Annotated in this window: 54 protein-coding genes (2 of these 54 cut by a window edge); 23 read left to right on the top strand and 31 right to left on the bottom strand. The window is 73.1% G+C overall.

The features are described 5' to 3' along the window. Positions 1-1,183, bottom strand: the 5' portion of a protein-coding gene (locus ACFWAR_RS01470) for a DUF5941 domain-containing protein (protein ID WP_385772362.1). It extends 611 nt beyond the left edge of the window; the window shows 1,183 of its 1,794 coding nt (coding positions 1-1,183); it begins with the start codon at positions 1,181-1,183; the stop codon falls past the left edge of the window. A gap of 422 nt (positions 1,184-1,605) precedes the next feature. Here ACFWAR_RS01470 and ACFWAR_RS01475 point away from each other — a divergent pair, with 422 nt between their 5' ends. Further along, positions 1,606-2,169 (top strand): GNAT family N-acetyltransferase, encoded by a 564-nt coding sequence (locus tag ACFWAR_RS01475; protein ID WP_385772227.1) that lies wholly within the window; start codon positions 1,606-1,608, stop codon positions 2,167-2,169. A gap of 134 nt (positions 2,170-2,303) precedes the next feature. Continuing rightward, the gene (gene idi, locus ACFWAR_RS01480) at positions 2,304-2,903 is read left to right on the top strand and encodes an isopentenyl-diphosphate Delta-isomerase (RefSeq protein WP_385772228.1); all 600 of its coding nucleotides are present in this window, start codon (positions 2,304-2,306) and stop codon (positions 2,901-2,903) included. Between the two features lie 58 nt (positions 2,904-2,961). Here idi and ACFWAR_RS01485 read toward each other — a convergent pair whose 3' ends face one another. Together ACFWAR_RS01485 and ACFWAR_RS01490 are read right to left on the bottom strand one after the other, a co-directional pair. Next, on the bottom strand, positions 2,962-3,483 hold the full coding sequence (locus tag ACFWAR_RS01485; RefSeq protein ID WP_385772229.1) for an ATP-binding protein: 522 nt from the start codon (positions 3,481-3,483) through the stop codon (positions 2,962-2,964). Between the two features lie 94 nt (positions 3,484-3,577). After that, positions 3,578-4,273, bottom strand: a complete 696-nt coding sequence (locus ACFWAR_RS01490) for an HdeD family acid-resistance protein (protein ID WP_385772230.1) — start codon at positions 4,271-4,273, stop codon at positions 3,578-3,580. An 84-nt stretch (positions 4,274-4,357) separates the two neighbouring features. On the opposite strand from ACFWAR_RS01490, the gene ACFWAR_RS01495 reads away from it, so the two are divergent. Further along, complete coding sequence (locus ACFWAR_RS01495; protein ID WP_385772231.1) at positions 4,358-5,152, top strand: enoyl-CoA hydratase/isomerase family protein; 795 nt, start codon at positions 4,358-4,360, stop codon at positions 5,150-5,152. Here the strand turns inward: ACFWAR_RS01495 and ACFWAR_RS01500 are convergent. Together ACFWAR_RS01500 and ACFWAR_RS01505 are read right to left on the bottom strand one after the other, a co-directional pair. Beyond that, positions 5,142-5,777 (bottom strand): DJ-1/PfpI family protein, encoded by a 636-nt coding sequence (locus ACFWAR_RS01500; RefSeq protein ID WP_385772232.1) that lies wholly within the window; start codon positions 5,775-5,777, stop codon positions 5,142-5,144. The two genes, ACFWAR_RS01495 and ACFWAR_RS01500, sit on opposite strands and share 11 nt — an antisense overlap. Before the next feature lie 46 nt (positions 5,778-5,823). Beyond that, entirely contained in the window at positions 5,824-6,795 is a 972-nt protein-coding gene (locus tag ACFWAR_RS01505) for a GlxA family transcriptional regulator (protein ID WP_385772233.1), read from the bottom strand. Between the two features lie 110 nt (positions 6,796-6,905). Between ACFWAR_RS01505 and ACFWAR_RS01510 the strand changes: the two genes are divergently transcribed. Further along, positions 6,906-8,543: an ABC-F family ATP-binding cassette domain-containing protein gene (locus ACFWAR_RS01510; RefSeq protein ID WP_385772234.1), complete on the top strand. Its 1,638-nt coding sequence runs from the start codon at positions 6,906-6,908 to the stop codon at positions 8,541-8,543. A 398-nt stretch (positions 8,544-8,941) separates the two neighbouring features. Here ACFWAR_RS01510 and ACFWAR_RS01515 read toward each other — a convergent pair whose 3' ends face one another. The 5 genes from ACFWAR_RS01515 to ACFWAR_RS01535 form a co-directional block, all read right to left on the bottom strand. Beyond that, positions 8,942-9,727: an SDR family NAD(P)-dependent oxidoreductase gene (locus ACFWAR_RS01515; RefSeq protein WP_385772235.1), complete on the bottom strand. Its 786-nt coding sequence runs from the start codon at positions 9,725-9,727 to the stop codon at positions 8,942-8,944. Positions 9,728-9,734: 7 nt separating this feature from the next. Further along, positions 9,735-10,964: an MAB_1171c family putative transporter gene (locus tag ACFWAR_RS01520; protein ID WP_385772236.1), complete on the bottom strand. Its 1,230-nt coding sequence runs from the start codon at positions 10,962-10,964 to the stop codon at positions 9,735-9,737. Then, a complete protein-coding gene (locus tag ACFWAR_RS01525) occupies positions 10,954-11,391 on the bottom strand; it encodes a hypothetical protein (RefSeq protein ID WP_385772237.1) in 438 nt (145 codons plus the stop codon). The genes ACFWAR_RS01520 and ACFWAR_RS01525 overlap by 11 nt, the downstream gene beginning before the upstream one ends. A 302-nt stretch (positions 11,392-11,693) precedes the next feature. Next, on the bottom strand, positions 11,694-14,222 hold the full coding sequence (locus ACFWAR_RS01530; protein WP_385772238.1) for a Tex family protein: 2,529 nt from the start codon (positions 14,220-14,222) through the stop codon (positions 11,694-11,696). A gap of 126 nt (positions 14,223-14,348) precedes the next feature. Further along, positions 14,349-15,218: a hypothetical protein gene (locus ACFWAR_RS01535; RefSeq protein ID WP_385772239.1), complete on the bottom strand. Its 870-nt coding sequence runs from the start codon at positions 15,216-15,218 to the stop codon at positions 14,349-14,351. 320 nt (positions 15,219-15,538) lie between these two features. On the opposite strand from ACFWAR_RS01535, the gene ACFWAR_RS01540 reads away from it, so the two are divergent. Continuing rightward, entirely contained in the window at positions 15,539-17,089 is a 1,551-nt protein-coding gene (locus ACFWAR_RS01540) for a M1 family metallopeptidase (RefSeq protein WP_385772240.1), read from the top strand. A gap of 54 nt (positions 17,090-17,143) precedes the next feature. On the opposite strand, the gene ACFWAR_RS01545 is transcribed toward ACFWAR_RS01540, so the two are convergent. Then, complete coding sequence (locus ACFWAR_RS01545) at positions 17,144-18,037, bottom strand: oxygenase MpaB family protein (protein WP_385772241.1); 894 nt, start codon at positions 18,035-18,037, stop codon at positions 17,144-17,146. A gap of 130 nt (positions 18,038-18,167) precedes the next feature. On the opposite strand from ACFWAR_RS01545, the gene sph reads away from it, so the two are divergent. Continuing rightward, positions 18,168-19,172, top strand: coding sequence for a sphingomyelin phosphodiesterase (sph, locus tag ACFWAR_RS01550; RefSeq protein ID WP_385772242.1), 1,005 nt, complete (start codon positions 18,168-18,170; stop codon positions 19,170-19,172). A gap of 53 nt (positions 19,173-19,225) precedes the next feature. Here sph and ACFWAR_RS01555 read toward each other — a convergent pair whose 3' ends face one another. The 5 genes from ACFWAR_RS01555 to ACFWAR_RS01575 form a co-directional block, all read right to left on the bottom strand. Beyond that, on the bottom strand, positions 19,226-19,540 hold the full coding sequence (locus ACFWAR_RS01555) for a 4a-hydroxytetrahydrobiopterin dehydratase (protein WP_385772243.1): 315 nt from the start codon (positions 19,538-19,540) through the stop codon (positions 19,226-19,228). Between the two features lies 1 nt (position 19,541). After that, positions 19,542-20,021 carry a hypothetical protein gene (locus ACFWAR_RS01560; RefSeq protein WP_385772244.1) on the bottom strand — a complete coding sequence of 160 codons (480 nt, stop codon included), beginning with the start codon at positions 20,019-20,021 and terminating at the stop codon, positions 19,542-19,544. A gap of 72 nt (positions 20,022-20,093) precedes the next feature. Further along, positions 20,094-20,318 (bottom strand): hypothetical protein, encoded by a 225-nt coding sequence (locus ACFWAR_RS01565; RefSeq protein WP_385772245.1) that lies wholly within the window; start codon positions 20,316-20,318, stop codon positions 20,094-20,096. Positions 20,319-20,322: 4 nt separating this feature from the next. Then, the gene (locus ACFWAR_RS01570; protein ID WP_385772246.1) at positions 20,323-20,646 is read right to left on the bottom strand and encodes a hypothetical protein; all 324 of its coding nucleotides are present in this window, start codon (positions 20,644-20,646) and stop codon (positions 20,323-20,325) included. A gap of 35 nt (positions 20,647-20,681) precedes the next feature. Further along, positions 20,682-21,140, bottom strand: a complete 459-nt coding sequence (locus ACFWAR_RS01575; protein WP_385772247.1) for a flavodoxin family protein — start codon at positions 21,138-21,140, stop codon at positions 20,682-20,684. 134 nt (positions 21,141-21,274) lie between these two features. Here ACFWAR_RS01575 and ACFWAR_RS01580 point away from each other — a divergent pair, with 134 nt between their 5' ends. Next, positions 21,275-22,507, top strand: coding sequence for a hypothetical protein (locus ACFWAR_RS01580; protein WP_385772248.1), 1,233 nt, complete (start codon positions 21,275-21,277; stop codon positions 22,505-22,507). A 23-nt stretch (positions 22,508-22,530) separates the two neighbouring features. Here the strand turns inward: ACFWAR_RS01580 and ACFWAR_RS01585 are convergent, their stop codons facing one another. Next, positions 22,531-24,363, bottom strand: coding sequence for an AMP-dependent synthetase/ligase (locus ACFWAR_RS01585; protein WP_385772249.1), 1,833 nt, complete (start codon positions 24,361-24,363; stop codon positions 22,531-22,533). Between the two features lie 111 nt (positions 24,364-24,474). On the opposite strand from ACFWAR_RS01585, the gene ACFWAR_RS01590 reads away from it, so the two are divergent. Beyond that, on the top strand, positions 24,475-25,206 hold the full coding sequence (locus tag ACFWAR_RS01590) for a MerR family transcriptional regulator (protein ID WP_385772250.1): 732 nt from the start codon (positions 24,475-24,477) through the stop codon (positions 25,204-25,206). Positions 25,207-25,266: 60 nt separating this feature from the next. Beyond that, complete coding sequence (locus ACFWAR_RS01595) at positions 25,267-25,908, top strand: 1,4-alpha-glucan branching protein (protein ID WP_385772251.1); 642 nt, start codon at positions 25,267-25,269, stop codon at positions 25,906-25,908. A 136-nt stretch (positions 25,909-26,044) separates the two neighbouring features. On the opposite strand, the gene ACFWAR_RS01600 is transcribed toward ACFWAR_RS01595, so the two are convergent. From ACFWAR_RS01600 to ACFWAR_RS01620, 5 genes are all read right to left on the bottom strand, one after another. Continuing rightward, positions 26,045-28,216, bottom strand: coding sequence for a 3-hydroxyacyl-CoA dehydrogenase NAD-binding domain-containing protein (locus ACFWAR_RS01600; protein ID WP_385772252.1), 2,172 nt, complete (start codon positions 28,214-28,216; stop codon positions 26,045-26,047). A 50-nt stretch (positions 28,217-28,266) separates the two neighbouring features. Then, positions 28,267-29,481, bottom strand: a complete 1,215-nt coding sequence (locus ACFWAR_RS01605; RefSeq protein ID WP_385772253.1) for an acetyl-CoA C-acetyltransferase — start codon at positions 29,479-29,481, stop codon at positions 28,267-28,269. A 111-nt stretch (positions 29,482-29,592) separates the two neighbouring features. Further along, the gene (locus ACFWAR_RS01610) at positions 29,593-30,735 is read right to left on the bottom strand and encodes an acyl-CoA dehydrogenase family protein (protein WP_385772254.1); all 1,143 of its coding nucleotides are present in this window, start codon (positions 30,733-30,735) and stop codon (positions 29,593-29,595) included. 6 nt (positions 30,736-30,741) lie between these two features. Next, positions 30,742-31,869 (bottom strand): CaiB/BaiF CoA transferase family protein, encoded by a 1,128-nt coding sequence (locus ACFWAR_RS01615; protein ID WP_385772255.1) that lies wholly within the window; start codon positions 31,867-31,869, stop codon positions 30,742-30,744. A gap of 140 nt (positions 31,870-32,009) precedes the next feature. After that, positions 32,010-32,420 carry an MmcQ/YjbR family DNA-binding protein gene (locus ACFWAR_RS01620; protein ID WP_385772256.1) on the bottom strand — a complete coding sequence of 137 codons (411 nt, stop codon included), beginning with the start codon at positions 32,418-32,420 and terminating at the stop codon, positions 32,010-32,012. A 95-nt stretch (positions 32,421-32,515) separates the two neighbouring features. Between ACFWAR_RS01620 and ACFWAR_RS01625 the strand changes: the two genes are divergently transcribed. Beyond that, a complete protein-coding gene (locus ACFWAR_RS01625; protein ID WP_385772257.1) occupies positions 32,516-33,754 on the top strand; it encodes a saccharopine dehydrogenase family protein in 1,239 nt (412 codons plus the stop codon). A 49-nt stretch (positions 33,755-33,803) separates the two neighbouring features. Here ACFWAR_RS01625 and ACFWAR_RS01630 read toward each other — a convergent pair whose 3' ends face one another. Continuing rightward, entirely contained in the window at positions 33,804-34,481 is a 678-nt protein-coding gene (locus ACFWAR_RS01630) for an endonuclease V (RefSeq protein WP_385772258.1), read from the bottom strand. 25 nt (positions 34,482-34,506) lie between these two features. Between ACFWAR_RS01630 and ACFWAR_RS01635 the strand changes: the two genes are divergently transcribed. Next, positions 34,507-34,806, top strand: coding sequence for a YciI family protein (locus ACFWAR_RS01635; RefSeq protein ID WP_385772259.1), 300 nt, complete (start codon positions 34,507-34,509; stop codon positions 34,804-34,806). 56 nt (positions 34,807-34,862) lie between these two features. On the opposite strand, the gene ACFWAR_RS01640 is transcribed toward ACFWAR_RS01635, so the two are convergent. Beyond that, the gene (locus tag ACFWAR_RS01640) at positions 34,863-35,999 is read right to left on the bottom strand and encodes a WD40/YVTN/BNR-like repeat-containing protein (RefSeq protein ID WP_385772363.1); all 1,137 of its coding nucleotides are present in this window, start codon (positions 35,997-35,999) and stop codon (positions 34,863-34,865) included. Between the two features lie 346 nt (positions 36,000-36,345). On the opposite strand from ACFWAR_RS01640, the gene ACFWAR_RS01645 reads away from it, so the two are divergent. The 5 genes from ACFWAR_RS01645 to ACFWAR_RS01665 all read left to right on the top strand — a co-directional run bounded on the left by ACFWAR_RS01645 (position 36,346) and on the right by ACFWAR_RS01665 (position 41,230). Then, complete coding sequence (locus ACFWAR_RS01645; protein ID WP_354380835.1) at positions 36,346-36,762, top strand: SsgA family sporulation/cell division regulator; 417 nt, start codon at positions 36,346-36,348, stop codon at positions 36,760-36,762. A 225-nt stretch (positions 36,763-36,987) separates the two neighbouring features. Further along, positions 36,988-38,634 (top strand): ABC-F family ATP-binding cassette domain-containing protein, encoded by a 1,647-nt coding sequence (locus tag ACFWAR_RS01650; protein ID WP_385772260.1) that lies wholly within the window; start codon positions 36,988-36,990, stop codon positions 38,632-38,634. A gap of 254 nt (positions 38,635-38,888) precedes the next feature. Continuing rightward, positions 38,889-39,740: a helix-turn-helix domain-containing protein gene (locus ACFWAR_RS01655; RefSeq protein WP_385772261.1), complete on the top strand. Its 852-nt coding sequence runs from the start codon at positions 38,889-38,891 to the stop codon at positions 39,738-39,740. Positions 39,741-39,884: 144 nt separating this feature from the next. Further along, on the top strand, positions 39,885-40,103 hold the full coding sequence (locus ACFWAR_RS01660) for a hypothetical protein (RefSeq protein WP_385772262.1): 219 nt from the start codon (positions 39,885-39,887) through the stop codon (positions 40,101-40,103). 155 nt (positions 40,104-40,258) lie between these two features. Then, positions 40,259-41,230, top strand: a complete 972-nt coding sequence (locus ACFWAR_RS01665) for an acyl-ACP desaturase (RefSeq protein WP_385772263.1) — start codon at positions 40,259-40,261, stop codon at positions 41,228-41,230. A gap of 153 nt (positions 41,231-41,383) precedes the next feature. Here ACFWAR_RS01665 and ACFWAR_RS01670 read toward each other — a convergent pair whose 3' ends face one another. Further along, complete coding sequence (locus tag ACFWAR_RS01670) at positions 41,384-41,641, bottom strand: WhiB family transcriptional regulator (RefSeq protein ID WP_385772264.1); 258 nt, start codon at positions 41,639-41,641, stop codon at positions 41,384-41,386. 81 nt (positions 41,642-41,722) lie between these two features. Further along, positions 41,723-42,748: a non-homologous end-joining DNA ligase gene (gene ligD / locus ACFWAR_RS01675; RefSeq protein WP_385772265.1), complete on the bottom strand. Its 1,026-nt coding sequence runs from the start codon at positions 42,746-42,748 to the stop codon at positions 41,723-41,725. 125 nt (positions 42,749-42,873) lie between these two features. Here ligD and ACFWAR_RS01680 point away from each other — a divergent pair, with 125 nt between their 5' ends. Next, a complete protein-coding gene (locus tag ACFWAR_RS01680) occupies positions 42,874-43,947 on the top strand; it encodes an ATP-dependent DNA ligase (RefSeq protein WP_385772266.1) in 1,074 nt (357 codons plus the stop codon). A 74-nt stretch (positions 43,948-44,021) separates the two neighbouring features. Here the strand turns inward: ACFWAR_RS01680 and ACFWAR_RS01685 are convergent, their stop codons facing one another. Further along, positions 44,022-45,440, bottom strand: a complete 1,419-nt coding sequence (locus tag ACFWAR_RS01685) for an NAD(P)/FAD-dependent oxidoreductase (protein WP_385772267.1) — start codon at positions 45,438-45,440, stop codon at positions 44,022-44,024. 175 nt (positions 45,441-45,615) lie between these two features. Next, complete coding sequence (locus tag ACFWAR_RS01690; protein ID WP_385772268.1) at positions 45,616-46,656, bottom strand: NAD(P)/FAD-dependent oxidoreductase; 1,041 nt, start codon at positions 46,654-46,656, stop codon at positions 45,616-45,618. A 65-nt stretch (positions 46,657-46,721) separates the two neighbouring features. Here ACFWAR_RS01690 and ACFWAR_RS01695 point away from each other — a divergent pair, with 65 nt between their 5' ends. Both ACFWAR_RS01695 and ACFWAR_RS01700 read left to right on the top strand, forming a co-directional pair. Continuing rightward, on the top strand, positions 46,722-47,360 hold the full coding sequence (locus tag ACFWAR_RS01695) for a helix-turn-helix domain-containing protein (protein WP_385772269.1): 639 nt from the start codon (positions 46,722-46,724) through the stop codon (positions 47,358-47,360). Beyond that, positions 47,357-47,845 (top strand): NUDIX domain-containing protein, encoded by a 489-nt coding sequence (locus ACFWAR_RS01700; protein WP_385772270.1) that lies wholly within the window; start codon positions 47,357-47,359, stop codon positions 47,843-47,845. Before ACFWAR_RS01695 ends, ACFWAR_RS01700 begins: the two co-directional genes overlap by 4 nt. 16 nt (positions 47,846-47,861) lie before the next feature. Here the strand turns inward: ACFWAR_RS01700 and ACFWAR_RS01705 are convergent, their stop codons facing one another. The 3 genes from ACFWAR_RS01705 to ACFWAR_RS01715 form a co-directional block, all read right to left on the bottom strand. Then, on the bottom strand, positions 47,862-49,958 hold the full coding sequence (locus ACFWAR_RS01705) for an MDR family MFS transporter (protein ID WP_385772364.1): 2,097 nt from the start codon (positions 49,956-49,958) through the stop codon (positions 47,862-47,864). A 59-nt stretch (positions 49,959-50,017) separates the two neighbouring features. Continuing rightward, positions 50,018-51,373 (bottom strand): 6-phospho-beta-glucosidase, encoded by a 1,356-nt coding sequence (locus ACFWAR_RS01710; RefSeq protein ID WP_385772271.1) that lies wholly within the window; start codon positions 51,371-51,373, stop codon positions 50,018-50,020. A 211-nt stretch (positions 51,374-51,584) separates the two neighbouring features. Then, a complete protein-coding gene (locus tag ACFWAR_RS01715) occupies positions 51,585-52,457 on the bottom strand; it encodes a helix-turn-helix domain-containing protein (protein ID WP_385772272.1) in 873 nt (290 codons plus the stop codon). Positions 52,458-52,794: 337 nt separating this feature from the next. On the opposite strand from ACFWAR_RS01715, the gene ACFWAR_RS01720 reads away from it, so the two are divergent. From ACFWAR_RS01720 to ACFWAR_RS01735, 4 genes are all read left to right on the top strand, one after another. Then, on the top strand, positions 52,795-53,460 hold the full coding sequence (locus tag ACFWAR_RS01720; RefSeq protein ID WP_385772273.1) for a helix-turn-helix transcriptional regulator: 666 nt from the start codon (positions 52,795-52,797) through the stop codon (positions 53,458-53,460). Between the two features lie 64 nt (positions 53,461-53,524). Next, the gene (locus ACFWAR_RS01725; protein WP_354380820.1) at positions 53,525-54,073 is read left to right on the top strand and encodes a toxin-antitoxin system, toxin component; all 549 of its coding nucleotides are present in this window, start codon (positions 53,525-53,527) and stop codon (positions 54,071-54,073) included. A gap of 56 nt (positions 54,074-54,129) precedes the next feature. Next, the gene (locus tag ACFWAR_RS01730) at positions 54,130-55,314 is read left to right on the top strand and encodes an MAB_1171c family putative transporter (RefSeq protein WP_385772274.1); all 1,185 of its coding nucleotides are present in this window, start codon (positions 54,130-54,132) and stop codon (positions 55,312-55,314) included. Next, on the top strand, positions 55,311-55,422 hold the start of the coding sequence (locus ACFWAR_RS01735) for an NAD(P)/FAD-dependent oxidoreductase (protein WP_385772275.1). 1,520 nt of this gene lie beyond the right edge of the window; 112 of the gene's 1,632 nt are visible here — the first part of the coding sequence; the start codon lies at positions 55,311-55,313; the stop codon falls past the right edge of the window. The genes ACFWAR_RS01730 and ACFWAR_RS01735 overlap by 4 nt, the downstream gene beginning before the upstream one ends.

The raw sequence follows: 55,422 nt of genomic DNA on the forward strand, positions 1-55,422 counted from the left end.
GAGCGGCCCGGTCGGTGCGCCGGGCCCTGCGGGTCAGGGAGCGCAGCACCCGGCCCGCGGTGGTGTAAAGCGCGCCGAAGGCGCAGCCGACGAGCAGGGCGTAGAAGACGATGCGGGGGGTGGTGACGGCGGTCAGGACCGCGATCATCGCCCAGCGCTCGCCGATCGGCAGGATGATCATCCGGCGGACCCAGACCGTCCAGCCGACGCTGTCGAGCTTGTCGGACAGCGCGGCGGTGGGGCTCGTGTTGGCGGTCGCGTCGTGGTTGGCCTCGTTGAAGGCGAAGTCCACGACGTGGCGGCAGGTCATCAGGATCATCGAGCCGAGCGCCAGGGCCCAGACGTCGTCCCCGTCGCGGGCCGCGCCGAGCGCCAGACCCGCGTAGAAGGAGTACTCCTTCGCCCGGTCGAAGGTGGCGTCGAGCCAGGCGCCCATCGTCGAGTACTGCAGCGAGTAGCGGGCGAGCTGCCCGTCGGTGCAGTCCAGGACGAAGGAGACGAGGAGCAGGACGCCCGCGGCGACGTAGCCCCCGCGCTCACCGGTGGCGGCGCAGCCCGCCGCGATCAGCGCGGTGATCAGCGAGGCGGTGGTGACCTGGTTCGGGGTCAGCCCCCGGCGCGCGCACCAGCGGGCGATGTAGCGCGAGTACGGGCTGATGAAGAAGGTGGTGAAGAACCCGTCGCGGGACTTCACGGCGGTGCGCAGCCGGACGGCCTCGTCGTCGACGGCGGCCACGGCGGCCTCGGCGGCCCGGCGCTCGTCGCCCGCCGCGGGGACGGCCGCGACGAGGCTGCCCAGCTCGGGGCGGTGGACGGGGGTGCCGGCGGCCTCGACGGACGCGGCGAGCCGGTCGGCGTAGGGAGCGGGGTCCGCGTCCCCGCCGTCGGCGCCGGCCGCGACGGCCCGGGCGAGCGCGGCGCGGGCGCCGCTCTGCACGGCGAGCGCGCCCGGCACCGCGCAGGCGTCGAAGCGCGGGTCGGTGAGGGCCAGGCGCAGGGCGTGGGGGTGCCCGACGAATTCACTGTCGACGATCGCGACCCGCTGGTCGGCGGGTACGGCGGCCAGCGCGGCGGTGGCGCGTGCCGGATCGGTCGCGGGCTCGACGTCGAAGCCGAGCGATTTCAGCTCGTCCGCGAGTGTGGAGCCGGGGACCGGCTGGCCGGTGAGGATGGCGGTCGGCAGACGAACTCACTCCTTGCGACGTACACACGGGACGGCCGCCAGGTGGGGCGGCGGCACGTCGGCAGAGGCTATCGGATGAATGGAAGCGGGGGTTCACCACCCGATCGCAGCCCGACCATCCGATGATTACCGGGCGCGCGGGCCCTTTCGGATCATCATTGACGATCGTGCCACGCCCGCCAAACCGCCCGGATGTTAGGGTATTCGCTGGCGTGTACGAATCCCGTTCAAACGCCTTCTAGTACGCCTTGGGGCGTCCTGGTGTTGTAAGAGCCGACTTATCCGGAAAGAGGTGGGGTTGATGACCGTCATAGGGATCGCCGCTGTGCAGGGCGACTACCACCGGTACCCCACCATTCACCGGGTGTCCGGCCGGGCCTGATCACCAGGCGTCGGCCGGAGCCCTTTTCCGAGGGTTCACGTTGACCGACAACTCCTTCCACTCCTCCACCTCCGCCTCCACCCACGGACCGGGCGGCGCTCCGCGCTGGCCGGCCCGGCCGGAGGTCCCCTCCGACGCGGCCGCGGTCCGCGCCGTCAACCTGGCGGCCTTCGAGTCCCCTCTGGAGGCGGACCTCGTGGACGCGCTGCGCCTCGATGACGCCTGGCTGCCCGGTCTCTCCTACGTGACCGAGGCCCCCGACGGCTCGATCGCCTCGCACGTACTGCTCACCCGCTGCACCGTGGACGGCGCGCCCGCGCTCGCGCTCGCCCCGGTCGCGACGTCTCCCGCCCTCCAGCGGTCCGGCGCGGGCAGCGCGGTCATCCGCGCCGTGCTCGCGGCGGCCCGGGAGCGCGCGGAGTCGCTCGTGCTGGTCCTGGGGCACCCCGCGTACTACCCGCGCTTCGGATTCGTCCCGGCGTCGCGCTTCGGCATCCGTGCGCCGTTCGACGTACCCGACGACGCCATGATGGCTCTAGTGCTGGACGATTCCGTCCCTGTACCTATGGGCACGATCACGTATCCCGCCCCCTTCGGCGTCTGAGACGTCCGATCCCCACGGGCTGCCCTGCGCCGCATACCACGCGGTGGAGGGCAGCCCGGCACAGATCACCGAAGTGGGGACAAGCCGCTTTTGTGCGGCAGACTGAACGCCGAAGTCCGAAGCGAAGGATGGGTATGCCGACCACACCAGCCACCGCCGCGAACAGCGCGTCCACCGGCGCCGGCACTCAAGAACCGATCATGCTCGAACTGGTCGACGAGTCCGGTCACACCGTCGGCACCGCTGAGAAGCTCTCTGCGCATCAGGCGCCCGGTCTGCTGCACCGGGCCTTTTCCGTGTTCCTCTTCGACGGGCAGGGCCGACTGCTGCTCCAGCAGCGGGCACTGGGCAAGTACCACTCCCCCGGCGTCTGGTCGAACACCTGTTGCGGACACCCCTACCCCGGGGAGTCGCCGTTCGCCGCGGCCGCCCGGCGCACCCACGAGGAGCTGGGCGTCTCGCCCTCGCTGCTCGCGGAGGCGGGGACCGTGCGCTACAACCACCCCGACCCCGCGTCGGGGCTGGTCGAGCAGGAGTACAACCACCTGTTCGTGGGACTCGCCCAGGCGAGGCTGCGCCCGGACCCGGAAGAGGTCGGCGACACCGCCTTCGTCACGGCCGACGAGCTGGTCAAGCGCCATGCCGCGGAGCCGTTCTCGGCCTGGTTCATGACCGTGCTGGACGCCGCGCGTCCGGCGATCCGCGAGCTGACCGGCGAGGCCGCGGGCTGGTAGGCCCCGAGCCGCTCCGCTTCACCCACCGCCGCCGCCGCGGGCGACGACCGCAGACCGGTCAGCCCGCGGCGGTGAGCGGCAGGGCGGCCCAGATGACCTTGCCGCCGGTGGAGGTGTGCTCCACGTCGCACACCCCGCCCGCCTCCCGCGTGACCTCCCGGACCAGCAGCAGGCCGCGCCCGCCCGTCTGCCCGAAGTCCGCTTCCAGCGCCTTGGGCCGGTAGGGGTGGTTGTCCTCGACCGCCACCCGGACCCACTCGCGGCCGATCGCGACCTCCACCGCCACCTCGGGCGAGAGCAGGGCCGCGTGCCGCACCGAGTTGGTGACCAACTCGGAGACGATCAGCAGCAGCGCGTAGACCAGGTCCTGATCGGCCGGTACGCCCTGCCGCCCGAGCAGGTCGCGGACCGCCCGGCGCGCCTGCGGAACGGATTCTTCTAGCGAGGGCGCGGTGAACCGCCACACACCTTCGTAGGCGAGGGGACCGGCCGGGTCGTCCGGCGCGCTCCCCTCGACTGGCGGGACACTCCCGCTGACGTCCATTTCCCGGCCCCCGTCTTCACGCTCGATCGTCTCCACGCGTCAAGAGTGGGGACCGGGCTGGTCCGGACCGCGCCACTGACCACAAGTCAGCGTGATTCGGACACTTTTTGACCGGCGACGCATGGCGGAGTCAGTTGTTCGACTGTTCCTGATCTTCCACGGACCGCTTGTCGGCCGCCTCCCGCGCCGTGGCCGCCGCCTCCGGGGCCGTCGCCACCGCCGTCGCGCCCTCGTCGTCCCTGACCAGGCCCAGGATCCGGCGCGCGCCCAGGCCCAGCGCCACCAGGCTCAGCCCGTCGAACAGCAGGGCGAGCGAGAAGAAGGTGCCGATCACGTACTGACTGCTGCCGGGCCAGCTCCACAGCACCAGGATCCCCAGCAGCACCCCGAAGGCACCCTGGACCAGCGTCAGGACGAAGTTCGCACCCCGCACGACCAGGGCGCCCGCCAGTCGGAACACCCCGCCGGTCAGGAAGAGCAGCGCGGCGAACATCGTGAGCGCCTCGGCGCTCGCCTCGGGGCGCCGCAGGATCACGAACCCCGCGGCGAGGTTGATCGCGGCGACGATCACGGCGAGCCAGAAGTAGTTGCTCTTGCGGGCCTGCACCGCCTGCAGGAGACCGACCAGACCGCCGACGAGCAGCAGCCAACCGAAGAGGAACATCGAGGTCAGCGTGGCGAAGCCGGTGTAGACGAGGCCGACCAGACCGGCCAGCACGAGGATCACGCCGAGCAGCGCCAGCAGGCCGAAGCCCCGGCTCAGCTTCTCCTTGCCCTGCTTCTCCCGTCCGTTCTCGTCGATGCGGCGTGTGCGCTCTGCGGCCATGGACGTGCCTCCTCGTCGGCACCCCCCGGCTCCCCCCGGACTCCCTTGATCATAGGATCGACGGCCCGGGATAGCATCCGGCGCATGGACGCGCAGCTACTGCACACCGTCGCGGACGGGGTCGCCACGGTCGTCATCTCGCACCCCGCCAAGCGCAACGCCATGACGGCCGCGATGTGGCGCGCGCTGCCGGAACTGCTGGAGGGCCTCGCGGCCGATCCCGCGGTACGGGCGCTCGTACTGACCGGGGCCGGGGACACCTTCTGCGCCGGCGCCGACATCTCCTCGCTGCGGGCGCCGCAGCGGTCCGCGGGGCCCGCGGAGGATCCGCAGACCCTGGCCGTGCGGGCCGAGGAGGCGCTCGCCGCGTTCCCCAAGCCCACCCTGGCCGCGATCCGCGGGTTCTGCGTGGGCGGCGGCAGCCAGCTCGCCGCCGCCTGCGACCTGCGGTTCGCCGAGGAGGGGGCGTCCTTCGGGGTGACCCCGGCCCGGCTCGGGATCGTCTACCCCGCGTCCTCGACCCGGCGCCTGGCCGCCCTGGTGGGTCCCGCGACCGCCAAGTACCTCCTGTTCTCCGCCGAGCTGATCGACGCGGACCGGGCGCTGCGCACCGGCCTGCTGGACGAGCTGCTGCCCGCGGGTCAACTGGACAAGCGCGTCGCCGAGTTCACCCGGATCCTGGCCGGGCGCTCGCGGCTCACCCAGGCCGCGGCGAAGGAGTTCGCGAACGGGCGCACGGACCGGGACGCGCACTGGGCGGCCCAGGCGCGCGGCAGCGGCGACACCGCCGAGGGGGTCGCCGCCTTCCTGGAGCGCCGCACGCCCGCCTTCACCTGGGCGGTCGGCGGGGCCGCCGCGCCGGACCCCACTACTCCATGACGAAACGGCTCTGCTCGCGCCACTCGGCCACGATGTCGGCGGGGGCCTTCTCGGGCGAGCCCGCGTCGTAGGGCGGCTGCGGGTCGTACTCGGTGAGGAGCTGGACGGACTGGGCCAGCCGGTCCCCGCCGATCCGGCCGAGCAGGGTCAGCCCCATGTCGATGCCGGAGGACACCCCGGCCGCGGTCACGTACTTGCCGTCGGTGACCACCCGTTCCCCGGTGGGCTCGGCGCCGTACGACGGGAGCTGGTCCAGGGCCAGCCAGTGGCTGGTGGCGCGCCGGCCCCGCAGCAGCCCGGCGGCGGCGAGCAGGAGCGAGCCGGTGCACACCGAAGTGGTCCACCGCGTATGGGCGTCCGCGGTGCGCAGCCAGTCCAGGAGGACCTCGTTCTCCATCTGCGCGCTCTGGCCGGGCCCGCCGGGGACCAGCAGGATGTCCGGGGCCGGGACGTCGGCGAGGGAGCGATCGGCGACCAGCGCGAGCTGGCCCGAGTCGTTACGCACGGGCCCGGGGCGCTCCGCGACGAAGACGGTCTCGGCGCCGGGGAGGCGGCCGAGCGTGTCGAAGGGGCCGATGGCGTCGAGGGCGGTGAACCGGTCGAAGAGCAGGACGGCGATCTGCATGCGGTGTCCTCCGGGAACGGGCACGGGTGTGCGTGTGGGCGGGTGGTCAGGCGGGCGCGCCGAAGCGGCGCCGGTATTCGGCGGGCGGTTGGCCGAGGGTCTTGACGAAGGCGCGCCGCAACGCCTCCGGGGTGCCGTAGCCGCAGGCCCGGGCGATCTGGGCGATGCCCTCGGAGGTGTCCTCCAGGAGCCTGCGGGCGTGCTCGACCCGGACCCGTTCGACGTAGCGGCCGGGGGTCGTGCCGGTCTCGGCGTGGAAGGCGCGGGCGAAGTGGCGTGGCGAGAGCCGGGCGCGGGCGGCGAGCGCCTCGACGGTCAACTCGGCGCCGGGGTGCCCGGTGATCCAGTGCTGCACCTCGCGCAGCGGCTCCCGCTGGGCGCTCTGGGCCGCGAGCAGCGCGCTGAACTGGGCCTGGTTGCCCGGCCTGCGCAGGTAGACCACCAGGTGGCGGGCGATGTCGAGGGCGATGTCCCGGCCGTGGTCCTCCTCCACCAGGGCCAGCGCGAGGTCGATGCCCGCGGTCACCCCGGCCGAGGTGGCGACGTACCCGTCCCGCACGTAGATCGGCTCGGGCTCCACCCGCACCCGCGGGTAGTCCCGGGCCATCTGCGCGCAGGCGTTCCAGTGGCTGGTGGCGCGCCGGCCGTCCAGCAGCCCGGCCTCCGCGAGGAGCAGCGCGCCGGTGCACACGGCCACGAGCCGGTCGGGCCGGGTCCCGTGCGCGCGCAGCCAGTCGGTGAGCCGGGGCTCGAAGTCCCCCCGGTACTGGCCTCCGGGCACCAGCACGGTGGTGCCCGGGCCCGGCTCGGCGCCTTCCAGCGGGCCGTCCGGGAGCAGGGTCAGCCCGCTGTTGGTCCGTACGGGCGCTCCGCCCGGGGACACCGTGCGGATCCGGTACCCCTCGCGGCCGGGGAAGCGGCCCACCCCCGCGAAGACCTCGACCGGGCCGGTGACGTCCAGGCTCTGGACGCCGTCGTAGAGGAGGACGAGCACGCTGCGCCGGGGTTCGGAGGGCATGGATCCATCGTCTTGCGCCGCACCGGCGTCCGCAATGTCGGGCTCCCCACCTTTCCTGCCATCGAGGTGCGGGCGGGCGGCCCGGGCACGGCCGATAGGATCGACGGATCATGACTGCAACCCTCGTCGCCAAGGAACTCGCCGCCGGACACGGCGCGCGCTCGCTCTTCACCGGTCTCGACCTGGTCGTCGCCCCCGGTGACGTCATCGGCCTCGTCGGCGTCAACGGCGCCGGGAAGTCGACGCTGCTGCGCCTGCTGGCCGGCCTGGACACGCCGGAGACCGGTGAGCTGCGGCTCTCCCCGCCCACCGCCACCGTCGGCCACCTGCCGCAGGAGCCGGAGCGCCGCCCCGGCGAGTCGATCCGGGAGTTCCTGGCCCGTCGGACCGGGGTGGCCGCCGCGCAGACGGAGCTGGACGCGGCCACGCAGGGCCTGGTGGACGGGGTCGCGGGCGCGGACGACGCCTACGCGACCGCCCTGGACCGGTGGCTGGACCTCGGCGGGGCCGACCTGGACGAGCGGGCCGAGGAGGTCGCGGCCGACCTCGGGCTGTCCGTGGGCCTCGACCTGCCGATGACGGCGCTCTCCGGCGGCCAGGCCGCGCGCGCGGGCCTCGCCTCGCTGCTGCTGTCGCGCTACGACGTCTTCCTGCTCGACGAGCCGACGAACGACCTCGACCTGGAGGGCCTGGAGCGGCTGGAGTCCTTCGTGAAGGGGCTGCGCGCGGGCACGGTGGTGATCAGCCACGACCGCGAGTTCCTCACCCGGACGGTCACCAAGGTCCTCGAACTCGACCTGGCCCAGCAGGAGATCAACCTCTACGGCGGCGGGTACGACGCCTACCTGGAGGAGCGCGAGCGGGCCCGTACGCACGCCCGCGAGGAGTTCGACGAGTACGCCGACAAGCGCGCGGCCCTGGAGGGGCGCGCGCAGATGCAGCGCGGCTGGATGGACAAGGGCGTCAAGAACGCCCGGCGCAAGGCCACCGACAACGACAAGATCGGCAAGAAGTTCCGCAGCGAGGCCAGCGAGAAGCAGGCGTCGAAGGCGCGGCAGACGCAGCGCGCGATCGAGCGCCTCGACGTGGTCGACGAGCCGCGCAAGGAGTGGGAGCTGCGCATGGAGATCGCGGCCGCGCCGCGCTCCGGCTCGGTGGTCGCGACCCTGCACGAAGCGAGCGTGCGGCGCGGGGAGTTCACCTTCGGACCGGCCAGCTTCCAGCTGGACTGGGCGGACCGGGTGGCGATCACCGGGGCCAACGGCGCCGGGAAGTCCACGCTGCTCGCGGTGCTGCTCGGGCGGCTGGCGCCGGACTCCGGTTCGGCCACGCTCGGTTCGGGCGTGCTGGTGGGCGAAGTGGACCAGGCGCGCGGGCTGTTCCTCGGCGACGAGTCGCTGCTGGAGGCCTTCTGCGCGGCGGTGCCGGACACCGAGCCCGCGGAAGTGCGGACCCTGCTCGCGAAGTTCGGCCTGAAGGCGGCCCACGTGCTGCGTCCCGCGGCCACCCTGTCTCCGGGCGAGCGGACCCGGGCGGCGCTGGCGCTGCTCCAGGGGCGCGGGGTGAACCTGCTGGTGCTGGACGAGCCGACGAACCACCTGGACCTGCCGGCGATCGAGCAGCTGGAGTCCGCGCTGGAGGCGTACGAGGGCACCCTGCTGCTGGTCACGCACGACCGGCGGATGCTGGACGCGGTCCAGGTCACCCGCCGCCTCCGCGTGACCGACGGCCGAGTCACCGAGGAGTAGCCCCCGGCATACGCCCGGCCCCCGCCTCCGGCAGCGCCTCAAACGCCGGCGAGGCTGAATTCGCCCCGCCAACGACCCCGGCCCCCGGCCGACATCCCGCCTCCGGCGGCGCCTCAAACGCCGGCGGGGCTGGATTCACCCCCGGCAGCACACAAGGCACGGGCCCACCGGACCAAGCCCCCGCAGGCGGGACCCGGGGCCGCCCAAACCAAGCCCCGCCGGCGTTTGAGGCGCCGCCGGAGGCAGCAGCGGCCACGACGCCGGAGCTACTTCGCCACGGCGGGAGCCCAGGGGCGGGCCAAGCCCGGCCAGCGGGGCGCCGGGGGGCGGCCGGGGACGCCGCGGCGGACGGCTTCGCCGTGGGGGGCCAGGGGCGGGCGCGCCGACCGTGGCCGGGGTCAGCGCGGCTCCGCCGGGGCCGAGCGCTTGCGGGCCATTCTGGCGGCCACCACGGTGCGCGGAAGGTGCCGCACCGCCAGGGCGTACGCCTTGTAGCGCCGCCCGGTGATGCTCAGCGGACGCCGCCGGGCGAGGTCGCGCAGGGCCTGGGCCACCACGGCCTCCGGCTCCAGCCAGACCGCGTCGGACAGCTTGCTGACGTCCATGCCCGCCCGCTCCTGGAACTCGGTCCGGGTGAAGCCGGGGACCACCGCGAGCACCCGGACCCCGTACGGAGCCAGGTCCACCCGCAGCGATTCGCTGAAGGCGGTGATCCAGGCCTTGGCGGCGCCGTAGGTCCCGGTGGGCAGCAGTCCGGCGACCGAGGACACGTTCAGCACGGCCCCGCGCCGCCGCTCCCGCAGCCCCGGCACCAGCGCGTGGGTCAGCCGCAGCGGGACCTTGACCAGCAGGTCGAGCATCCGCTCCTCGTCCTCGACCGGGCTGTACGGGAAGGGCGCCGGCAGCCCGAAGCCCGCGTTGTTGACCAGGACGTCCACGGGCCGCGCGGTGTCCGCGAGCCGCGCGACGACACGGGCGCACCGCTCCGGGTCGAGCAGGTCGGCGGCCAGCACCTCGGCGGCCACGCCGAAGTCCCGGCCCAGCTCCTTCGCGAGGGCGTCCAGGCGCTCCTCGTCCCGGGCGACGAGGACGAGGTCGCAGCCCTTGGCGGCGAACCCGCGGGCGAAGGCGGCCCCCAGCCCGGCACTGGCTCCGGTGATCAGAACGGTGGTTCGGTTGCTCACGTGCGCATCACTTTCCGGCGGTTTCGGGCAGTTCGGGCAGTTCGGGGGCGAAGGTCCGCGTGGCGGTGGATCCGTAGGCCTGGGCGACCTCGACGAGGAAGCTCTTCTCGTCCTCCAGGTCGCTGCCCTCGACGGTGCCCGTGGCTCCGTGCACCGAGGAGGGGACGTACGGCGGCTCGGCCCCGTCCGGCGCGCGCCCGGCCGATCCGTCGAGCTTGGCCTGGCGCGCCTCCTTGAGTACGCAGGCCAGCGCGGCCGCGCCGCGGCGCGGGGCGGGCACCCCGGCGCCCACGACGTGGTGGCGGGCCAGCTCCGGGATGCCCGGAACGACGTACTCGTTCAGGATCAGGATCGCGTCGCGGGTCTCGATCACCTTCCGGTAGACCAGCAGGTCGCGCGGGACCGGCGGCCACAGGAACTCCACCACGCGCCCGGCGCGCGGCTTCGTCAGCGCCACGTGCGGCACCGCCTCGACCAGGTCGCGCCACAGCGGCCACAGCCGCCAGGCGGTGCCGACGTCGGATACGGTCCGGCGCAGTCCGAAGAGCACGGGCACGAGCAGGGCGGCGGCGCGCAGCAGCCCGTGCAGGTTCATCATCAGCGCGAGCCAGGGCATGGCGGCGGTGGCGCCGAAGAGCAGCTTCACGAGGTAGACGAACCAGAACGCCCCGGCGAGCGCGGTGCCGAGGCCGAACAGCCACAGTCCGGCGGCCAGTGCGCGGCTCTCGGTGCGCAGGCCGTAGCGCCAGCACAGGGCCACGCAGGCGGTGTTGGCGGCGAGGTGCGCCGAGATGAGCACGAGCCAGTACCCGAGGGAGGGCACCGGATCGCCGTGCGGCGGGATGGTGTGGGTGCCGTGTCCGGGGGCGGTCAGGTCGAGCAGGACCAGCGCGGCGAGCAGGCAGACGGTGGTGACGGCGGCGCTCTGGCGCAGCAGGCGGCCCCGGGTGGTGGCCGCGGCGACGAAGTAGAGGACGGCGCCCGCCGAGAAGACCCCGATGAGGTTGCGGACCAGTCCGACGGTGTGCGAGTACTGCGGATCGCGCATCGCGTAGGTGACCACGTCGGGCAGGTTCAGGGTCATCGCGGCGGCGGCGGTGGCCACGGCGAGCAGCAGTCCGCGCTGTTGCGGGGAGCGGACGGCGGCCGGGGAGCGCAGCAGCACCGCGAGCCACAGGCACACCACGCTGGGCACGGCCAGGGAATCCCCGAAGGCGGCGATCGGGTCAGCCGCCATGCTGCACCCGCCGGTACCCCATGGCGGACTCCAGGCGGGCCAGCGTCCCGGCGGCCTCGTCGACCGGGGGCAGCCCCGCGCTGGTGCGGATCAGGCTGGCCAGCATCTCGGCCTCCTGCTCCTGGCGGTTGGTGTAGTTGGTGCGGCCGAGGATGACGGGGGCCCGGGCGCCGCTCTCCTCGCCCTCCAGGGAGTTGTGGCCGAAGAGGATGTGGCCCAGCTCGTGCAGGACGATGTGCTCGCGGTGCAGCGGTGAGGTCTGGGCCTCGTAGAAGACGTAGTCGATGCTCGTGGTGCCCACCCACAGGCCGCACACGCCGGACTCGGCGGCTTCCTTGGGGAGCGGGTGCAGCCGGATGGGCCGGCCCCGCTGCTCGGCGATCCGCCCGCACAGGGCGTCGAGGGAGAACGGGTGCGGCAAGTCCAAGCGACCGAGAATCGTCTCGCAGCGTTTGCGCAGGCTGAGTTGCCGGTATGGCATGTGCTCCCTCTTCGGACCCTTTCCCGGGCAGCGTCGATAGGCAGGGGCTGATGTGGGCATGACGTCCTGAGGGGGGATCAGGGAAGCCCGCGCGCCGAATGGCGAACGGGCGTTCCCACATGCCTACAGATCGGGTGCCGGAGTTGGCAAGGCGCGCCCCCGGGCAGGGGGGGTATTCAGCCAGTCCTTCCTGCCCGGGCCCGCGACCTGCGCATCAGCCCCCGGCGCCGCCGGGGGTCCGTCGGGCGTCAGCGCCCGCGACGCTCCTCCGGGCCGGTCAGACCGGCCCGGCGCAGGGCATCGGCCATCGCGCTGTTGGCCGGCGCCGGAGCGCCCTTGCCGGCGCCCTGACCGCCACCGGCGCCACCGCGGGCGCCGGACGCGCCCCGGGCGCCGCCGCCCGTACCACCGCCCGCGCCGCCTGCGTTGCCGCTCCTGCCCGCACCGCCTGCGTTACCGGCGGCGGCACCCTTGCCGGCGCCGCCGCGGCCCTGACCGCCCTGACCGCCCTGGCCGCCACCGCGCTGCTGCGGCGGGCGCCCGCCGGAACCGCGCTCGCCGCGCTCCTGGCGGGGCCGCGGGGCGCCCGCCGCGCGGTCCGCCCCCTCGTCCTCCAGCCGCAGGGTGAGCGAGATCCGCTTGCGCGGGATGTCCACGTCCATGACCTTCACCCGGACGATGTCACCGGGCTTGACCACGTCGCGGGGATCCTTGACGAAGGTCTTCGAGAGCGCCGAGACGTGCGCCAGGCCGTCCTGGTGGACGCCGATGTCGATGAACGCGCCGAAGGCCGCCACGTTGGTGACCACGCCCTCCAGGATCATCCCGGGGGCCAGGTCGCCGATCTTCTCCACGCCCTCCTTGAAGGTGGCCGTCTTGAAGGCGGGTCGCGGGTCGCGGCCCGGCTTCTCCAGCTCGCGCAGGATGTCCGAGACGGTCGGCAGGCCGAAGGTCTCCGTGACGAAGTCCGCGGGGCGCAGGGAGCGCAGTACGGCGGTGTTGCCGATCAGCGCCGCCACCTGGCCGCCCGCCTGCTTGCCCATCGCCCGGACCACCGGGTAGGCCTCGGGGTGCACGCTGGAGGAGTCCAGCGGGTCCTCCCCGTCGCGGATCCGCAGGAAGCCGGCGCACTGCTCGTACGCCTTGGGGCCGAGCCGGGCCACGTCCTTGAGCGCCCTGCGGCTGCGGAAGGGGCCGTTGGCGTCGCGGTGGGCGACGATGTTCTCGGCGAGACCGCCGCTGATGCCCGAGACCCGGGAGAGCAGCGGCGCGGAGGCGGTGTTGACGTCCACGCCGACGCCGTTCACGCAGTCCTCGACGACCGCGTCGAGGGAGCGGGAGAGCTTCACCTCGGACAGGTCGTGCTGGTACTGGCCGACGCCGATCGACTTCGGGTCGATCTTCACCAGTTCGGCGAGCGGGTCCTGCAGGCGGCGGGCGATGGAGACGGCCCCGCGCAACGACACGTCCATGTCCGGGAGTTCCTGCGAGGCGAAGGCGGAGGCCGAGTACACGGAGGCGCCCGCCTCCGAGACCATCACCTTGGTCAGGTTCAGCTCGGGGTGCCGGGCGATCAGGTCGGCGGCGAGCTTGTCGGTCTCGCGCGAGGCGGTCCCGTTGCCGATGGCGACCAGGTCGACCGCGTGCTCGCGGGCGAGGCGGGCCAGCTTGGCGAGGGAATCGTCCCACTTGTTGGCCGGCACGTGCGGGTAGATCACCTCGGTCGCCACGACCTTGCCGGTGGCGTCCACGACGGCGACCTTCACGCCGGTGCGGAAGCCCGGGTCCAGGCCCAGCGTGGCGCGGGTGCCGGCGGGCGCCGCGAGCAGCAGGTCCCGCAGGTTGGAGGCGAAGACGCGGACCGCCTCGTCCTCGGCGGCCTGGCGCAGCCGGGTGCGCAGGTCGAGCCCCAGGTGCACCTGGATCTTGGTGCGCCAGGCCCAACGGACGCTGTCGGCGAGCCACTTGTCCCCGGGCCGACCGCGGTCGGCGACGCCGAAGCGGCGGGCGACCATGCCCTCGTAGGTGGAGGGACCGGGGGTCTCGCTCGGCTCCTCGGGCTCCAGGGTGAGGTCGAGGACGTCCTCCTTCTCGCCGCGCAGCATGGCGAGGACGCGGTGCGAGGGCAGCGCGGTGAGGGGCTCGGCGAAGTCGAAGTAGTCGGCGAACTTGGCGCCCGCCTCCTCCTGGCCGTCGCGCACCTTGGCGGCCATCCGGCCCCGGGTCCACATCCGTTCGCGCAGCTCGCCGATCAGGTCGGCGTCCTCGGCGAACCGCTCGGTGAGGATGGCGCGGGCGCCTTCGAGCGCGGCGGCCGGGTCGGCGACGCCCGTGTCGGCGTCGACGAACGCGGCGGCCGCGGCGACCGGATCCACCGAGGGGTCGGCGAGCAGCCCCGTGGCGAGCGGCTCCAGGCCCGCCTCACGGGCGATCTGCGCCTTGGTGCGGCGCTTGGGCTTGAAGGGCAGGTAGATGTCCTCCAGCCGGGCCTTGGTGTCGGCCGCGTTGATCATGGCCGTCAGGGCGTCGTCGAGCTTGCCCTGCTCCCGCACGGACTCCAGGATCGCGGCGCGGCGGTCCTCCAGTTCGCGCAGGTACCGCAGCCGCTCCTCCAGGGTGCGCAGCTGGGCGTCGTCGAGCAGCTCGGTCGCTTCCTTGCGGTAGCGCGCAATGAACGGCACGGTGGAGCCGCCGTCGAGCAGCTCGACGGCGGCCTTGACCTGCCGCTCCCGTACGCCGAGTTCCTCGGCGATCCTGCCTTCGATGGACGTCGTCACGTTCCGGTCCCGCCTTCGTCTGCACTGCCGCACTGCGCTGGAAGCTGCCAATTGTGGCAGGTGGCGGTGGCGGAGGTCGGGAACCCTGCCGATCGACCGGCGGGACCGGGCCGTTCCCGGCCGGTGTCAGCCCTTGCCGGTGAGGTCCGCCGGGAAGGCGCCGGCGCGGAGGGCCCGGACGACGAGGGCGCCGCCCAGCTCGTGCAGGCGGGCCAGGTCGGCCGCGCCGAGGTGTTCGTACGGGGCCGCGTCGAGCCGGTCGGTGTCCGCCTCCAGCTGCTCGCGCAGCGCCGTACCGGCCTCGGTCAGCTCGTTCTCGGCATCGAGGAGCCCGCGCCCGCGCAGCCGGTCGGCGGCGGCCGCCAGGTCGGCCGCGCTCCAGCCGCGGGTGGCGCGCAACCACTTCGAGGTCATGCCGTGGCCGGTGGCGTTGTGGCTGATCAGCGCCTCGACGGGATCGAGTCCGGCGATGAGCAGGGCGGCGAGGTGACCGTCGCCGCGGTGCTCGCGCAGCAGGGTGGTGGCGTGCCACAGGCGCAGGTGGGCGGCCTCGGGGACCGGCAGGTCGGCGTGGGCGGAGTAGAGCGGGCGCCCGTGCCGGGTGCAGCCCTCGGTGGCGCGCATCGCCAGGTCGGCCGCCTCGGCCAGCTCCGGGGAGGCCAGGACCTCGGCGCCGAGCAGCCGGGTGAGGGTCGCGTCGACGGCCCGCAGCCGGGCGGCGAGTACCTGCTCGGGGTCCGCCTTCTGCCACACCGCGGGCAGGAACTGGGCGAGGTGGGCGTGGCTGTAGTTGTAGAAGGCCGCGGCCACGGTGCCGGGGCCGACGGCGCCCAGGGCGGCGCTGCGGCTGCTCAGGGGAGCGGCCGAGCCCTCGATGCCGAGGAGGGCCAGTTCCCGGGCCAGATCCGGCGAGAAGTAGATGGTGGCGTGCAGCGGATTGATGGCGGCGTGCCAACAGCGGCGTGCGGCGAAGGGCGGGAGGGTGGAGAGCGTCATGCCCGCACCCTACCGACTGATTGGTATGTACAACAGGGTCGCCGGAGCCCGCCCGCCGGGTCGGCGCCGGGCCGCCCACCGGGCACGCTTCCACGGCCGCGACCACGAGATCCGGCCGTTCTTCCCCGCCCACCGGTCCCGCCCCACCTGGCCGGGGGCCGTCCGGATGGCGCGGTGTGACGTCCGAATGGCGATCGTGTGACAGCAGGGGCCATGGACATGACGTGGGGCGCAGGGGTGAATACGGTCGAACACACAAGCCTCGATCCGAGCTGAACACCGCTCAGGAGAACCGTCTCCCCTACCCCTTGGAGTCCTTCGTGCGACGCAAAGTCATCGCCCCGAGCGTGCTCGCCGCCTCCCTGCTGCTGGTGATCCCGGCATCGGCGGCGACCGCCGTTCCGGGCGCCCCGGGTATCGGCGATCCCTACTACCCGGCCAGCGGCAACGGTGGATACGACGTCTCGCACTACGACTTGAGACTCCAGTACCAGCCGAAGACCGACCTCCTGGAGGGCACGGCGACCCTCCTGACCACCGCCAAGCAGGACCTCTCCCGCTTCAACCTGGACTTCGGCCTCCAGGTGAGCGAGGTCCGGGTCAACGGCGCCAAGGCGAAGTTCGCCAAGACCGGCACCCAGGAGCTGGAGGTGACCCCCGCGACCGCGCTGCAGAAGAACAAGCAGGCCACGGTGGTCGTCAAGTACGCGGGCAAGCCTTCGGAGTTCAAGGTCGACGGCTGGTCGGCCTGGGCGCGCACCCCGGACGGCGCGGTCGCGGCCCAGGAGCCGGACTCGGCCATCTGGTGGTTCCCGAGCAATGACCACCCGCTGGACAAGGCGACGTTCGACGTCTCGATCAACGTCCCGGACGGGCTGCAGGCCATCAGCAACGGCGTTCTCCAGTCGCAGAGTTCGAAGCTCGGCTGGACCCGCTACAACTGGCGCTCCAACAAGCCCCAGGCCACCTACCTGACCACCCTCGCCATCGGCAAGTTCGACATCACCACGGACAAGACCGCGAGCGGGCTGCCGGTGCTGAACGCCTACAGCGTGGACCTGGGGGACAACGCGGGCGCGGCGAAGGCGAGCGTCGAGCGCACGACCGAGGTCGCCGAATGGCTGGAGGGGGTCTTCGGCCCGTACCCCTTCAACGCGCTGGGCGGCTACGTACCGAACGTGCCGAGCGGCTTCGCGCTGGAGACCCAGACCCGCCCCTTCTACAGCCCGCGCCAGTTCGCGAACGGGGCCAACGTCCAGGTCGTCGTGCACGAGCTGGCCCACCAGTGGTACGGCGACAGCGTCTCGGTCGACGGCTGGAAGGACATCTGGATCAACGAGGGCTTCGCCCGCTACAGCCAGTGGCTGTGGTCGGAGAAGGAGGGCGAGGGGACCGCCCAGGAGCTGGCCGACTGGACGTACTCGACCCGGCCCGCCGAGGACCCGTTCTGGCAGGTCAAGCCCGGTGACCCGGGCGCCGACAAGCAGTTCGACGCGGCCGTCTACGACCGGGGCGCGATCGCGATCCAGGCGCTGCGCAACGAGGTCGGCGACGAGAAGTTCTTCAAGATCCTCAAGGGTTGGCCGACCGAGCGCGCCTACGGCAACGCCAAGGTGAACGACTTCGTCCGCTACGCCGAGCGGGTCTCCGGCAAGCCGCTGGCCGACCTCTTCGAGACCTGGCTGTACACCCCGGGCAAGCCCGCCTTCTCCGCCCCGGCGGCGAAGCCGAAGGCGCCGGGCGCGACGGGTCGCTCGCTCGCGGCCCCGGCGCCCGCCGCGGCCCCGAAGGCGGAGCCGAAGTCGTGGAAGAAGATCGCCGCGACGAACAGCGTCCACGACACCGAGCAGGGGCACGGCCACGGCCGCTGAGCCCACCCGGCCGCTCGCCCGGCCGCCGCAGGACCGGCCGCGCGCCGTCGCCCCTCAGTGGGCGGCGGCGCGCCACCGCGCCCGGGCCTCCCGGGCCACGGGCAGGTAGCGCAGCCGCTCGGGCAGCAGCGGTACGACGATCCGCACGATCGCGCTGAAGCGGCGCAGCCTGCGCTCCTGGGCCGGGCTCCACTCCAGGCCGATGGCGGCCCGCGCCTCCGGGGGCATGTAGCCGACGGTGGCGAAGGCCCGGAAGCGCAGGAACAGGGTGCGCAGCAGCGGCCAGGCGAGCCGGGTGAGGATCCGCACCGGCAGCGGCCCGCCCGTGGGGCGGGGCAGCGGCACGTCGGTGGCGACCAGTTCGCGGGCCACCGGGGTGGACTCGATCTCCTCGGCCAACATCCGGTGGTAGTGCGGCCAGTACTCCTCGATGGTCGCCGGCATGTCCCGGTCGTGGATGCCGAGGATGCGGCCGACCTGGAGCCACTCGGTGTAGAGGGCCCGCTCCTGGGCGGGGGTGAACGCGCGGAAGAGGTACCGGGCGGCGTAGAGGTAGACCGGGAAGCCGGAGGCGTGCACCCACGAGTAGCAGGCCGGGTCGAGGGCGTGGTAGCGCCGCCCCCGGGTGTCCGTGCCCCGGATCTCCTTGTGCAGCCGCCGCACCCGGCGCCCCTCCTCCACGGCCCCTTCGCCGCCGTACACCCAGAGCTGGACGGAGCGGATCGAGCGCTCCCCGCGCCCCCAGGGGTCACTGCGGAAGACGGAGTACTGGTCCACGCCCGCCCCGATCGCCGGGTGGGCGACCTGCATCGTGAAGGCGGGCGGCAGCATGAGCAGCGCGCGCACGTCCCCGGCGATGGTCCACAGCACCCCGCCGGGCGGCGGCGGAGCGATGTGGCCACTGGTGTCAGAGTGGCTTCCGGTGCTCTTGGATCGCGTGGGACTCATGGCACAAGTATGCGAGCGCAAGAAGTCCCTTCCCCCGTCGGAAAGTCTTGTCCTGGGTGTTACCCAGAGGTAACTGCAGATGATGTGATGGCGCAGCCGATCTTCCCCCCGCAGGAACGATGGAGTCCTCATGCTGCCCAGCACGCCCCGCCGCACCCGCCGCGCCCAGGCCGCCGCCGCGGCCGTCGGCGCCCTCACGGCCGTCGCGCTCGCCGTCACCGCCGCCCCGGGAGCCTCGGCCGCGGAGTCCGCGCAGGACGCGACGCCGCGCCTCAACGTCCTGACGTACAACACGTTCCTGATGAGCACCAACCTCTACCCGAACTGGGGCCAGGACATCCGGGCCCGCGAGATCCCGAAGGCGTCCTTCTTCCAGGGGCACGACGTGGTCGTCCTCCAGGAGGCCTTCGACAACACCGCCTCGGACGCCCTCAAGGCCAACGCCGCCGCGCAGTACCCCTACCAGACCCCGGTGGTGGGCCGCAGCAAGGACGGCTGGGACGCGACGAGCGGCGCGTACTCCTCCACCACCCCGGAGGACGGCGGGATCACGATCCTCAGCAAGTGGCCGGTCCTGCGCAAGGAGCAGTACGTCTACAAGGACGCGTGCGGCGCCGACTGGTGGTCCAACAAGGGCTTCGCGTACGTCGTCCTGAACGTGAACGGCACCAAGGTGCACGTGGTGGGCACCCACGCGCAGTCCACCGACTCGGGCTGCAAGGCGGGCGAGGCGGCCCAGATGCGCAGCCGCCAGTTCAAGAACATCGACGCCTTCCTCGACGCCAAGAACATCCCGGCGAACGAACAGGTCATCGTCACGGGCGACATGAACGTCGACTCGCGCAGCCCGGAGTACGCCTCCATGCTCGCGGACGCGGACCTGGCCGGCGCCGACTCGCGCACGGGCCACCCGTACTCCTTCGACACGGCCACCAACTCGATCGCGAACTACCGCTACCCGACGGACCCGCGCGAGGACCTCGACTACGTCCTCTACCGCAAGGGCAACGCCCGCCCGGCCAACTGGAACAACAACGTGGTCAAGGAGCAGTCCGCCCCCTGGACCGTCTCCAGCTGGGGCACCTCCTACACCTACACCAACCTCTCGGACCACTACCCCCTGATCGGCTCGTAGCCGACTCCGCCCCCTCCCCCGGGCGGGAGGAGGCGCTCCCGCCCGTCCGGTGATCAGTCGAGCGGGAGCGCCTGGTGCGCGGCCACGATGGCGTCGATGCGGTGCGCGAGGTCGAAGTCGGCGACCGTCAGCCGGTGTCCGGCGTCGTGCGTCGTGATCGACGCCCTCAGGTGGTCGATGCGGAGGTCGAGATCGGCGTGGTGCTGGATCCGCCGGGACCGGTCGGCGATGGTGACGATCGCGGCCACTGCCGCGTGGTAGCGGATCCCGTACGTCCGGGTGATCTCGTCGCCCTTGCGTTCCCATCCCGGTAGCCCGGCCAGGTGCTCGGCGATCGCCTCGTCGGACAGCGGCGTCGGTGCGCCCATGTCAGCTCCCCTCGGTCACGGACACCAGGATCTCGGCGAGGTCCCGGCCCACCGGGGCATCCTGCCACGGCCGCATGGCCCGTTCCAGGGTTGCCAACTCCCGCCGCATGCGGGCCGACCCGGTCTCCGCCGCGATCTCGGCGGCCGCCCGGGCGATCTCAACGGCCTGTTCCGGCTCCCGGGCCCCGGCAGCGGCAGTGGCGTGCCGGGCGAGGTACACGCCGCGGTCCCGGCGGGCGGTAGCAGGCACCGCGTCAAGAACCTGCGACCACAAGGATTCGGCTTCCCGTCCAAGCCCGAGGCGGCCGTAGCAGGTGGCCCGCTGCACCTCCAGGTAGCCGGGCGTCCTCTTGCACGCGTTGCCCCATGGCAGGTCGTCGTCGACGCGGGAGATGAGCCCGCCCGCGGTGTCGATGAGCCGATCGACGGCGGTCCGGTCCCCAGTGAGACTGGCGCCGTGGGCCTGCTGTTGCATGGCCATGACCTTGACCTTCGGGAAGATCCGGTCGTCGTCGAGCGCGGCGTAGGCGGCCCCGACAATCGGACACGTCGATCACCCCCTGCTGCGCCAGCGCGTCCGCGACCCCCAGAGCGGCCGCGAGGGTGAATTGATGGCCGTCGTCGAGTAGTTCGTCGGTGCGGTCGCCGGTGAGCCGACGCGCACCCGGACCGCGTACGTGCGCGGGGCCGACAGGCTGGAGTTCACCGCGCCGCCGGGCACCTTGGAGCGGGCGTGAGCGGGGCCGCGGTAGGCCAGGTCTGCGCCCGCTGCGGTCACCTGATCAGAGCTCCGCCGCGGCGTCGACCACGTGCTCGCCCACGCCGAGGCGCGGCCCGAGGGCGCGGTCGCCGAGCGCTGGGCGGCGTACCTGCTCGACGAGGGCGGCCTGACCGCGCACGGGGTGCTCTGCTTCCACTTCCAGGCCGAGGGCCGCCGCACTCCCGAGGCCGAGGCGGGGCTCGCAGCGTGGAACCGCGCGCGCGGCCTCACCCCCGTGGACCCCTGGGCGAAGGCCGTCGCCGTCGCCCGGGCGCTGCGCCTCCTGTTGGACGAGGAGGACGCGCACCAGGAGCGCCGCCGTGCCCGCCATCACCCCGAAGCCCAAGGGGGCTGTGCACCGGCCGCCCGCCCGCCGGTCGTTCAGTCCCGCAGTCGCTCCGCGAACGTGTGGGCGGCGGAGAGGTCCGTGGGGTTCGGGCGGGTCTTGTGGAGGCCGCCGACCAGGGCGAAGGGGGCCCAGGTGTCGAACGCCCGGCACGAGAAGGTGTCCTGCACCGTGAAGCCCCTGGCTTCGAGGAGCCGGGACACGGGGCGGGTGAAGGGGGCCCACGGGGCCTCGGGGAGCCCGCTGGTGGCGAAGACGAACGCGCGCCCCCGCCTCCCGCCGGTGGGAAGGGCCCCGACCAGGTCGGTCAGGCTGCGGTGGAGCCGGCCGTAGAAGACGCCGGAGCCGAATCCCACGAGGTCGGCGCCCGCCAGCTCCGCCGGGTCGGCCTGCTCGGGCGCCACGACCTTCGCGTCCAGGGCGCCGGCCATGCTCCGCGCGATCCGCCGGGTGTTGCCGTGCGACACGGAGGCGCACACGATGATGGTCTTCATCCTCACGTTCCCTTCTCCCGCTCTCTTTCGCTTCCTTCGCTTCTCATGGACAAGACAGCGCAGCCCCCTCGGATCTGACACCGCCCGGCATGACGGCGCTCACATAGCGGGCGAGGAGTGAGTACGGTCTGGTCATGCAGAACTTGGGGCTGGAGCAGCGGGGGCACGTCCTCCTCATAGCGGGAGGTCCGGCGGTGCACCGCCGGACCGTGCAGGTGGCGCCGAGCGCCAATCTGGCCGCGCTCGGAGTGGTGCCGGCCTCGGCGCTGCTGAACAGCGGGCTGTCCTGTGACACGACCTACCTCGACGGGGCCCGGGATCCGAACCTGGTCCTGACCCGGCTGCGCACGGCCGCGGCCACCCGGGGCCCGCTGCTGGTCTACCTGTCGGGGCGGTTGACGGTCGACCGCCGCAGCCGCCGGCTGCACCTGGCCCTGGCCACCACGACGGCCGGATCCGTGCGCTACACCGCGCTCCCCTGGGAATGGCTGGGCGCGGAACTGCGGCACAGACCCGCCGGGTCGACGACGCTGCTGCTCGATCTGGTCGCGGACAAGACGGCCTGGCCGCTGCTCCAGGAGTACGGGAGCCTGCCCGTCACCCCGTCGGCCGAGGTGTACGGGGTGGTGTCCCCGCCCGGCTTCGCCGGCAGCGGCAACACCGTGAGCAGTTACACCCGTTGCTGGATCGACCAGCTCGCCAGCAGCCCGGGGCGCCCGGCCAACCTGCAGTTGCACGCGCTCGCCCTGGGCGCCGCGGCGCTGGCGCCGGGCACGGTGGTCCTGCCGACCGCGCGCGAACTCGCCGCCCCGGCCGCCGCCGCGGACCCGCTCGCGGCCGCCGCCCCTGCCGCCCCCGCCGCCCAGGCCCCGCCGCACGACCCGGCGTACGACCGGGCTCCGGGCCCCGAGGACGTCGAGGACGACGCCGAGCCGGGGCACGATCCGCGGCCGCACATCCACGCGCTGGCGACCGCCGGCCGGCACACCGAGGCCGCCGCCCTCGCCCTGGCGTGGGAGGAGTACGTCGTCCGGCGGACGGGACACGGCTCGCCCGAGGCCACCCGTTGGCTGGAGATCCGCGCCGACCTGGCCAGGATGGCGGGGACCTTCGGGACCGCGACGCGGCTGTGGACCAGCGCAGGGCAGATCCGGCTGGCCCGCCAGTCCCCCGACGCGCCGGAGGTACACGCGGCGGCGGCGGGCGCCCTGTACTGCTGGACGCAGCTGCGGGACCAGGAGACGGCCCTGGACACCGCCCCGGAACTGATCAGGTTCCTGCGCGCGCTGCGGTCCTTCGACTCCCGGCACATCGAAATGGCCCAGCAGCGGCTGGAGTACCTGCACCGCACCCCGAGCCGCAGCTGAACCCTTCGACGACGCCGTTCGGACTACGGGGCCCCGTGCGGCTCCGCGTAGAGACCGTCGATCAGCGCCCCGTACTTCTCCCGCACGACGCGGCGGCGGAGTTTCAGCGACGGGGTCAACTCGCCGGACTCCGGGCCCCATTCCTCGGTGAGCAGCCGGTAGCGCTTGATCTGCTCGGTGCGGTTGAGCCGCGCGTTGGCGGCTTCGACGGCGCGCGCGACCTCCTGCGCGACCTCCGGATGCGCGGCCAGCTCGGCGGGGGTGGTGGCCGCGATCCCGCGGGCGGCGGCCCAGGCGGGGGCCAGCTCCGCGTCGAGCACGAGCAGGGCGACCAGGTAGGAGCGGCCGTCGCCGTGCACCAGGGCCTGGCCGATCAGCGGGTGCTCCTTGACGGTGTTCTCCACCAGGGCGGGCGAGACGTTCTTGCCGTTCGAGGTGATGATCAGTTCCTTCTTGCGGTCGGTCAGCCAGAGGAACCCGTCCTCGTCGATCCGGCCGATGTCCCCGGTCGGGAACCACCCCTCGGCGTCGCTCGCACGCTCCACCGTCCCGTCCGCCCGCAGGTAGCCGCCGAAGACGGTGGCGCCGCGGGTGAGGATCTCCCCGTCCTCGGCGAGCTTCAGCTCCAGCCCCTCGATGGGGCGGCCGACCGAGCCGAGCCGGAAGCCGTCGGCGCTGTTGACGGTGCACACGCCGGAGGTCTCGGTGAGCCCCCAGGCGTCCATGATGGTGATGCCCCAGCCCGCCCAGAAGCGGACCACGTCCAGCGGCATCGGCGCGGTGGCGCTGGCCGTCCAGACCAGCCGGTCGAGCCCGGCCATGACCAGCAGCGGATCCAGTACCCGCTCCTTGGCCAGGGCGTAGGCCTCCTCGACCTCGGGCGGGACCGCCTCGCCGCGCTCGCGGTGGCCCGCGCGGGCCCGGGCGGTGTCGTTGGCCGCCCCGATGGCCGCCTGCTGCTCCCGCGGCAGCCCGGCGAGCACCGCCCGTACGGACGCGGCGAGCTTCTCCCAGACCCGGGGCACGCCGAAGAACTGCACCGGGTGCAGTTCGCGCACGGCCCCCGCGACGGCGGTGGGATCGGCGCACAGCCGTACGTGGGCGGCGCGCAGCAGCGGCAGGTAGATGCCCAGGACCCGCTCGGCGATGTGCGCGAAGGGCAGGTAGCAGATGTGCTCGGCGTGCTCGGGCAGCTCGACGTGGCGGTCGAGGCGGACCGTCTGGAGCATCAGGTTGCGGTGGCTGAGCCGGACCCCCTTGGGGTCGCCGGTGGTGCCCGAGGTGTAGACGACGGTGAGCGGGTCCTCGGGGCGGGTCTCGCGCCAGCCCTTCTCGAAGGCGTCGGAGCGGAAGGTCCGGGCGCCGCTCGCGAACAGCGAGCCGTACGTCCGGTGCGCGCCCGCGTCGGCGGCCTCGGCCACCACGAGCCGTTCCAGGGGCACCTGCGGGTCCGCGAGCAGCGGCTCCCAGCGGGCCAGTTCCCGGGCCCCTTCGACGACGGCCAGGCGGGCCCGGCTGTGCCGGGCGATGTGCGCGATCTGTTCGGGTGCGGAGGTCCCGTAGACGGTGACGGGGACCGCGCCGAGGTGGACGAGGGCGAGGTCGCTGAGCCAGTGCTCGGGGCGGTTGCCCATCATCATCAGGACGTGGTCGCCGCGCTCGACGCCCAGGGCCGCGTAGCCGGCGGCGAGGACGCCCACCTTGCGGCGCGCCTCGGACCAGCTGAGGGTGGTCCAGCCGGGGCCCTCGCGCCAGGAGAGGGCGGGGAGGTCGCCGTGGTCGGTGGCGTTGCGGGCGAGCAGCGCGGGCAGGGTGATCCCGTCGGGACTTCCGGGCAGTCGCAGGTTCGTCGTCATGGGCAGCTCCTGGCCGTTTCACATCGTTGGTGCGACAGCAATACTGTTGAACACGAACGGGCCGAACGTAAGCCGAATGCAACGTGCTGATCAGAGAGCGAGGCGCAGACCATGACCACCCAGGCGCCCGAGCCCACGCTCACCGTCGACGAGCTGGCGTCCCGGGCGGGCGTGACCGTCCGCACCGTACGTTTCTACAGCACGCGCGGGCTTTTGCCCCCTCCCGCGATCGGACCGCGGCGGGTCGGCCACTACGGGCCGGAACACCTCTACCGGCTGGCCCTGATCGAGGAGTTGCAGCACCAGGGCATGACCCTGTCGGCGATCGAGCGCTACCTCGACGCCCTCCCGGACGACCTGAGCGCGCACGATCTGGCGATCCACCGCGCGCTGGTGGCGACGTGGGCTCCGGACGCGGCGCTGGAGTCCTCGCGCGAGGAGCTGGAGAAGCGGGTGGGGCGGCCGCTGTCGGACTCCGACGTCCAGCGGCTGACCGCCATGAACGTGCTGGCGCCGACGGCGGACGGGGACGGCTTCCGGGTGGATCCCGGGCTGTTGCGGCTCGGGATCGCGCTGCTCGACGTGCCGATCGCGCACGAGACGATCATGACGGCGCGCACCGTGCTGCTGGAGCACGCGCGGACGGCCGCGCACGAACTGACGGCGCTGTTCCGGGACGAGGTGTGGGGGCCGTTCACGGAGGGCGAGAGCGATCCCGAGCGGGTGGAGGCGATGAAGTCGCTGTCTGCGCACATGCAACCGATGGTGGTCCAGGCCTTGGTGACGGCGTTCCAGCGCTCGCTCAAGGAGGAGTTGCGGGCGGCGTTCACCGCGCCCGAGTGACCGGCGGGACGGGGTGGGCCGGGTGCGGGGGCGCCGCCGCGGCGGGGTAGCTTTCCTGCCATGGCGATCATCCACAGGACCACGATGGACCCCGGCAAGCTGGAGCTCCTCGCCGCATGGCTGCCGGAGCGACCCTGGTACACCGCGACCGGGCGGCCCCCGGAGCTGCTCCGGTCGGGCGGCTTCCGGCTCGACGATCCGCAGGGCGAGGTGGGCATCGAGTTCATGGTGGTCACCGAGGCCTCGGGCGGGCGCCCGGTCTCCTACCACGTGCCGGTCACCTACCGCGGGGCGCCGCTCGAAGGGGCCGGGGCGGGCCTGATCGGCACCTCCGAGCACGGGGTGCTCGGGCGGCGCTGGGTGTACGACGGCGCGCACGACCCGGTGTGCGTGGCCCGGCTGCTGGCCCTGTTCCAGGGCCGCGCGCAGGCGCAGCACCAGAGCCTGAGCGATGTCCCCGAGCCGGCCGTGAGCACGCGCTACGACGGCCCGGAGATCGCGGACTTCCCGCTCTCGCAGGCCCCGGAGGTCGCCGAGGACGCCGAGGGCACGCGGGTCCTGCTGCCCGGCGGCGCGCGGCTCGGGCTGACGCGCGTGCTGCGCGAGAACGCCGACCCGGCCGGGGTGGTGGCCGAGTGGACCGCCCCGGACGGCGTCGCCCACCGCGGCACCTTCGCCTCGCTGGACCTCACCGGGGCCTGAGCGGCGGGGACCCGGGGCCGCGGGGAGGACTGCCGGTGGGAGCGCCAGGGCCGCGCCGCATCCGTATGTTTCGCGCGGTACCGGGCGCCCCGGCGGTCGTCGTGGACCGTCGGGGCGCCCGGCGCGGTGGGTGCGGTCAGTCGGTGAAGGTCTCCCCGCGCCCGGCCTTCTCGACGAGGAGGGCGGGCGGGGCGAACCGCTCGCCGTAGGCCGCGGCCAGCTCGCGCGCGCGGGCCACGAAGCCGGGCAGGCCGCCCTCGTAGCCGTTGATGTACTGGATCACGCCACCGGTCCAGGCCGGGAAGCCGATGCCCATGATCGAGCCGATGTTGGCGTCGGCGACCGAGGTCAGCACGCCCTCCTCGAAGAGCCGGACGGTGTCGAGGGCCTCGGAGAAGAGCATCCGCTCCTGCATGTCGACGAAGGGGATCTCCGTTCCCGGCTTCGTGAAGTGCTCGCGCAGGCCCGGCCAGATCCCCGCCCGCTTGCCCGCCTCGTCGTAGTCGTAGAAGCCCGCGCCACCGCTGCGGCCGGGGCGGCCGAACTCGTCCACCATCCGGTCGATGACGGTGTCCGCGGGGTGCGCCGCCCAGCTGCGCCCGGCATCCTCGAAGGCCTTGCGGGTCTCGTTGCGGATCTTCCGGGGCAGGGTCAGGGTCAGCTCGTCCATCAGGGAGAGCACCTTCGCGGGGTAGCCGGCCTGGGCGGCCGCCTGCTCCACGGAGGCGGGCTCGATGCCCTCGCCGACCATCGCGACGCCCTCGTTGATGAACTGGCCGATCACCCGCGAGGTGAAGAATCCGCGCGAGTCGTTGACCACGATCGGGGTCTTGTTGATCTGGCGGACCAGGTCGAAGGCGCGGGCCAGGGCCTCGTCCCCGGTGCGCTCGCCCTTGATGATCTCGACCAGCGGCATCTTGTCGACGGGCGAGAAGAAGTGCAGGCCGATGAAGTCGACGGGGCGCGAAACCCCTTCGGCCAGACCCGTGATGGGCAGGGTGGAGGTGTTGGAGCAGAGCAGCGCGTCCGGCTCGATGACGTCCTGGATCTCCTGGAACACCTTGTGCTTGAGGGAGGTGTCCTCGAAGACGGCCTCGATGACCGCGTCGCAGCCCGCGAGGTCGGCGGGGTCGGCCGTGGGGGTGATCCGGGCGAGCAGTTCGGCGCGCTTGGCCTCGGTGGTGCGGCCCCGGGAGAGCGCCTTGTCGAGGAGCTTCTCGGAGTAGGCCTTGCCCTTGGCGGCGGCCTCGGCGGTGACGTCCTTGAGGACGACCTCGATGCCCGCGCGGGCGCAGGAGTACGCGATGCCCGCGCCCATCATGCCCGCGCCGAGGACGGCGACCTTGCGGACCTTGCGCGGGGCGACGCCCTGGGGGCGGCTGGCACCGGAGTTGACGGCCTGGAGGTCGAAGAAGAACGCCTGGATCATGTTCTTGGCGGTCTGCCCGGTGACCAACTCGGTGAAGTAGCGGGCCTCGATGGTCAGCGCGGTCTCGAAGTCGACCTGGGAGCCCTCGACGGCGCAGGCCAGGATGTTGCGCGGGGCCGGGTACGGGGCGCCGCTCAGCTGCTTCTTCAGGTTGGCCGGGAAGGCCGGGAGGTTCGCGGCGAACTTCGGGTGGGACGGCGTACCGCCCGGGATCCGGTAGCCGGGGACGTCCCAGGGCTGCTGCGAGGTCGGGTGGGCGTCGATGAAGGCGCGGGCCTTGTCGAGCATCTCCTCGCGGGTGGCGGCCAGTTCGTGGACCAGGCCGTTGTCCAGGGCGCGCTGCGGGGGGTACTGGGTGCCCTGGAGCAGCACCTTGAGGAGCGCGTCGGTGATGCCCATGAGGCGCACGGTGCGGGTGACGCCACCGCCCGCGGGGAGCAGGCCCAGGGTGACCTCGGGCAGGCCGATCTTGGAGCCGGGGGCGTCGAGGGCGATGCGGTGGTGGCAGGCGAGCGCGATCTCGTAACCGCCGCCGAGCGCCGCGCCGTTGATGGCGGCGACCACGGGCTTGCCGAGCGTCTCGATCCGGCGCAGGGAGCTCTTGATCGCGGTGCCGGTGTCGAAGGCGAGCTGGGCGTCCTCGGGGCGGAGCCGGATCATCTCCTTGAGGTCGCCGCCCGCGAAGAAGGTCTTCTTGGCGGAGGTGAAGACGATGCCCCGGATGGAGTCCTTCTCGGCCTCGGCGCGGTCGGCGATCGCCGCGATGGAGTCCTTGAAGGCCTGGTTCATCGTGTTGGCGGACTGGTTGGGGTCGTCGAGGGTCAGGGTGACGACGCCGCTCTCGTCCTGTTCCCAGCGGATCGTGGTGGACTCGCTCATTTTCGCTACTTCCGTGTGAGAAGGGGTGGGTTGCCGGGGACGGGGACGGTTCAGAGGCGCTCGACGACGGTGGCGACGCCCATGCCGCCGCCGACGCAGAGGGTGACGAGCCCGTAGCGCTTGTCCTGGCGCTCCAGCTCGTCGATGACGGTGCCGAGGATCATCGCTCCGGTGGCGCCGAGGGGGTGGCCGAGCGCGATGGCGCCGCCGTTGACGTTGACCTTGTCGAGGGAGACGCCCATGTCCGCGACGAAGCGCAGCACGACACCGGCGAAGGCCTCGTTGATCTCGATGAGGTCGATGTCGTCGATGGTCAGTCCGGCCTTGGCGAGGGCCTTGCGGGTGGCCGGGGCGGGGCCGGTGAGCATGATGGTCGGCTCGGAGCCGGAGACGGCCGCCGAGACGATCCGGGCGCGCGGCGCGAGACCGTTGCGCTCGCCCGCCTCGCGGGAGCCGATCGCGACGAGGGAGGCGCCGTCGACGATGCCGGAGGAGTTGCCCGCGTGGTGGACGTGGTCGATCTTCTCGACCCAGTGGTACTTCTGCAGGGCGACGGCGTCGAAGCCGCCGAGCTCGCCGATGTCCGCGAAGGACGGCTTGAGCCGCGCGAGACTGTCGGCGGTGGTGCCGGGGCGGACGAACTCGTCGTGGTCCAGGACGACCAGGCCGTTGCGGTCGGTGACCGGGACCACGGACTTGGCGAAGCGGCCGTCCTTGATGGCCGCGGCGGCGCGCTCCTGGGAGAGCGCGGCGTACTCGTCGACGTCGCGCCGGGAGAAGCCGCCGAGGGTGGCGATCAGGTCGGCGCCGATGCCCTGCGGAACGAAGTTGACGTCCCAGTTGGTCATCGGGTCGTTGAACCAGGCACCGCCGTCGGACGCCATCGGGACGCGGGACATGGACTCGACGCCACCGGCGAGGACCAGGTCCTCCCAACCCGAACGGACCTTGGCGGCGGCCAGGTTGACGGCTTCCAGCCCGGAGGCACAGAAGCGGTTCTCCTGTACGCCGGCCACCGTGTCCGGCAGCCCCGCGGCGATCGCCGCGATCCGCGCGATGTCCGAGCCCTGGTCGCCGACGGGGCCCACGACCCCGAGCACGATGTCGTCGATGGTCGCCGGGTCCAGGCCGGGGTTGCGCTCGCGCAGCGCGTGGATGAGGCCGACGACGAGGTCGATCGGCTTGGTGCCGTGCAGGGCCCCGTTGGCCTTGCCGCGGCCGCGCGGGGTGCGGATCGCGTCGTACACGTACGCTTCGGTGCTCACTGGTCAAGCCTTTCGAGGAAGGTGGGCCGGGAGGGGAGGGACGGTCCCGAAGGGGAGGGCCCGGAGGAGGGGCCCGGTGAAGGGGCCGGGCGGAGGAGCCGGGGTGGTGCGTCAGCCGAGCAGGGAACGGCCGATGATCTCCTTCATGATCTCGGTCGTGCCGCCGTAGATGGTCTGGATGCGGCCGTCCACGAACGCCCGAGCGACCCGGTACTCACTCATGTAGCCGTATCCGCCGTGCAGTTGCAGGCACCGGTCGGCGACCCGCTTCTGGAGTTCGGTCGCCCACCACTTGGCCATCGAGGCGTGGACGGCGTCCAGCTCCCCGTTCGCGTGGTCGACGATGCACCGGTCGAGGAAGGTGCGGGTGACGGCGCACTCGGTCGCCATCTCCGCGATCTCGAAGCGGATGTGCTGGAGCTTGGCGAGCGGCCGCCCGAAGGCCTCGCGCTCCTTGACGTAGGCGGTGGTGATCTCCAGCAGGTGTTCGGCGGCGGCGATGCCGGCCATCGCGATGCCCATCCGCTCCTGGGCGAGGTTGGTCATCAGGTGGACGAAAGCGCCGTTCAGCTCGCCGAGCAGGTTCTCCTTGGGGACGCGCACGTCGTGGAAGAAGAGCTCCGCGGTGTCCTGCGCCTTCTGGCCGATCTTGTCGAGGTTGCGCCCGCGCTCGAAGCCCTCGGCGCCGCGCTCCACCACCAGCAGGGACAGGCCGTGCGCCCCGCCCTCGGGCGTGGTCTTCGCGACGACGATCACGAGGTCGGCCAGGATCCCGTTGGAGATGAAGGTCTTGGAGCCGTTCAGCACCCAGTGGTCGCCGTGGTCCTCGGCGTGGGTGCGGATGCCCTGGAGGTCCGAGCCCGCGCCCGGTTCGGTCATCGCGATGGCCGTGATGGTCTCGCCCGAGCAGAAGCCCGGCAGCCAGCGGCGCTTCTGGTCGTCGGTGGCCAGCGAGGTCAGGTACGGCCCGATGATGTCGTTGTGCAGGCCGATGGCGAGCCCGGCGGCGCCCGCCCGGGTGAACTCCTCGGCGATGACCGCCGCGTAGCGGAAGTCGGCGTTGCCGCCGCCGCCGAACTCCTCGGGCACCGCGAGGCCCAGCAGCCCCTGGCGTCCCGCGGCCCGCCAGGCCTCGCGGCTGACGATGCCCTCCTTCTCCCACTGCTCGTAGTGCGGCAGCACCTCCTTGGCGAGGAAGGTGCGCACGCTCTCGCGGAACGTCTCGTGCTCGGGCTCGAAGATCCGGCGCTTCACGGGTTCTCAGTCCTCCAGCGGGTACAGGGCCGGGACGTCCCAGTCGCGGGCCACGGATGCGGTGTGCGCGCCCGGCAGGGCGGGGCCGCCGCGCACGGCGGCGGGGGTGGCGGAGAAGCGGGGTGCGGGGGCCGGTTGGACGATCCCGCCGAAGTCGGTGAAGGTGCCGCGGGCGGCGAGGTGCGGGTGGGCCGGGGCCTCGCGCAGCGAGAGCACGGGGGCCACGCAGGCGTCCGTCCCCTCGAACACCTCGGTCCACTCCTGCCGGGTACGGGTCCTGAACCGGGCGGCGACGGCCTCCCGCAGCTCGCCCCAGCGGGCCAGGTCCTTGCGGGCGGGGGCCTGGTCCTTGATGCCGAGCAGCTCCGTGAAGGTGTCGTAGAACTGCTGCTCCAGCGCCCCGACCGCCATGTGGCCGCCGTCGGAGGTCTCGTACGTCCCGTAGAAGGGGCAGCCGCCGTCGAGCAGGTTGGCCCCGCGCCGGTCCTGCCAGCCGCCGGCCGCCATCATCCCGTGGATCATCGAGGTGAGGTGCGCGGTGCCGTCGACGATGGCCGCGTCGACGACCTGGCCGGTGCCGGTGGTGCGCGCGTGCTGGAGGGCGGCGAGGACGCCGATGACCAGGTAGAGCGAGCCGCCCGCGTAGTCGCCGACCAGGTTGGCCGGGATCGCGGGCGGCCCGTCCGGGTCGCCGATCATGCCGAGGGCGCCGGTGACCGCGATGTAGGCGATGTCGTGGCCGGCGCTGTGGGCGAGGGGGCCCTCCTGGCCCCAGCCGGTCATCCGGCCGTAGACCAGCCGGGGGTTGCGGGCGTGGCACTCGGCCGGGCCGACGCCGAGCCGCTCCGCGACCCCGGGGCGGAACCCCTCGATGAGCACGTCGGCCCGCTGGACCAGGTCCAGGACGCGGGCGGGGCCGTCGGCGGACTTGAGGTCCAGCAGGACCGAGCGCTTGTTGCGGTTGGTGATGTCGTAGGCGGGATCGACGGCCAGGCCGCCCCCGCCGGGCCGGTCCACGCGGACGACGTCCGCTCCGAGATCGGCGAGGAGCATGGCGGCGAACGGTCCCGGGCCGATGCCCGCCAGCTCGACGACGCGCACTCCGGCCAGCGGGCCGTTCCCTGTCACTGCCATCGAGCCCCCAGCATCCGTGGTACCCCTGTGTGACACAACTGATGTAACACCAGTGATGCTAGGAACGGGCACGGCTCAGCACAACCCCTTGGAGCGGTCGACCGAGCAAGCGCTTAGCCGCTCGCGCTCCCCCGTCCCCCCTACCCGGCGCCGCCCGCCCCGTCAGCGGCCCCCGAGCGTTCGTCGAGCGCCTTCACGTGCCGCTTGAGGGCCACGGTCCGGTAGCTCTCCTCCACCCACTCGCAGACCACCTCGGCGCTCGGCGACCCCTTGAGCCCCAGCGGTACGGTGACCCAGCCCGAACGGCCCAGCCCGTAGCCGGTGGGCGCGGCGCCCGGCGCGGTCATCGCGTGGGCGTGCAGCGCCTCGTCCTTCAACTTGACCGAGAGGGCGGGCGGCTCGGGGCCGTCGGCGTTGCCCAGGAAGACGAACACCTTGTCGTTGACCTTCGCCACGGCGCGCTCCGGATCCCAGGGATGGTCCTCCCGCACCTCCGGCAGCCCGAGGGCGAACTCCCGCACCGCTTCCCACGTGCGTACCGCAGCCTTCATCGACGCCTCCCCTTCACCGCAGGTCCCACCTGCTCGCACGGACAGTCGATCCCCACGCTAGCCTCGGCGACCATCAGCAGTCGGGAGGAGCGGTGATGAACAGCCGGAACAGCGATCAGAACGCGCCAGAACCGCCGGAGCGCCAGGACCACCGGGACGGGCGCGCCTACGACCTGGTGCTCTTCGGAGCCACCGGCTTCGTGGGCGCCCTGACCGCCGAGTACCTCGCCGCGCACGCGCCGGCCGGGTGCCGGTGGGCGCTCGCGGGACGGGACCCCGCCAAACTCGAACGGCTCCGCGAGCGACTCGCCGCCCTCGACCCCCGCTGCGCGGAGCTGCCGCTGCTGCGCGCGGACGCCGCCGATCCGCGGGCGGTGCGGGAACTCGCCGCCACCACGCGGGTGTTGGCCACCACGGTGGGCCCGTACGTGCACCACGGCGCGGAGCTGGTCGCCGCCTGCGCCGAGAGCGGCACCGACTACCTGGACCTCACCGGGGAGCCGGAGTTCGTGGACCGGATGTACGTCGCGCACGACGCGCGGGCCCGCGAGAGCGGCGCCCGGATCGTGCACGCCTGCGGCTTCGACTCGATTCCGGCGGACCTCGGCGCGTACTTCACCGTCCGTCAGCTGCCCGAGGGCGTACCGCTGACCGTGGACGGTTTCCTGCGCACGCAGGCTTCCTTCTCCGGCGGCACGCTGGCCTCGGCGCTCGGCGCCTTCGGGCGCGGGCCGCAGACGCTGGCCGCCGCGCGGGAGCGCCGGCTGCACGAACCGCGGACGGTGGGCCGCCGGGCGCGGGGCCCGGTCGGGGCGCCCCGCTACAGCCGGGAGACCGGCACGTGGGCGCTGCCGCTGCCCACCCTGGACCCGCGGGTGGTGGCCCGCTCGGCCGCCGCCCTGGAGCGGTACGGCCCGGACTTCCGCTACCGGCACTACGCCTCCGTGCGGCACCTGCCGATCGCGGCGGCCGGTGCGGGCGCGGTCGGGGCCACGGTCGCCCTGGCCCAGGTCCCGGCGGTGCGGCAGTGGCTCGGCGGGCTGTGGGAGCCGGGGCGCGGGCCGGACGCCGAGCGCAGGGCGCGCAGTTGGTTCACGGTCCGCTTCGTGGGCGAGGGCGGCGGGCGGCGGGTGTTCACGGAGGTCTCGGGCGGCGACCCCGGCTACGGGGAGACGGCGAAGATGCTCGGGGAGTCCGCGCTGTGCCTGGCGTACGACCGGCTCCCGGCGACCTCCGGGCAGGTGACCACGGCGGTCGCGATGGGCGACGCGCTGCTGGAGCGGCTCCAGAAGGCGGGGATCCGCTTCCGGGTGGTGGACGAGCGCGCGGTGTGATCCCCCGCGCGGGCCGGGGCGGGCGCCCGGGGCAGGTGCCCGCGGCGCCTCAGCCCGCCTCGCGCAGGGCCCTGCGGCAGAGGGAGTCGGCGTGCCGGGTGGTCTCGGGGATCCGGAAGCGCGGGCTCAGGGCCAGGGTGTGGGCGGCCGCGTTGTCGAGGGAGACCCGGTGGCCCACGGAGACGTACACCGGCTTGATCCCGTCCTGCGTGCGCAGCGCCCGGCCGACCACGGAGCCGTCGGCGGCGCGCAGGGGGGAGGAGTCGCCCCGGCCGGCGCCCGGTTCCTCGTAGGTGAAGGTGAATGGATTCTTCGCGACGCCGATGGTCGCCAGTCCCGTGACCACGCCGAGGTGGCAGGCGAGCCCGAAGCCGCGCGGGTGCGCGAGCCCGTAGCCGTCGCAGACGACCAGCCCGGGGGCCGAGGTCAGCGCGTCCAGGGCGGCCAGGACGGTGGGCAGTTCCCGGAAGGCGAGCAGGCCCGGGACGTAGGGGAAGCTCACGTGCCCCACGGCGGTCGCCTCCTCGACGACCTCCAGCGTGCGCGCGTCGAGGACGACGGCCGCGGCGGCGACCAGGTCGCGCTCGTCGTCGTAGGCCACGTCGACACCGGTCACCAGGCCGTGGCCGACCGGCGGTCCGGCCTCGGTGAGCACGACCTGGTGGCGCAGTCGGTCCTGTATCGCCCGGGCCTCGGCCTCGTCCGCGGGGGTCTTCACACTCGTCATGAGGTGCGAGAGTAGCCTGGCGATCATGTTCGTCATGGAGTTGAGCTACACCGCGCCCCTCGAAGCCGTCGAAGAGCACATGGACGCGCACATCGCGTGGTTGGGCGGCCACTACGCCTCGGGCGTCTTCCTCGCCTCGGGCCGCAAGGTGCCGCGCGACGGCGGTGTGATCCTCGCGGGCGGGGTCTCCCGCGCCGAGATCGAGGAGATCGCCACCGAGGACCCCTTCGCGGTGGCGGGCGTCTGCGCCTACCGGATCACCGAGTTCATCGCGACCAGGACCTCGGGCGACCTGGCCGCGGTCCGCGAGGCTCCGCTCGCGTAGCCCCCGCTCGCGGGGACGCGCCCGGTGGCGGCCGTCCGCCGCCACCGGTACCCGCGCTACTCGCCGCCGTCGCCCGGTTCCAACCGGGCGACCCGGCCCTTCTCCCCCGCCGCCCAGCACGCCAGGTCCGCGGTGCAGTCGACGGTGTCGAAGGAACCCGTGGCCAGCGGCCGCCAGCTGCGACCCGCGTCGAGCGTGACGTCCGTACCCGTCGGCCCGACCGCGAGGGCCACGCTCGCCGTGTACGGGACCCAGGCCACCCCGGAGCGGTAGGCGGGCGGCGGCGCACCGGCCGGCCGCCAGGTGCGGCCCGCGTCGGCGGAGAGCGCCCCGGCCCGCGGGGACGCCTGCCCGGTGCGGTAGTCGCCGCCCACCGCGAGGCCGTGCCCGCGGTCGCGGAAGGCGAGCCCGAAGACCCCCTTGGCGGGGTCGCCCGCCGGTACGGTGGAATCGGCCGCGCGCCAGGTCAGCCCGCGGTCGGCCGAGTGCAGCACGCGCGCGTTCGCGCCGCCGCCGGTGGCCAGCCAGACGTCGGCCGGACCCGAGCTGACCAGGCACTGCCCGCTCGCGGCGAACCCGGCCTCGCCGGGCAGCGCGTCCGGCATCCCGGTGTTCGCCAGCACCCGCCAGCTGCGGCCGCCGTCCGCCGTGGACAGGATCCGGAACTTCCCGTCCACCGGGTCGCTGACGGCCAGCCCGTGCGCGGGGTCGAAGAAGGTCAGGCAGTCGTAGAAGGCGCGGGGGTCGGGGTTGCGGAAGGTCTCGGTCCAGCTGGCCCCGCCGTCCTCGGTCCACCAGACCCGGGAGTCCTGGCCCTCGCCGATGGAGAGGGCGACCGCGCGCCGCGCGTCGAAGGCCTCGATGTCGCGCAGCTCCAGACCGGCCGCGCCGGGCGGCGAGACGTCCGCCCAACTGCGCCCGCCGTCCACGGTGCGCAGCACCTTGCCCTGGGATCCGGACACCCAGGCCGTCGAGCGGTCCACCGCGGCCAGCCCGCGGAACCGGGAGTCCGTGGCCGTCGCCTTGAGGGACCACGCCAGACCGGAAGGGGATCCGGACGCGAGGGCGGCCGACGGGCCGGGGAGGGCCGACGGGCCGGGGAGAGCCGACGGGCCGGGTAAGGGGGTGGTCCGCGCCTGGGCGGGAGCGGCCAGCACCCCGACCAGGGCTGCCGCGCTCATGCCAACTGCCAGAAGTCTCATGGCGCCGGAAGCTAACGCACCCCGCGGTGGCCGTCCAGGGCGCCTCGCGCCACCCTCACGGAGGGTGCCCGTACGGCGACACGAGTGATCGGTTGCGCTCCCGGAGTGAGCGGGATCCGGCCTTAGTTGAACCACTCAACAGACCTCCGGGCCCACCCCTCCCCCTTGCGCCCCAAGGCCGCTACCGGGGGACCGTACGATCACACGACGGCGTTCCGGCCATTCGGTGACACAGCTCACGCCCTCGGCGCATGCACGGATTGGCGATTTCCCGCGTCTATCCGGTTGCCGGACCCCAGCCACAGTCCGGCAACCGATCGCCGCAAGGGAGCGAGCCTTGATCACCATCATCGAGCAGGCCGTGCAGGCCCGTCTGGTCGCCGCAGCGCCGAAGGTCGAGACCGTCCCCGTCACCTTCCATTACGACCGCTCGGATCCCTTCGCCGTCCGCATGGCCTTCCCCGCTCCGGCGACCCTCGAAGGCATCGAGGTCTCGTGGACCTTCGCGCGCGAGCTGCTGGAGGCGGGCCTGGACCGTCCGTGCGGCCACGGCGACGTGCGGGTGCGGCCGTACGGATCGGGCCGGACCGTGGTGGAGTTCCACGCTCCGGAGGGCGTCGCCATCGTCCTGATGGCCGCCGCCGAGCTTCGCCGCTTCCTGGAGCGGGCCGCGGCCGTGGTCCCGCCGGGGCTGGAGCACCTGTACCTGGACGTGGACCACAGCCTGGCCGAGCTGATGCGCGACTCCTGTTGACGCCGACCGCACGACGCCGACCGCCCGGCTCCGGCCGGCGAAAACCGTTTGCGGGCGGCTGAGGCCCCCCGTAGCTTCGTAGACGCCCCATTGCCGCCGAAACGGAGCAGGACATTGCTCGTCTGAGGTCCGAGACACCGACCCCCCAAGCCCTTCGTCAGGAGCGCTCGTCGTCGGCTGTCTCCCCGCGTTGCACCGCACCATTCACGCAACCTGGAGGCCTCCATGAGCCATGCCCCTACGTTCGTCACGTGTTCCGCCCTGTCCTTCGACTGGCCCGACGGGACCCCCGTCTTCGACGGGCTCCAGCTCGCCGTCGGCCCCGGCCGCACCGGCCTGATCGGTCTCAACGGCTCGGGCAAGTCCACCCTGCTCAAACTGATCGCGGGTGAACTGACCGCGGGCGACGGCCAGATCGCCGTCGCCGGTACGGTCGGCCACCTCCCCCAGGGGGTCACCCTCGACACCACGCTGCGCGTGGACGAGGCGCTCGGCATCGCCGCGATCCGCACCGCCCTGCACGCCATCGAGGCGGGCGAGGCCACCGAGGCCAACTTCACCGCGGTCGGCGACGACTGGGACGTGGAGGAGCGGGCGACCGCCACCCTCGACCAGTTGGGGCTGGGCCGGATCGGTCTCGACCGCACGGTCGGCGAGCTCTCCGGCGGCGAGTCCGTACTGCTGCGGCTGGCGGCCCTGTTGATCGCGCGGCCGGACGTGCTGCTGCTCGACGAACCCACCAACAACCTCGACCTGCGGGCCCGGCGCCGGCTCTACGCCGCTGTCGACTCCTGGACCGGCGTCCTGGTCCTGGTCAGCCACGACCGGGAACTGCTGGACCGGGTGGACCAGATCGCCGAACTGCGCGAGGGCGAGGTCCGCTGGTACGGCGGGAACTTCAGCGCCTACGAGGAGGGGCTGGCCGCCGAACAGGAGACCGCCGAGCGGCTCGTCCGGGTCGCCGAGGCCGACGTACAGCGCCAGAAGCGCGAACTGTCCGACGCCCACGTCAAGTTGGCCCGCCGCAAGCGGTACGGCCAGAAGATGAACGACACCAAGCGCGAGCCCAAGATCGTGATGGGCGAGCGGAAGCGGCAGGCCCAGGTGTCCGCGGGCAAGCACCGCATCATGCACACCGAGAAGCTCGCGCAGGCGCGCGAACGCCTCGACCAGGCGGTGGAGGCGGTGCGCGACGACGACGAGATCCGCATCGAGCTGCCCGCCACCCTGGTGCCGCCCGGGCGCGGCGTGCTGACCCTGCGCGGTCTGCACCTGGCGCACGCGGGCTCGCCGGCCGTCCCGGACGCGTGGGAAATGCGCGGGCCGGAGCGGATCGCCCTGGTCGGACGCAACGGCTCGGGCAAGACCACCTTGCTGCGCACGGTGGCCGGGCTGGTCCCGCCGGTGGCCGGGGAGGCGGAGGTGCACGTACCGGCGCGCTTCCTGCCGCAGCGGCTCGACGTCCTCGACGACGGGCTGTCGGTGGTGGAGAACGTGGCGCGGTTCGCGCCGCAGGCCACGAACAACGGGATCCGGGCGCGGCTCGCGCACTTCCTCTTCCGCGGCGCCCGGGCGGATCGGGCCGCCGGCACCCTGTCGGGCGGCGAGCGCTTCCGGGCGGCGCTCGCGGCGCTGCTCCTGGCGGAACCGGCTCCGCAGCTACTGATGCTGGACGAGCCGACGAACAACCTGGACCTGGCGAGCGTACGGCAGTTGACGGAGGCGTTGGATTCGTACGAGGGGGCGCTCATCGTGGCCAGTCACGACGTGCCCTTCCTGGAGTCGATCGGCGTCACCCGCTGGCTGCTGCTCGACAACGAACTGCGCCCGACCACGGCGCAGGAGGTCCGCGAGTCCATGTGGCAGGACTGAGCGCCGCCCGGTGGGACCGGGCGGGGCCGACCCGCACCATCCGTCGACGCGCCCGGCGCCCCCCCCTGACGGGGTGGGGCGCCGGGCGCCCGTCGTCGTGCCGCCGAGCCTTCCGGGGCAGTCCTCCGGCACCGAGAGGTCGCCCCGTGTGACACTTGCACTACTGAACGTAGCGTAAGTAGGTGCACCGTGCTCACGAGCCGCATGTCCGCCTACCGCTTTCTCAGGGCATTCCAGGAGAGGGGAACCGCGCCATGCCACCGAGGAGCACGCCGACCGCCCGCCAGCAGCGCCTGGGCACCGAGCTGCGCAGACTCCGCGAGCGGTCGGGCACGACCGTGCAACAGGCCGCGGCGCTGCTGGGGGTCGACCGCACCCGCATCCCCAACATCGAGTCCGGCCGGCTCGGCATCACCCCGGAGCGGGTCCGCACGCTGGCCCACCACTACGCCTGCCCCGACGCCGCGCTCGTGGACCTGCTCGCGGGGATGACCCGGGAGCGCGACAAGGGGTGGTGGGAGGAGCATCGCGCCCTGCTGCCGCCGGGGTTGCTCGACATCTGCGAACTGGAGCACCACAGCGTCGAGTTGCACACGGCCGTGACCGCGCACATACCCGGCCTGCTGCAGACCGAGGCCCACGCGCGAGCGGTCTTCGAAACCGCCGACCCGCCGCTCCCGGCGGCCGAGGTGCGGGCCCGACTGGCGCTGCGCATGGGCCGGCGGCGGATCTTCGCGCGCGAGCGGCCCCCGGCCTACGAAGCGGTGGTGCACGAGGCGGCGCTGCGCATGCAGTTCGGCGGGCCGGGGGCGGCACGGGCGCAACTGGAGCACATCCTGGCGGAGTCGGAGCGCGAGCGCACGACGGTCCGGGTGATCCCCTTCACCGCGGGCGGCCTGCCCGGCGCGGGCCAGTCGTTCACCTACGCGGCGGCGACGATGAGCCGTTTGGACACCGTGCAGCTCGACAGCGCGCACGGGTCGGCGCTCCTGGACTCGCAGGAGGAGCTGCTGCGCTACCGGGGGCTGCTGGAGCGGCTCCGAGGTCTGTCACTGACCGTGACCGCCTCCCGCGACGCCATCCGCGCGATCGCGCGGGACCTGTGAGGCCCGCGCGCACACGGTGAACCCGCCGCGCGCGGGACCCGTGTGCGCACCGAGCGACACCACGGACACCGACATCCCGAGCACCCCGGGCACCCCGAGTACCCCGAACACCACGAACACCACGGACACCGGAAGAAGGACGACATGAGCGCGACGACCACCGCGGCCACCGCCCCCGCCATCGACTGGGACCTGGCCTTTTGCAGCGAGGGGGCGAACTGCTTCCGCTTCGGCCTGGACGCCGACGGCAGGGCCTACATCGGCACGACCGGCTCCGCCGCCTACGTCTCGGACTCCAGGGAAGCGCTCCGCGCGCTGATCACCGCGGTCAAGGGGGGTGCCGCAGATCACCTTCTGGTGTGACTTTGCGCGTCCCGGCGCCGCCCGGAACTGCATACATAACCGGACGTAACCAGGCACCCCCAGGGGTGGGGCTTGGTTCCTCTTGATGCCGCGCTTAACCTACGGGTTCGTAGGCTACGGAACCGTAGGTATTCGCTTTGTCCCCAGGAGCACCCGTGACGATCACCTCTCCCCACCTCGGCAGCTCGGAGGCGTGGACCGACGCCAAGCTGCTGTTCGCGCTGGAAGAGGTGGTGGAGAAAGAGCTCAACCGTCACCTGAAGGTGACGAAGGACTGGATGCCCCACGAGTACGTTCCGTGGAGCGACGGGCGCAATTTCCCGGGGTTCTTCGAGGACGGCGAGGAGTGGGCGGTCGGCCAGTCCAAGGTCACCGACATCGGCCGCACGGCGCTGGTGGTCAACCTCCTCACCGAGGACAACCTCCCCAGCTACCACCACGAGATCGCTTCCCTCTTCGGTCGCAACGGCGCCTGGGGCACCTGGGTGCACCGCTGGACCGCGGAGGAGGGGCGCCACGGCATCGTGATGCGCGACTACCTGCTCGCGTCCCGCGCGGTGGACCCGGACAAGCTCGAAGAGTTCCGGATGATGCACATGTCGGAGGGCTTCGAGTCCGACAACCGGCACTCGATGCTGCACTCGGTGGCGTACGTCGCCTTTCAGGAGCTGGCCACCCGCATCTCGCACCGCAACACCGGCCACCAGTCGGGCGACCCCGTCTGCGACCGGATGCTCGCCCGCATCGCGGCCGACGAGAACCTGCACATGATCTTCTACCGCAACCTGCTCGGCTCCGCCTTCGAGCTGGCCCCGGACCTGACGATGCAGGCCGTGCGCGACGTGGTCGTCAACTTCCGGATGCCGGGGCACGGCATGCCGGGCTTCGAGCGGGCCGCGGCCCAGATGGCCATCGGCGGCATCTACAACATGCGCATCCACCACGACGACGTGCTGAGCCCGGTGCTCCGCTTCCTCAAGGTCATGGACATCGACGGCCTCGGCCCCGACGGCCGGCAGGCCCAGGACGAGCTGGGCATGTACATGAGCGGCCTGGACTCCGAGGCCCGCAAGTTCGACGAGCGCCTCGCCGCCCGCGCGGCGCGCATCGCGGCCCGCAAGGCCTGATCGCGAGCGGTCGGGACCCGGCCCCGCGCCGTGTTCGGCGCGACGGCGGTGTGACGTGTAGCAGCGGTGTGACGTGTGACGGCGGTCCCCCGGCAGAGCCCCGCTCCGCCGGGGGACCGCCGCGTTCGTGAGCGACGCGGCCGGGCCGACGCGTCAACCGCGCGGGCGCAGGGCGTGGCGTTCGCCCTCCGAGAGACCGCCCCAGACGCCGAAGCGCTCGTCGTTGGCCAGGGCGTACTCCAGGCAGGCGACCCGTCCCTCGCAGGCTCCGCACAGGCGCTTCGCGTCCCGCAGGGAGGACCCGGGCTCCGGGAAGAAGAAGCCGGGGCCCGTCTGCGCGCAGAGTGCCAGTTCGTACCAGGAGACGTCCGTCGTCGCCGTCGCCGTGCGTTCGCTCGTGTTCATCGACATGCGCAGATACTCACCGCGCCGGATGTACGTCCGATCAACGACCGATCAACAGGGCCGCACGGCAGCGTTGATCGGGGCGTCTCAGGGGGTGTCCTCGTGCCGGGCGCGGCTCGGTTGGACCCGCTTCGGCTCGCCCGGCATCTTCGGGTAGTCCGGGGGGTAGGGCATGTCGCCCATCCCGCGCTCGTGCTCGTCGCGGTCCGCCAGGGCCAGGACCGCTTCCAGGCCGAAGGCGTGGTCGTCCATGTCCGCGTGGACGTCGCCCAGCTCGGCGAAGCGCTTCGGCATCGTCACGATGTCGAAGTCCCGCGGCTCGGCCGCCTCCACCTCGTCCCAGCGCAGGGGTGCCGAGACCGGGGCGTGGGGGCGGGGGCGTACGGAGTAGGCGGATGCGATGGTGCGGTCGCGCGCGGTCTGGTTGTAGTCGAAGAAGATCCGCTCGCCCCGCTCCTCCTTCCACCAGGCCGTGGTGACCTTGCCGGGCATCCGGCGCTCCAGCTCCCGGCCCAGCGCGATCGCGCATCGGCGGACCTCGGTGAAGGTCCAGCGGGGCTCGATCGGCACGAAGACGTGCAGGCCCCGGCCCCCCGAGGTCTTGGGCCAGCCGCGCAGGCCCAGCTCGTCCAGCAGCGCGCGCAGCTCGTGGGCCGCCGCCACCGCGTGGTGGTAGTCCGTCCCCGGCTGCGGATCGAGGTCGATGCGCAGCTCGTCGGGACGGTCGGTGTCCGCGCGCCGCACCGGCCACGGGTGGAAGGTCAGGCAGCCGAGGTTCGCGGCCCAGAGCACGGCGGCCGGCTCGGTCGGGCAGATCTCGTCGGCCGTCCGCCCGCTGGGGAAGGCGATGTGGGCGGTCGGGATCCACTCGGGCAGGTTCTTCGGCGCGCGCTTCTGGAAGAAGGACTCGCCGTCCACCCCGTCCGGGAACCGCTCCAGGGTCGTCGGCCGGTCGCGCAGGGCGCGCGTGATGCCCTGCGCCACGGCCAGGTAGTACTGGGCGACGTCCAGCTTGGTCAGGCCGCGCTCGGGAAAGTAGATCTTGTCCGGGCTCGACAGCCGTACGGCCCGCCCGCCCGCTTCCAGCTCGATCGCATTGCCCGCAGCACCCATGTGCGCCACGGTAGGCGGGCCCGGCACACCTCGCATACCGGGCGAGGTGGGACGTAGCGCCGCAGAATCGTAGGAACGGGTCGTCCAGAAGGTCGGGGCGACCGAGAGGACCTGGTGGAGGTGGCGTGGACCTGCCCGTGATGCCCCCGGTGAAGCCGATGCTCGCGAAGTCCGTGACCGAGATTCCCGCGGGCATGCAGTACGAGGCCAAGTGGGACGGCTTCCGCGCCATCGTCCACCGGGACGGCGACGAGATCGAGATCGGCAGCCGCACCGGCAAGTCCCTGACCCGCTACTTCCCCGAACTGGTCGCGGCGTTCCGAACGGAGCTGCCCCCGCGCTGCGTCGTGGACGGGGAGATCGTCATCGTTCAGGGCGGGCGGCTGGATTTCGACCGCCTGACCGAACGCATCCATCCCGCGGCGTCCCGCGTCACCCTCCTGGCCGGTACCACCCCGGCCCGCTTCATCGCCTTCGACCTGCTCGCGCTCGGCGACGAGGCGCTCCTCGACACCCCGCTCGCCGACCGGCGCACCGCACTCGCCCGCTCCCTGTCCACGGCCCGTCCCCCCGTTCATCTGGCGCCCGCGACCACCGACCCCGCGCTCGCGCGGGAGTGGTTCGAGCGGTTCGAGGGCGCCGGGCTCGACGGGGTGATCGCGAAACCGCTCGATCTGCCCTACCGGCCCGATGCCCGAATCATGTTCAAGATCAAGCACGAGCGTACGGCCGACACCGTCGTCGCGGGTTTCCGTTTCCACAAGAGCGGTCCGATCATCGGATCGCTCCTGCTCGGCCTCCACGACGGGCACGGCGCGCTCCAACACGTGGGCGTCTGCGCCGCCTTCCCCATGAAGCGCCGCGCCGAGATGGTGGAGGAACTGGCCCCCCTGCGCATGCCGAGCCCCGAGGGCCACCCGTGGGCGGACTGGGCCGAGGAGTCCGCCCACGAGAGCGCCCGCCTGCCGGGCGCCCAGAGCCGATGGACCGGCAAAAGGGACCTCTCCTGGGTACCGCTGCGCCCCGAACTCGTACTGGAGGTCGCGTACGACACCCTGTCCTACACCACGGCCCAGGCCCCCCGGTTCAGGCACACGGCCCGCTTCCGGAGATGGCGCCCGGACCGCACCGCCGCCTCGTGCACCTACGAGCAGCTCGAAGAACCCGAGTACAACCTGGGCGACATCCTCCCTTCGTGACCGCGTCGGTGATCAGCACCCGCACCCACGGCGTCACGGCGGATCCCCACCACCGGCGACGCGACCCGCTCGGGCTACGGCTGCGCGAGCGGCCGGGTGAGCTTCTCCCACTCCTCGCGGTCCGGTCCGGCCGTGCCCGGTGCGTAGTCGGGGCGCCGCGCCAACCACCGCGCGACCCGGGCCCGGATCTCCGGATCGGCGTAGGCCCGCTCCGGCGGGTCGACCAGGTGCCGCACCCGCGCCCGGGCCCGCATCACCTCCGGGTCCTCCAGGGCGCAGTCGAACAGCGCGGCCGTCTCGCGGGCCGAACCGGTGCGGGCGGCCCGGGTCGCGAACCGCTCCCCGACCGCCGTGTCCGCCACCACCTGGAAGTCGAACCACGGCTTGAGCGTGCGCACCGCCCACGCGTGGTGCTCGGCGGCGAACCGCGCCGACCCAGGGTCGCGGTGCGCCGTACGGGCCACGCGCAGCGCGGCCCACAGGGCGAGCGAGGTGCCCTGCGCCAGGGTCGGGTTGGTGTGGGTGATCGCGTCCCCGATCGGCACGATCCCGCTGACCACCGGTCCCCGCTCGTCGACCAACGCGCTCCACCGGTTGTCCAGGCCCGCCGTGGCCATGACCTCGGAGAGCGGTTCGGCGCCCAGCTCCAGCCAGGCCGCACCGGGCGGGAAGGCGCGCGCCACCGCCTCGAAGACGGCCGGATCCCGCAGCGCGGTGCGGGTCTCGTCCTGCGTGTGGACGAAGAGGGTCACCGCGAACGCCCCGTTGTCGGCCGGGAAGACGGCGCATCCGGCGAAGGGGCCGCCGGTGACCGCCCACGGTCGGCGCGGTCCCTCCGGGCACCCCTCGGGCAGGCGGTACCAGCGGCAGAAGTAGGCGATCCCCGTGCGGTGGCGCTCGACGACCGCCGGACGGCAACCCGCCGACGCGAGCCAGCGTTCGACGCCGCCGCGCCGCCCGCCCGCGTCCACGACGAGGTCGCCCCCGTACTCCCCCAGCTCCGTGCGCACCCCCGTCACCCCTGCGCAGGCCCCGGCCTCCGCTCCCGCCGCGCGCTCCGTCAGCAGCCCGGTGACCGGCTCGCCGTACCGCGCGACCACCCCGGCCTCGCCGCGCAGCGCGGTGACCAGGGCGCTCTCCAGCACGATGCGCCGGGCCTGGAGCATGACGAGGTCCTCGTCGCCGGGCCGGGCGGGCGGGCGTTCGTCGAACCAGTCCAGTTCGTGCCGCTCCCGTGCGCCGAGGCGGAGCATGTCCCGGTACACGTCCGGCAGTTCGTCGCGCAGCAGCGTGCGCGCCGCCCCCAGCAGGACGTGGGGCTGCGTCGCCTGCGGTACGGAGGGGCGCCGCCAGCCGAAGAAGTCCCGGTCCAGGGCGGTTCCCGGGGCCCGGCTGTCGCGCTCGAACAGCTCGGCCGTGTGCCCGTGCCGCGCCGCGAGCAGGGCGGTGGCCAAGCCTCCGACACCGCCTCCGATGACCAGCACATGTGCCATTGCGTCCCCCAGAGCCGAAGGTGCGGTGCGAGCGGTACGACGATCAGATCGCCTCCAGAGCCTGTGCGGGCCGGGCCCGGGCGAAACCCGCACACACGAGCGAGCGCCTGGTGGGAGGAGGCGCGCCGGTACCCACCGGGCGCCGTCACCTCACCCGGCGCTCGCTCCCGTCACCTCACCCGGCGCTCGCTCCCGGCGCCGCCCCGGCCACAGCCCCGGCCGCCGCTCCGGCCGCCGCTCCGGCCACCGCCGCCCGGACCTCCGCGCCCGTCAGATCCGCGTTGATCTCCATCCCCGCGCGCACCCCCTGCGCGGCCGCGGCGATCACGGTGTCCGTCGGCGAGGTCACGTTGCCCGCCACCCACACCCCCGCGAGCGCCGTCGCCCCGCCCGGCCCCGCCTCGACCGTGGTGCCGAGGTCCTGACCGTCGCGCTCCAGCCGTACGGCCGTGATCCCCAGGCTGCTCAACACCCCCGAACGGGCCGTGAACCGCGGGGCCACGACCAGCGCCTCGCACGCGACGGCCGCCCCGCCCCGCAGGGTCACCCCGGCCAGCCGGTCCTCCCCGGTCAGCCTCAGCCCCCGTACCTCCCCCTCCACCACCTCGACGCCCCGCGCGGCCAGCGCCGCCCGGTCCGCGTCCGGCACCCGCCAGGTGTGCGCCAGCAGGGTGACCCGCGGGGTCCACTGCCGCCACAGGTGTGCCTGGTGCGCCGCGAGCGGACCGGTGGCCAGGACCGCGAGCGGGCGCTCCCGCCACTCCCAGCCGTGGCAGTACGGACAGTGCAGTACGTCGCGGCCCCAGCGGGCGGCGAGGCCCGGCACCTCGGGCAGCTCGTCGCGCAGACCGGTGGCCACCAGGAGCCGCGCGGCGCGGACCGTGGAACCGTCGCCGAGGCGCACGAGGAAGCCGCCCCCGGGCAACCGGTCGGCGGCGACGGCCGTACCGGGAACGATCCGGGCGCCGTAGCCGATCGCCTCCGCCCGCCCGCGGGACAGCAGCTCCGCCGGGGGTACGCCGTCGTGGCCGAGGTACCCGTGCACGTGTGCGGCCGGGGCGTTGCGGGGGCTGCCCGAGTCGATCACCAGGACCGAGCGCCGGGCGCGGGCCAGGGTCACCGCCGCGCCCAGCCCCGCGGCCCCGCCGCCCACGACCACGACCTCCGCCCCGGCCCCGTCCGTACCCGCACCCGCACCCGCACCGTTCGTCCTCATGCGGCGAGGATGCGGGCCCGGAATCCCGCTTGACAAACGGTGTTGCCGAACCGGCAAATGGGATCATGGTTGCCGCCGAGAACGACGCGTCCGCAGGGTCCGACGAAGAGGACCTCGCACGGGTGCTCACCACCGTGGGACCGCGCCTGCGCACCCTGCGGCAGGAGCGCGGCACCACCCTCGCCCAGCTCAGCGAGGCCACCGGCATCTCCCTCTCCACGCTCTCCCGGCTGGAGTCCGGACGCCGTCGGCCCACCCTGGAGCTGCTGCTCCCGTTGGCGAAGGCACACCGCGTCGCGCTCGACGAGCTGGTCGGCGCCCCGGACACCGGGGACCCGCGGGTCCGCCCGCGCCCCTTCGTCCGACACGGGACCACGTACATCCCGCTGACCAGGAACTTCGGCGGAGTGCACGCCTTCAAGCAGATCCTCCCGCCCGCCACCGGACCGGTCACCGACCCCCGGCTGGGCGTGCACGAGGGCTACGAGTGGCTGTACGTCCTGTCCGGACGGCTGCGCCTGGTGCTCGGCGACCACGACCTGGTGCTCGGCGCCGGGGAGGCCGCGGAGTTCGACACCCGCACCCCGCACGCCTTCTTCAACGCGATCGCACAACCCACCGAGTACCTGAGCCTGTTCGGGCCGCAGGGCGAGCGGATCCACGTGCGCGCCAGGCCCACCACCCGGGAGAAGGACGCGTCATGACCGCGGCGCACGCCCACCCCTCACGCGCCGCCGCGCGGGCCAACGCCGTCGTCGGGGTCGGTCTGGTCGTCGTGGCGGCCGACGGCCGGATCCTGCTCGGCCTGGCCCACGACGGGCGGTGGGAGCTGCCCGGCGGCAAGGTCGACCCCGGTGAGGGCTTCGAGCAGGCCGCCGCGCGGGAGTTGGCCGAGGAGACCGCCCTGCGGGTGGCCCCCGCGGACGTACGGGTCCTGGGCGTCCGGCTCGACGCGACGGCCGGGCTGACCCGGCTGACGGCGGCCGCGGTGACCGGGGCGGCCGTGGGCACCCCGGCGGTCACCGAGCCGGACAAGATCGCCCGGTGGGAGTGGTTCGCGCCGACCGCGGTGCCGACCGCGCTCTACCCGCCGTCGGCTGCCGTGCTGCGCACCTGGCGCCCGGACCTCGTCGCGCTCCCGCCGGATCCCGCTCCCGCCCACGACTACCGGACGACGCCCGCGGCGTGAGCGCGCGGCGGGTCCGCTACGACCGCACGGCCGCCCGCGGCGCGAAGTTGCCCTCGTTCAGGTCCTCCGCCAGGAGGCGCTTGGCGATGGCGTCGGCCGCCACCCGCAGTTCGGCGCTGCGCGGCCTGCCGCGGTCGCGCTCCAACTGGTCGCCGAGCCAGTCGGCCCAGGCGGCGGAGATCACCCCGGCCTCGCGCGCACCGGCCGGGGTGTGCGAGAAGAAGCTGCCCTCCCGCGTCAGGTAGCCCTCCGCCACCATCCGGTCGAAGACGGGCACCAGCACCTCGGCGGGCAGCGAGCGGCGGGAGGCGATCAGACCGAGGCTGGCGTAGCCGACCGTGCGGGTCAGCAGGTCCACCTGCATGACCGCCCACGCGCCCGCCATGTCGAGCCGGGTGTCGGAGGCGCTGACGATGCCCCGCGCCTGCTCCGGGCCCATGGTCCGGACGATCTTGCCCACCGCCAGTTCCAGCAGCTTGGCCGAATCACCGGAGGCGGTCGCCGGCGAGGCGAAGCCGTCGCCCATGTCGGTCGAGCCGGCCTTGGCGGTGTCGCGCAGCGCGACCTGCTTGAGGAAGAGCGCGACGACGAAGCCCACCGCCGCGACCGGCACCGTCCACAGGAAGACGGTCTGCAAGGCGTCCGTGTAGGCGGCGATCACCGGGGCGGACTCGGCCGGCGGCAGCGCGTGCACGCCCTTCGGGTTCCCCGCCTGGGCGGCGATCTGTGCGGGGTCGCCGCCCGTGGCCTTGGCCGCCCGGGCCACGGCCGAGGTCAGGGCGGGCCCGAGGCTGTTGGCGTAGATGGTGCCGAAGACGGCCGTGCCGAAGGCGCTGCCCAGGGTCCGGAAGAAGGTGACGCCCGAGGTGGCGGTGCCCAGGTCGGCGTAGTCCACGGTGTTCTGCACGGCGATGGTGAGGACCTGCATCGACAGGCCGATCCCGACGCCGAGCACGAACATGTACAGCGATTCGAGGGCCACACCGGTCCCCGGGCCCATCCGCGAGAGCAGGTAGAGCCCGATGCCCATGACCAGGGAACCCACGATGGGGAAGATCCGGTACCGCCCGGTCTTGCTGGTGACGTTGCCGCTGAAGATGGAGGCGATCAGCAGGCCGAAGACCAGCGGCAGGGTCCGCACGCCCGAGATGGTGGCCGAATCCCCGTCCACGTACTGGAGGTAGGTCGGCAGGAAGGTCATCGCGCCGAGCATCGCGAAACCGACGACGAAGCTCAGCACGGAGCACACCGTGAAGACCGGATTGCGGAACAGCCGCATGGGCAGCATCGGTTCGGCCGCGCGGGTCTCGGCCAGGCAGAACAGGGCGAGTGCGACCACACCGCCCACGAAGAGGCCGATGATGGCGGGCGAGCTCCAGGCGTACTCGTTGCCGCCCCAACTCGTGCCCAGGATCAGCGCGCTGGAGCCGATCGCGACGAGGGCGATGCCGAGGTAGTCGATCGCCGGACGGGCGCCCGACCGTACCGAGGGGATCGTCCGGGCCGCGGCCAGGACCACCAGGACGGCGATCGGCACGTTGACGTAGAAGGCCCAGCGCCAGCTCAGGTGGTCGGTGAACAGCCCGCCCAGCAGCGGCCCGATGACCGTCGCGACGCCGAACACCGCGCCGATCGCGCCCTGGTACTTGCCCCGCTCGCGCAGCGGCACCACATCGGCGATCAGTGCCATGGAGGTGACCATCAGGCCGCCCGCGCCGATGCCCTGCACGCCCCGCCACACGATGAGCAGGAGCATGTTGCTCGCGAGGCCGCAGAGGAACGAGCCGGTGATGAAGACGACCGCGGAGATCTGGAAGATGACCTTGCGCCCGAAGAGGTCGCCGAACTTGCCGACGAGCACCGTGGCGACGGTCTCCGCGAGCAGGTACGAGGTCACCACCCAGGACATGTGGTCGCCGCCGCCGAGATCCGCCACGATCGTGGGCAGGGCGGTGCCCACGATCGTCTGGTCGAGGGCTGCCAGCAGCACACCGAGCATGATCGTGCCGAAGATGACGTTGCGCCGGCGCCGGTCGAGCACGGGCGGCGCGGCGGCTGTCGCGGGAGCTGTGGTCACATCTCGCACTCTCACAGCGCCACCGCCCGGCCGCATGCGGCGCTCGGCCGAACGGGTCATCCCGCAGACCCCGGCGCCGACCCCGCCGGAGGGGATCAGCGCAGGTAGGACAGGCCCGGATGGTCCTGCACGTAGCCGTCCAGCAGGCGCCGGGCGACCGCCACGGAGTCCACCAGCGGGTGCAGCGCGAAGGCCTTGACCGCGTCCCGGCGCGACCCGCTGGCCGCGGCCGCCAGCACCTCCCGTTCGACGCCCTTGACCGCGCTCACCAGAGAGACCGCGTGATACGGCAGCGGATCGACGGCCACCGGATGCGCGCCGTTGGCGTCGACCAGGCAGGGCACCTCGATGACGGCCTGCGGGTCGAGCACCGACAGGGTGGAGCGGTTGCGGACGTTGAGGATCAGCGTGGCGCGCTCGTCCCGGGCGATGGCCCGCATCAGCGCGAGCGCGACCTTCTCGTACCCGCCGGACTCCAGGTCGCTCTCCTCGCGGTCCCCGGCGCCCGCCGCATCGCGGTTCTCGGCCATGTAGGTGGCCTCGCGCTCGGCCCGGGTGCGGTCCCACGCGGCGAGCGCCGCGCCGGGCCGCTGCCCGGGCCGCTCGGCCTCGGCGTAGAAGGCCCGCTGCTGGTCGCGCAGGAAGGCGCCGCGGGTCTGCCGGGCCTCCTGGTAGGCCCGGACCGTCTCGCGGTTGAAGTAGTAGTAGTGCAGGTACTCGTTCGGGATCGCGCCGAGCGATTGCAGCCATTCGGCGCCGAAGAGCCGCCCTTCCTCGAAGGACTCCAGGGCTTCGGTGTCGGCCAGCAGCCGGGGCAGTTCGTCGCGGCCGCCGACGTGCAGGCCGCGGACCCAGCCCAGGTGGTTGAGGCCGACGTAGTCGATCCACGCCTCCTCGGGGCGGGCGCCCAGCAGCCGGGCGATCCGGCGCCCGAGGCCCACCGGGGAGTCGCAGATCCCGATGACCCGGTCGCCCAGTTCCTCGGCCATCGCCTCGGTGACGAGCCCGGCCGGATTGGTGAAGTTGATGACCCAGGCCCCGGGGGCGGTACGGGCCACCCGGCGCGCGATCTCCCGCGCCACCGGCACCGTGCGCAGGCCGTACGCGATCCCGCCCGCGCCGACCGTCTCCTGGCCCAGCACTCCCTCGGCCAGCGCGACCCGCTCGTCCGTGGCGCGCCCGTCCAGGCCACCGACGCGCAGGGCGGAGAAGACGAAGTCGGCCCCGCGCAGGGCCTCGTCGAGGTCCTTGGTGGCGATCACCTCCGGTGCGTCGGGCACCCCCGCGGCGGCGGCCTGGTCCGCGAGCACCCGGGCCATGGCGGCGAGGCGGCCGGGATCGGCGTCGTAGAGCGTCACGCGGGTCACGCGGCCCTCGGCGTGGTCGCCGAGCAGGGCCCCGTACACCAGCGGTACCCGGAAACCGCCCCCGCCGAGGATCGTCAGCCGCACGCCCAACCGCCCTTCGCCCGCGCGGCGTCGCCCGCCGCGCTCCGAGCCCGGGCTCCGAGGAGCGCCCCGGGCCCGTACCAGCCGTCCCGTGCCACGCGTCGTGGCACGGCTCCCGCGCCACGCGTCCGTGCCACGTTCGGTGACACGGACGGCGGCGGGTGCGGCACGGCCCTCCGTGCCACGTTCCGTGGCACCAGTGTCACCCGGTCGGTCAGTCGACCGGCGACGGCACGGCGCGCAGGCGCGCCGAGGTCTGCGGCGGACGCCCGGCGCCGACCGGCGCGGGCCCGACCGGTACGCCCTGCGGCGCCGACAGGATGAGGGTGACCCGGGTCAGCCCCATGGCGTCCAACATCCGACCGGATTCCGCCACCATCCGGCAGCGGGCCACGCCCCAGCGCGGGTCGGGGTGGCGCACGGAACGCACCGCTCCGTCGCGCTCGGCCGCATCGGCCCCGTAGGTGCTGAGCCAGTGCGGGACGCCGTAGCGGTAGGCGGCCTCCATGAACGGGTCGCGGGCCACCTCCTGGCGGATGCTGCGCAGCCCCTCGTCGTCGGGGTCGGCGGCCAGGCTGGTCGCGAACTGCGCGAGCAGCGGTACGCACCAGCCCGGTTCGTGGTCCTCCAGCACGGCCGCGGCGTCCGGGTGGAACAGCACGAAGCGCAGGAAGTTGTCGTCGGGCAGCGCCGTGGGATGCGGGCGAACGGCCTGGAACAGCTGGTCGAAGGCCGAGTTCGTGAGCGCCACGTCCCAGCGGTGGTCGACCAGGAAGCTCGGGTAGGGCACCGCCTCCATGAGCGCGGCGTAGTCGCGCAGGTAGTCCCGCTGTGCCGGGTCGGCGGGCAGCCGGTTCTCCTCGGCGGCGCGCCAGGTCGGCGGCGGATCGCGGTCCACCATGACGCGGAAGAGCCAGAAGCACTGGCGCTCGCTCATCTCCAGCGCTTCGGCGAGGGCGAGCAGCTTGCGGTCCGTCCACTCCTTGACCAGGCCGCGTTCCCAATTCCCGTACGCACGGACGCTGATGCGCAGACGGGCGGCCATGTCCTCCTGGCTGAGGTTCAGCTCTTCGCGCCGCTGGCGCAAAATCTCCTTGCGTCGCTCCGACCGCACCGCGCCACGGACGGGCTCTTCACCCGTCAGGCGCCCCTCACCGGCTCGGGCGAGGCCATCGGACGGGCCCACCGCTGCGAGATGTGGCACCGAGAGCTCCCCCTTCCTCACGGTCTGGATCTTCATTTCCGTGTGGCGATCCTGCTACCGACTTCATTCGAGTGTCAACTATTGTGGCAATTCCAGCCTCGTGACGGCTCATTCACGCCACAGCTGTGGCAAGTTCTAGCCCTTCGATGGGAGAAGGGTTAGCCTCCAGGAGCCGACCATGTGCCCGAACCGACCCTCGCGCGATCTAGGAGAACCACTGGTGACAGACGGCTTCCCGGCTCCCGTCGCGGTGGCCAACGTGCCCTTGGCAGCCACCGTAACGCGCGTCGCCGAACTCGCGGGCAAGCTAGGACGCGACCAGAGCGAGGTCTTCGACCTGCGGCGCCTCTCGGAGGCCTCCGGGGTTCCGGCCGACGTGGTCAAGGACCTGCTGGAGGGCCGCCCGACCGGCGAGCCCGACCTGCAGACCCGCTTCCTGCAACGCCTGGACCTGCTGCGGCGCACCCGCGTCAAGCCCAACGGGCGCCGCTACACGCAGCAGGAGATCGCGGACGGCGCGGCCATGTCCCGACAGCAGGCCGGCGCCCTGATCAACGGCGACCGCCGGCCCACGATGGAGCACTGTGACGCGATCCAGCGCTTCTTCGGGGTGCACGCGGGCTTCCTGGCCGCCCACGACGCCGACGCCCTGACCGACGCACTGCTGCGCACCGAGCAGCAGTTGCTCCAGGACTTCGCGGCGCGGGAGCGACAGCTCGCCTCCGCGCAGGCTTCAACGGGCGATCCGCTGGCAAGACTCCTCCAGGACCACGGTGTCCGGGGCATCGCCTGGCGCGCCGCCCAACTGCCCAGTGACAAACACCGGGACAAGGTGACGGAATGGCTGGACCTGCTCCTCGAAAGCGTCAAACCGACCCAATCATGACCCAGTCGAAAAGCTGGGTCCGACCCTAGAGTCCTGATCCGGATCCGCGCCGACGGGGAGAACGGTGAGCATAGGCAGAGAGCAGCGGCGGCTGTGCGGAGAGCTGGTGGCGGCCATCCGGTTGGCCGCCCCCGTGGAACCCGTGGACCTCTACACCACCCTGTGCAAGGGCATGAGCAAACACCGCGGCCGTCCGGTGGAGTTCCGCATGGCCTCGTTCCCCCCGGGGACGGCCAGCGGCCTGTGGCTGGACATGGAGGACCGTGACCTCGTCGTCGTGGAGGAACGCACCGCCCCGGACCACCAACTGGTGATCCTCGGCCACGAGCTGTGGCACATGAAGGCGGGCCACTGCAGCCACCACGTGGACGGCGCGGCCGTGGCCGCCCGTCTGCTGTCCGAGGAGGCCGACCTGAGCGAAACGGTCCGCCGGGTCGCCGCGCGCACCCGCGCCGACGTCCAGGAGGAGACGGAGGCGGAGACCTTCGGCCTGCTGCTCGGCAGCAAGTGCCGTCCATGGCTCTCGGCCTCCCTGGGGCCGGGACCGACCCAACGCGACGAGCTGGCGGGACGCATCGAGGCGTCCCTCGGCTACCGAGGACCCCGAGGCTGAGAACGTGCTGAACCCTGGGCTGCGGCCACTGACCTGGCTGAGAGCGGGCTGAACGAGTGAAGGGCCTGGACTTCTACATTCCGGCCGGTGTGCTGGTGATCGCCTTCACCTGCAAGCTGCCGGGCCTGATCCGGCACTGGCGCGATCCCCTGGTACGGGCCGTCAGCGTGCTCCTGCTCGTCGCCAGTTCGGTGTTCTTCTTCGCCGCGCCGCCCACGATCGCCGCCGTCAACCGGATCACCGGCGTACCCAACTTCTCCGCGCCGCTGGTCTACTGCATCCTCACCGCCTTCAGCGCGTCCTGCCTGCTGCTGCTGATCAACTGGCGGGGCGGCCCCGACGACCGTGCGCGCACCCTCTCCCGCTGGTGCGTGGGCTCCTACAGCGCCGTGATCCTGTCGCAGTTCAGCCTGTTCGCCATCGGTGGCGCCCCGGTGGAACGGCTGCGGGACTTCGACACGTACTACGCGAACACGCCCTACATCCGCGAGATGATCCTCATCTACCTCGTGGCGCACACCGTGGCGGCCGTCGTGATGACCGTGCTGTGCCGGCGCTGGTCCCTGCACGTGCGCGGTTCGCTGCGCTCGGGGCTGATCCTCATGGTCTGCGGGTTCATGCTCAACCTGGTCTTCGACGCGGCGAAGTTCGCCGCCGTCACGGCCCGCTGGGCCGGCCAGGACCTGGACGTGCTCAGCACCACCGTGGCCCCGCCCGTCGCCTCCTTCTCCGCCCTCCTGATCGGGACGGGCTTCGTGCTGCCGCTGGTCGTGCAGCGGCTGTCGGCCTTCTGGCAGACCTGGGCGACGTACCACCGGCTCGGGCCCCTGTGGCGCGAACTGCACGCGGTCGTCCCGCACGGTTCGCGCGCCGTGCGGATCTCGTGGTGGTCGCCGGCCGACCTGCGCGTCACCCAACGGGTGGCCGACATCCACGACGGGATCCTCCACCTCGATCCCTACTTCGACCACGACCTGCGCGACCGCGCCCGGACCACCGCCCTCGCGGCGGGCGCGGGGACCGCCCAAGCCGATGCCACGGCCGAGGCGGTGATGGTCGCCGCCGCCGTCCGGGCGCGCGCGGCCGATCCGGAGGAGAAGGTCATCGGTTCGGCGGACGCCTACACCTCGCCGACCGCACAGGGCCCGCGCGATCTCGAACGCATCTCGCGCGCCCTGCGTTCCCCCGCAGTAGCACGGACCCGCCGGCACGCGGCCAGTACGGAAAGCAGTCACCCATGAGCGAGACCACGAGCGGCGACCTGTCCTGCGGGCCGAGACGGATACCGGCGCCGCGCTCCGCGGCCGAGGGCCCCGCCCGGGGCCCGGCGGCCGACAGCGCGGCGACCG

The sequence above is a fragment of the Streptomyces sp. NPDC059917 genome, from assembly GCF_042730635.1.
Classification (GTDB): Bacteria; Actinomycetota; Actinomycetes; order Streptomycetales; family Streptomycetaceae; genus Streptomyces.

Bases quoted from the DNA above. Each gene is read 5' to 3' on its own strand.
- ACFWAR_RS01535 (WP_385772239.1), bottom strand. From the start codon at position 15,218: ATGACGCTCTCCACCCTCCCGCCCTTCGCCGCACGCCGCTGTTGGCAC.
- ACFWAR_RS01670 (WP_385772264.1), bottom strand. From the start codon at position 41,641: ATGTCGATGAACACGAGCGAACGCACGGCGACGGCGACGACGGACGTC.
- ACFWAR_RS01620 (WP_385772256.1), bottom strand. From the start codon at position 32,420: ATGAAGGCTGCGGTACGCACGTGGGAAGCGGTGCGGGAGTTCGCCCTC.
- ACFWAR_RS01590 (WP_385772250.1), top strand. From the start codon at position 24,475: ATGACCACCCAGGCGCCCGAGCCCACGCTCACCGTCGACGAGCTGGCG.
- ACFWAR_RS01655 (WP_385772261.1), top strand. From the start codon at position 38,889: ATGCCACCGAGGAGCACGCCGACCGCCCGCCAGCAGCGCCTGGGCACC.
- ACFWAR_RS01555 (WP_385772243.1), bottom strand. From the start codon at position 19,540: ATGGGCGCACCGACGCCGCTGTCCGACGAGGCGATCGCCGAGCACCTG.
- ACFWAR_RS01635 (WP_385772259.1), top strand. From the start codon at position 34,507: ATGTTCGTCATGGAGTTGAGCTACACCGCGCCCCTCGAAGCCGTCGAA.
- ACFWAR_RS01625 (WP_385772257.1), top strand. From the start codon at position 32,516: ATGAACAGCCGGAACAGCGATCAGAACGCGCCAGAACCGCCGGAGCGC.
- ACFWAR_RS01595 (WP_385772251.1), top strand. From the start codon at position 25,267: ATGGCGATCATCCACAGGACCACGATGGACCCCGGCAAGCTGGAGCTC.
- ACFWAR_RS01685 (WP_385772267.1), bottom strand. From the start codon at position 45,440: ATGGCACATGTGCTGGTCATCGGAGGCGGTGTCGGAGGCTTGGCCACC.
- ACFWAR_RS01490 (WP_385772230.1), bottom strand. From the start codon at position 4,273: ATGGCCGCAGAGCGCACACGCCGCATCGACGAGAACGGACGGGAGAAG.
- ACFWAR_RS01615 (WP_385772255.1), bottom strand. From the start codon at position 31,869: ATGGCAGTGACAGGGAACGGCCCGCTGGCCGGAGTGCGCGTCGTCGAG.
- ACFWAR_RS01575 (WP_385772247.1), bottom strand. From the start codon at position 21,140: ATGAAGACCATCATCGTGTGCGCCTCCGTGTCGCACGGCAACACCCGG.
- ACFWAR_RS01585 (WP_385772249.1), bottom strand. From the start codon at position 24,363: ATGACGACGAACCTGCGACTGCCCGGAAGTCCCGACGGGATCACCCTG.
- ligD (WP_385772265.1), bottom strand. From the start codon at position 42,748: ATGGGTGCTGCGGGCAATGCGATCGAGCTGGAAGCGGGCGGGCGGGCC.
- ACFWAR_RS01650 (WP_385772260.1), top strand. From the start codon at position 36,988: ATGAGCCATGCCCCTACGTTCGTCACGTGTTCCGCCCTGTCCTTCGAC.
- ACFWAR_RS01600 (WP_385772252.1), bottom strand. From the start codon at position 28,216: ATGAGCGAGTCCACCACGATCCGCTGGGAACAGGACGAGAGCGGCGTC.
- ACFWAR_RS01520 (WP_385772236.1), bottom strand. From the start codon at position 10,964: ATGGCGGCTGACCCGATCGCCGCCTTCGGGGATTCCCTGGCCGTGCCC.
- ACFWAR_RS01695 (WP_385772269.1), top strand. From the start codon at position 46,722: ATGGTTGCCGCCGAGAACGACGCGTCCGCAGGGTCCGACGAAGAGGAC.
- idi (WP_385772228.1), top strand. From the start codon at position 2,304: ATGCCGACCACACCAGCCACCGCCGCGAACAGCGCGTCCACCGGCGCC.
- ACFWAR_RS01545 (WP_385772241.1), bottom strand. From the start codon at position 18,037: ATGAGTCCCACGCGATCCAAGAGCACCGGAAGCCACTCTGACACCAGT.
- ACFWAR_RS01630 (WP_385772258.1), bottom strand. From the start codon at position 34,481: ATGACGAGTGTGAAGACCCCCGCGGACGAGGCCGAGGCCCGGGCGATA.
- ACFWAR_RS01660 (WP_385772262.1), top strand. From the start codon at position 39,885: ATGAGCGCGACGACCACCGCGGCCACCGCCCCCGCCATCGACTGGGAC.
- ACFWAR_RS01690 (WP_385772268.1), bottom strand. From the start codon at position 46,656: ATGAGGACGAACGGTGCGGGTGCGGGTGCGGGTACGGACGGGGCCGGG.
- ACFWAR_RS01505 (WP_385772233.1), bottom strand. From the start codon at position 6,795: ATGCCCTCCGAACCCCGGCGCAGCGTGCTCGTCCTCCTCTACGACGGC.
- sph (WP_385772242.1), top strand. From the start codon at position 18,168: ATGCTGCCCAGCACGCCCCGCCGCACCCGCCGCGCCCAGGCCGCCGCC.
- ACFWAR_RS01580 (WP_385772248.1), top strand. From the start codon at position 21,275: ATGCAGAACTTGGGGCTGGAGCAGCGGGGGCACGTCCTCCTCATAGCG.
- ACFWAR_RS01510 (WP_385772234.1), top strand. From the start codon at position 6,906: ATGACTGCAACCCTCGTCGCCAAGGAACTCGCCGCCGGACACGGCGCG.
- ACFWAR_RS01560 (WP_385772244.1), bottom strand. From the start codon at position 20,021: ATGGCCATGCAACAGCAGGCCCACGGCGCCAGTCTCACTGGGGACCGG.
- ACFWAR_RS01500 (WP_385772232.1), bottom strand. From the start codon at position 5,777: ATGCAGATCGCCGTCCTGCTCTTCGACCGGTTCACCGCCCTCGACGCC.
- ACFWAR_RS01495 (WP_385772231.1), top strand. From the start codon at position 4,358: ATGGACGCGCAGCTACTGCACACCGTCGCGGACGGGGTCGCCACGGTC.
- ACFWAR_RS01700 (WP_385772270.1), top strand. From the start codon at position 47,357: ATGACCGCGGCGCACGCCCACCCCTCACGCGCCGCCGCGCGGGCCAAC.
- ACFWAR_RS01705 (WP_385772364.1), bottom strand. From the start codon at position 49,958: ATGCGGCCGGGCGGTGGCGCTGTGAGAGTGCGAGATGTGACCACAGCT.